Annotated in this window: 51 protein-coding genes (1 of these 51 running past the window's edge); 23 read left to right on the top strand and 28 right to left on the bottom strand. The window is 69.1% G+C overall.

Annotation, left to right across the window (positions count from 1 at the left end; translation table 11 throughout):
• The first annotated feature begins 128 nt into the window (after positions 1-128).
• Positions 129-1,043 carry a LysR family transcriptional regulator gene (locus tag D7X30_RS25210; protein ID WP_120565517.1) on the top strand — a complete coding sequence of 305 codons (915 nt, stop codon included), beginning with the start codon at positions 129-131 and terminating at the stop codon, positions 1,041-1,043.
• Between the two features lie 72 nt (positions 1,044-1,115).
• On the opposite strand, the gene D7X30_RS25215 is transcribed toward D7X30_RS25210, so the two are convergent.
• The gene (locus D7X30_RS25215) at positions 1,116-2,033 is read right to left on the bottom strand and encodes a YeiH family protein (protein WP_120565518.1); all 918 of its coding nucleotides are present in this window, start codon (positions 2,031-2,033) and stop codon (positions 1,116-1,118) included.
• A gap of 120 nt (positions 2,034-2,153) precedes the next feature.
• Positions 2,154-2,945, bottom strand: a complete 792-nt coding sequence (gene map, locus D7X30_RS25220; protein WP_120565519.1) for a type I methionyl aminopeptidase — start codon at positions 2,943-2,945, stop codon at positions 2,154-2,156.
• 101 nt (positions 2,946-3,046) lie between these two features.
• Between map and D7X30_RS25225 the strand changes: the two genes are divergently transcribed.
• On the top strand, positions 3,047-3,331 hold the full coding sequence (locus tag D7X30_RS25225) for a LysR family transcriptional regulator (protein ID WP_120565520.1): 285 nt from the start codon (positions 3,047-3,049) through the stop codon (positions 3,329-3,331).
• A gap of 6 nt (positions 3,332-3,337) precedes the next feature.
• Here D7X30_RS25225 and D7X30_RS25230 read toward each other — a convergent pair whose 3' ends face one another.
• From D7X30_RS25230 to D7X30_RS25285, 12 genes are read right to left on the bottom strand one after another with little or no spacing between them, the layout of a single operon-like run.
• Entirely contained in the window at positions 3,338-5,899 is a 2,562-nt protein-coding gene (locus tag D7X30_RS25230) for an RNA helicase (RefSeq protein ID WP_120565521.1), read from the bottom strand.
• 52 nt (positions 5,900-5,951) lie between these two features.
• Positions 5,952-6,368: a PASTA domain-containing protein gene (locus tag D7X30_RS25235; protein ID WP_120565522.1), complete on the bottom strand. Its 417-nt coding sequence runs from the start codon at positions 6,366-6,368 to the stop codon at positions 5,952-5,954.
• Positions 6,369-6,405: 37 nt separating this feature from the next.
• Positions 6,406-7,062 (bottom strand): PASTA domain-containing protein, encoded by a 657-nt coding sequence (locus D7X30_RS25240; protein WP_120565523.1) that lies wholly within the window; start codon positions 7,060-7,062, stop codon positions 6,406-6,408.
• A gap of 3 nt (positions 7,063-7,065) precedes the next feature.
• Positions 7,066-7,797 carry a PASTA domain-containing protein gene (locus D7X30_RS25245; RefSeq protein WP_120565524.1) on the bottom strand — a complete coding sequence of 244 codons (732 nt, stop codon included), beginning with the start codon at positions 7,795-7,797 and terminating at the stop codon, positions 7,066-7,068.
• Positions 7,794-8,459 carry a hypothetical protein gene (locus tag D7X30_RS25250; protein WP_147443294.1) on the bottom strand — a complete coding sequence of 222 codons (666 nt, stop codon included), beginning with the start codon at positions 8,457-8,459 and terminating at the stop codon, positions 7,794-7,796. The genes D7X30_RS25245 and D7X30_RS25250 overlap by 4 nt, the downstream gene beginning before the upstream one ends.
• A complete protein-coding gene (locus tag D7X30_RS25255; protein ID WP_120565526.1) occupies positions 8,452-9,402 on the bottom strand; it encodes a hypothetical protein in 951 nt (316 codons plus the stop codon). The genes D7X30_RS25250 and D7X30_RS25255 overlap by 8 nt, the downstream gene beginning before the upstream one ends.
• A gap of 19 nt (positions 9,403-9,421) precedes the next feature.
• Entirely contained in the window at positions 9,422-10,012 is a 591-nt protein-coding gene (locus D7X30_RS25260) for a hypothetical protein (RefSeq protein WP_199724546.1), read from the bottom strand.
• A gap of 18 nt (positions 10,013-10,030) precedes the next feature.
• Entirely contained in the window at positions 10,031-10,603 is a 573-nt protein-coding gene (locus D7X30_RS25265; protein WP_120565527.1) for a hypothetical protein, read from the bottom strand.
• 22 nt (positions 10,604-10,625) lie between these two features.
• Complete coding sequence (locus D7X30_RS25270; protein WP_199724547.1) at positions 10,626-11,129, bottom strand: hypothetical protein; 504 nt, start codon at positions 11,127-11,129, stop codon at positions 10,626-10,628.
• 9 nt (positions 11,130-11,138) lie between these two features.
• Entirely contained in the window at positions 11,139-13,235 is a 2,097-nt protein-coding gene (locus tag D7X30_RS43655; RefSeq protein WP_120565528.1) for an OmpA family protein, read from the bottom strand.
• A gap of 3 nt (positions 13,236-13,238) precedes the next feature.
• The gene (locus D7X30_RS25280; RefSeq protein WP_120565529.1) at positions 13,239-13,787 is read right to left on the bottom strand and encodes a peptidylprolyl isomerase; all 549 of its coding nucleotides are present in this window, start codon (positions 13,785-13,787) and stop codon (positions 13,239-13,241) included.
• A complete protein-coding gene (locus D7X30_RS25285; RefSeq protein WP_120565530.1) occupies positions 13,784-14,866 on the bottom strand; it encodes a hypothetical protein in 1,083 nt (360 codons plus the stop codon). Before D7X30_RS25285 ends, D7X30_RS25280 begins: the two co-directional genes overlap by 4 nt.
• A gap of 292 nt (positions 14,867-15,158) precedes the next feature.
• Here D7X30_RS25285 and D7X30_RS25290 point away from each other — a divergent pair, with 292 nt between their 5' ends.
• The 4 genes from D7X30_RS25290 to D7X30_RS25305 all read left to right on the top strand — a co-directional run bounded on the left by D7X30_RS25290 (position 15,159) and on the right by D7X30_RS25305 (position 19,320).
• Positions 15,159-15,788: a DUF4142 domain-containing protein gene (locus D7X30_RS25290; protein WP_120565531.1), complete on the top strand. Its 630-nt coding sequence runs from the start codon at positions 15,159-15,161 to the stop codon at positions 15,786-15,788.
• Between the two features lie 148 nt (positions 15,789-15,936).
• A complete protein-coding gene (locus D7X30_RS25295; RefSeq protein WP_120565532.1) occupies positions 15,937-17,592 on the top strand; it encodes a serine/threonine-protein kinase in 1,656 nt (551 codons plus the stop codon).
• Between the two features lie 60 nt (positions 17,593-17,652).
• On the top strand, positions 17,653-18,486 hold the full coding sequence (locus D7X30_RS25300) for a hypothetical protein (RefSeq protein ID WP_147443295.1): 834 nt from the start codon (positions 17,653-17,655) through the stop codon (positions 18,484-18,486).
• A gap of 18 nt (positions 18,487-18,504) precedes the next feature.
• Positions 18,505-19,320 carry a hypothetical protein gene (locus D7X30_RS25305; protein ID WP_233591777.1) on the top strand — a complete coding sequence of 272 codons (816 nt, stop codon included), beginning with the start codon at positions 18,505-18,507 and terminating at the stop codon, positions 19,318-19,320.
• A 30-nt stretch (positions 19,321-19,350) separates the two neighbouring features.
• On the opposite strand, the gene D7X30_RS25310 is transcribed toward D7X30_RS25305, so the two are convergent.
• Together D7X30_RS25310 and D7X30_RS25315 are read right to left on the bottom strand one after the other, a co-directional pair.
• The gene (locus tag D7X30_RS25310) at positions 19,351-22,119 is read right to left on the bottom strand and encodes a bifunctional acetate--CoA ligase family protein/GNAT family N-acetyltransferase (protein ID WP_120565702.1); all 2,769 of its coding nucleotides are present in this window, start codon (positions 22,117-22,119) and stop codon (positions 19,351-19,353) included.
• A 138-nt stretch (positions 22,120-22,257) separates the two neighbouring features.
• A complete protein-coding gene (locus D7X30_RS25315) occupies positions 22,258-23,151 on the bottom strand; it encodes an NmrA family NAD(P)-binding protein (RefSeq protein ID WP_120565535.1) in 894 nt (297 codons plus the stop codon).
• 81 nt (positions 23,152-23,232) lie between these two features.
• Here D7X30_RS25315 and D7X30_RS25320 point away from each other — a divergent pair, with 81 nt between their 5' ends.
• Positions 23,233-24,234 carry a LysR family transcriptional regulator gene (locus D7X30_RS25320; protein WP_233591778.1) on the top strand — a complete coding sequence of 334 codons (1,002 nt, stop codon included), beginning with the start codon at positions 23,233-23,235 and terminating at the stop codon, positions 24,232-24,234.
• 79 nt (positions 24,235-24,313) lie between these two features.
• Entirely contained in the window at positions 24,314-24,931 is a 618-nt protein-coding gene (locus D7X30_RS25325) for a DUF2378 family protein (RefSeq protein ID WP_120565537.1), read from the top strand.
• On the opposite strand, the gene D7X30_RS25330 is transcribed toward D7X30_RS25325, so the two are convergent.
• A complete protein-coding gene (locus tag D7X30_RS25330; RefSeq protein WP_120565538.1) occupies positions 24,882-25,733 on the bottom strand; it encodes a tRNA (5-methylaminomethyl-2-thiouridine)(34)-methyltransferase MnmD in 852 nt (283 codons plus the stop codon). The two genes, D7X30_RS25325 and D7X30_RS25330, sit on opposite strands and share 50 nt — an antisense overlap.
• A gap of 48 nt (positions 25,734-25,781) precedes the next feature.
• Here D7X30_RS25330 and D7X30_RS25335 point away from each other — a divergent pair, with 48 nt between their 5' ends.
• From D7X30_RS25335 to D7X30_RS25355, 5 genes are all read left to right on the top strand, one after another.
• Positions 25,782-26,768 carry a hypothetical protein gene (locus D7X30_RS25335; RefSeq protein WP_147443296.1) on the top strand — a complete coding sequence of 329 codons (987 nt, stop codon included), beginning with the start codon at positions 25,782-25,784 and terminating at the stop codon, positions 26,766-26,768.
• A complete protein-coding gene (locus D7X30_RS25340) occupies positions 26,752-27,501 on the top strand; it encodes a hypothetical protein (RefSeq protein WP_147443297.1) in 750 nt (249 codons plus the stop codon). The genes D7X30_RS25335 and D7X30_RS25340 overlap by 17 nt, the downstream gene beginning before the upstream one ends.
• Positions 27,494-28,498, top strand: a complete 1,005-nt coding sequence (locus D7X30_RS25345; RefSeq protein WP_120565541.1) for a type VI immunity family protein — start codon at positions 27,494-27,496, stop codon at positions 28,496-28,498. Before D7X30_RS25340 ends, D7X30_RS25345 begins: the two co-directional genes overlap by 8 nt.
• Positions 28,499-28,663: 165 nt before the next feature.
• Entirely contained in the window at positions 28,664-31,930 is a 3,267-nt protein-coding gene (locus D7X30_RS25350) for a kelch repeat-containing protein (protein ID WP_120565542.1), read from the top strand.
• Positions 31,931-31,972: 42 nt separating this feature from the next.
• Positions 31,973-33,673, top strand: a complete 1,701-nt coding sequence (locus D7X30_RS25355) for an OmpA family protein (protein WP_233591779.1) — start codon at positions 31,973-31,975, stop codon at positions 33,671-33,673.
• Positions 33,674-33,777: 104 nt separating this feature from the next.
• Here D7X30_RS25355 and D7X30_RS25360 read toward each other — a convergent pair whose 3' ends face one another.
• Positions 33,778-34,551, bottom strand: coding sequence for an HAD family phosphatase (locus tag D7X30_RS25360; protein WP_120565544.1), 774 nt, complete (start codon positions 34,549-34,551; stop codon positions 33,778-33,780).
• Between the two features lie 104 nt (positions 34,552-34,655).
• On the opposite strand from D7X30_RS25360, the gene D7X30_RS25365 reads away from it, so the two are divergent.
• On the top strand, positions 34,656-35,216 hold the full coding sequence (locus D7X30_RS25365) for a sugar O-acetyltransferase (protein ID WP_120565545.1): 561 nt from the start codon (positions 34,656-34,658) through the stop codon (positions 35,214-35,216).
• Between the two features lie 10 nt (positions 35,217-35,226).
• Here D7X30_RS25365 and D7X30_RS25370 read toward each other — a convergent pair whose 3' ends face one another.
• From D7X30_RS25370 to tgt, 3 genes are all read right to left on the bottom strand, one after another.
• A complete protein-coding gene (locus tag D7X30_RS25370) occupies positions 35,227-35,994 on the bottom strand; it encodes a transglutaminase domain-containing protein (protein WP_120565546.1) in 768 nt (255 codons plus the stop codon).
• 179 nt (positions 35,995-36,173) lie between these two features.
• A complete protein-coding gene (locus tag D7X30_RS25375) occupies positions 36,174-37,358 on the bottom strand; it encodes a nuclease (RefSeq protein WP_120565547.1) in 1,185 nt (394 codons plus the stop codon).
• Between the two features lie 132 nt (positions 37,359-37,490).
• Entirely contained in the window at positions 37,491-38,660 is a 1,170-nt protein-coding gene (tgt, locus tag D7X30_RS25380; protein WP_120565548.1) for a tRNA guanosine(34) transglycosylase Tgt, read from the bottom strand.
• Between the two features lie 280 nt (positions 38,661-38,940).
• On the opposite strand from tgt, the gene D7X30_RS25385 reads away from it, so the two are divergent.
• From D7X30_RS25385 to D7X30_RS25405, 5 genes are all read left to right on the top strand, one after another.
• Positions 38,941-40,539 (top strand): ABC-F family ATP-binding cassette domain-containing protein, encoded by a 1,599-nt coding sequence (locus D7X30_RS25385; protein ID WP_120565549.1) that lies wholly within the window; start codon positions 38,941-38,943, stop codon positions 40,537-40,539.
• A gap of 194 nt (positions 40,540-40,733) precedes the next feature.
• A complete protein-coding gene (locus D7X30_RS25390) occupies positions 40,734-42,266 on the top strand; it encodes a DUF4041 domain-containing protein (RefSeq protein WP_233591780.1) in 1,533 nt (510 codons plus the stop codon).
• A gap of 40 nt (positions 42,267-42,306) precedes the next feature.
• Positions 42,307-44,049, top strand: coding sequence for an SIR2 family protein (locus tag D7X30_RS25395; protein WP_158619367.1), 1,743 nt, complete (start codon positions 42,307-42,309; stop codon positions 44,047-44,049).
• A gap of 6 nt (positions 44,050-44,055) precedes the next feature.
• Positions 44,056-44,733, top strand: coding sequence for a hypothetical protein (locus D7X30_RS41715; protein ID WP_147443298.1), 678 nt, complete (start codon positions 44,056-44,058; stop codon positions 44,731-44,733).
• Between the two features lie 492 nt (positions 44,734-45,225).
• Positions 45,226-46,542 (top strand): hypothetical protein, encoded by a 1,317-nt coding sequence (locus D7X30_RS25405; protein ID WP_147443299.1) that lies wholly within the window; start codon positions 45,226-45,228, stop codon positions 46,540-46,542.
• A 45-nt stretch (positions 46,543-46,587) separates the two neighbouring features.
• Here D7X30_RS25405 and D7X30_RS25410 read toward each other — a convergent pair whose 3' ends face one another.
• Positions 46,588-47,643: a serine/threonine-protein kinase gene (locus tag D7X30_RS25410; RefSeq protein ID WP_120565554.1), complete on the bottom strand. Its 1,056-nt coding sequence runs from the start codon at positions 47,641-47,643 to the stop codon at positions 46,588-46,590.
• An 88-nt stretch (positions 47,644-47,731) separates the two neighbouring features.
• Positions 47,732-48,850 carry a pentapeptide repeat-containing protein gene (locus D7X30_RS25415; protein ID WP_158619369.1) on the bottom strand — a complete coding sequence of 373 codons (1,119 nt, stop codon included), beginning with the start codon at positions 48,848-48,850 and terminating at the stop codon, positions 47,732-47,734.
• Between the two features lie 278 nt (positions 48,851-49,128).
• On the opposite strand from D7X30_RS25415, the gene D7X30_RS25420 reads away from it, so the two are divergent.
• Positions 49,129-50,664, top strand: a complete 1,536-nt coding sequence (locus D7X30_RS25420) for a serine hydrolase (protein WP_233591781.1) — start codon at positions 49,129-49,131, stop codon at positions 50,662-50,664.
• A gap of 7 nt (positions 50,665-50,671) precedes the next feature.
• Here the strand turns inward: D7X30_RS25420 and D7X30_RS25425 are convergent, their stop codons facing one another.
• The gene (locus D7X30_RS25425) at positions 50,672-51,331 is read right to left on the bottom strand and encodes a glutathione S-transferase family protein (RefSeq protein WP_120565556.1); all 660 of its coding nucleotides are present in this window, start codon (positions 51,329-51,331) and stop codon (positions 50,672-50,674) included.
• A gap of 97 nt (positions 51,332-51,428) precedes the next feature.
• On the opposite strand from D7X30_RS25425, the gene D7X30_RS25430 reads away from it, so the two are divergent.
• The 3 genes from D7X30_RS25430 to D7X30_RS25440 are packed head-to-tail and all read left to right on the top strand — an operon-like array spanning position 51,429 to position 53,110.
• The gene (locus D7X30_RS25430) at positions 51,429-51,935 is read left to right on the top strand and encodes a helix-turn-helix domain-containing protein (protein ID WP_120565557.1); all 507 of its coding nucleotides are present in this window, start codon (positions 51,429-51,431) and stop codon (positions 51,933-51,935) included.
• A 44-nt stretch (positions 51,936-51,979) separates the two neighbouring features.
• The gene (locus tag D7X30_RS25435) at positions 51,980-52,579 is read left to right on the top strand and encodes a hypothetical protein (RefSeq protein WP_120565558.1); all 600 of its coding nucleotides are present in this window, start codon (positions 51,980-51,982) and stop codon (positions 52,577-52,579) included.
• A 48-nt stretch (positions 52,580-52,627) separates the two neighbouring features.
• The gene (locus tag D7X30_RS25440) at positions 52,628-53,110 is read left to right on the top strand and encodes a hypothetical protein (protein ID WP_120565559.1); all 483 of its coding nucleotides are present in this window, start codon (positions 52,628-52,630) and stop codon (positions 53,108-53,110) included.
• 62 nt (positions 53,111-53,172) lie between these two features.
• On the opposite strand, the gene D7X30_RS25445 is transcribed toward D7X30_RS25440, so the two are convergent.
• The 4 genes from D7X30_RS25445 to D7X30_RS25460 all read right to left on the bottom strand — a co-directional run.
• Positions 53,173-54,234: a YihY/virulence factor BrkB family protein gene (locus D7X30_RS25445; RefSeq protein WP_120565560.1), complete on the bottom strand. Its 1,062-nt coding sequence runs from the start codon at positions 54,232-54,234 to the stop codon at positions 53,173-53,175.
• A gap of 145 nt (positions 54,235-54,379) precedes the next feature.
• On the bottom strand, positions 54,380-54,925 hold the full coding sequence (gene rfbC / locus D7X30_RS25450) for a dTDP-4-dehydrorhamnose 3,5-epimerase (RefSeq protein WP_120565561.1): 546 nt from the start codon (positions 54,923-54,925) through the stop codon (positions 54,380-54,382).
• Positions 54,922-55,803: a glucose-1-phosphate thymidylyltransferase RfbA gene (gene rfbA, locus D7X30_RS25455; protein ID WP_120565562.1), complete on the bottom strand. Its 882-nt coding sequence runs from the start codon at positions 55,801-55,803 to the stop codon at positions 54,922-54,924. Before rfbA ends, rfbC begins: the two co-directional genes overlap by 4 nt.
• Before the next feature lie 72 nt (positions 55,804-55,875).
• Positions 55,876-56,576: the 3' portion of an SDR family oxidoreductase gene (locus tag D7X30_RS25460; RefSeq protein ID WP_120565563.1), read on the bottom strand. 199 nt of this gene lie beyond the right edge of the window; the window shows 701 of its 900 coding nt (coding positions 200-900); its start codon lies off the right edge, out of view — the gene reads right to left on this strand; its stop codon occupies positions 55,876-55,878.

A 56,576-nucleotide genomic window follows, 5' to 3' on the forward strand; every position in this document is an offset into this window, starting at 1 on the left:
GCACAGCCAGTGTTGATCACGCCTGACGCTGGCCGGCAACCTCCAGATGCCCTCTGAAGCTGGGTCCAACCCTGAGGTTAGATCCGCCAGGTTGATTTTCGGGCCGGAGATCAGGGACAGCCCCTAGGATGACGGCCTTGTTCGTCGACCCCCGCCGGCTCGAAACCTTCCGCGTCGTCGCCTCGACCGGGCAGATCTCCGCCGCCTCCCGCCTGCTCCACCTGTCACAGCCCGCCGTCACCGCGCAGGTCCGGCAACTGGAGGCGGACTGTGGCCAACCGCTCCTCGTGCGCACGGCACGAGGGGTGCGGCTGAACGCGGCGGGGCGCGTACTCTTCGACTATGCCCAGCGCATCCATGGCCTGCTGGATGAGGCGGCGCTCGCCATCGCGGCCGAGGAGACACTCACCGGAGAGCTGGCGCTGGCGGCGAGCACCACCGTGGCCAATGCCATCGTGCCGGGCCTGCTGGCGTCCTTCCTGCGCACGCACCGTGAGCTCCAGGTCCGTCTGGAAGTGGGCAATACACGCGAGGTGCTGACGTGGCTGTCGGAGGGCCGGGTGCCGCTCGGGCTGGTGGAGGGCCACGCGCGGGCGCCCGGCATCCGGCTGGAGCGCTACCTGGATGACGAGCTGGTGCCGGTGGTCTCGGCACAGGGGCCGGCGGAGTGGTCGCGGATCCGCACCATGGAGGCGCTGCGCGAGGTGCCGCTGCTCTGGCGGGAGCAGGGCTCCGGCACGCGCGCCGTGCTGGACCGGGCCCTGCGCAAGGCGGGCGTGCGCAAGGGGCCCCGACGCGGAGACCTCCAGTTGGGCAGCACCGAGGCGATCAAACGGGCGGTGTCCCTGGGCCTGGGCGTGGCGCTGTTGTCCCGCTGGAGCATCGACGGCGAGCTGTCCCTGGGCCGCTTCCAGGTGTTGCCCGTGCCGGGGCTGCGCATCCCGCGAGCGTTCTCCTGGGCCCTGCCCGTGGATGATCCATCCGGAGCCGCGGGCCGCTTCCTGCGCCATGCCCGCGCCACGCCCCCGGTGCTGCTGCCCTGAGCCCGCGGCTCACGCCGCCCCAGTCGCCGCACCATGACCGCCACGCCTCCGGTGCTGCCCTGAGCCCGCGGCTCATGCCGCCAACCCCAAGAGCAGCGCGCCCAGGCACAGGCCCGCCATGAGCAGCCACAGCGCCACCGCCTGCGCGAGCGGACGGAGGCCCACGGCCCGCAGCGTCTCGCGCGTCAGCCCCGCCCCCAGCAGGAAGAGCGTCACGACGAGCAGTTGCCGGGCGACGGCCGCCACGCCCTGCCCCACCGGTTCGAGCGACGGAAACAGCGTCACGACCGCCGCCGCGCCCAGGAACCCGGCGATGAACCACGGCCGGCGCACCCGGCCCGTCACCGCGTGGCCTTCGCGACGCCGCCATGCGGCCAGGCCCACCGTCAGCGGGAGGATCCACAGGGCCCGCGCCAGCTTCACGGGCGTGGCCACCGCCAGGGCCTCGGGGCCGTAGCGCAGCGCCGCGCCCACCACGGAGCTGGTGTCGTGGATGGCCATCGCGCACCACAGTCCGAACTGGTGCGGCGTCAGGCCCACCGCGTGGCCCACGACGGGGAAGACGAACAGGGCCACCGCGTTGAGCAGGAACACCGTGCCCAGGGCCACGGACGTCTCATGCTCCTGGGGCCGCAGCACCGGCACCACCGCCGCGATGGCGCTCCCGCCGCAGATGGCCGTGCCCACACTGATCAGCAGCCCCGTCACGCGGGGAACACCGAGCAGCCGGGCGAGCCCCACGCCCAGCGTCAGGCACAGCGCGATGCCCACCACCGTGTAGCCCAGTCCCTCACGCCCCGCCGCGAGCACCGTGCGCAGGTCCATGCCCGCGCCCAGCCCCACCACCGCCAGGGACAACAGCCGGGGCGTCAGGGCCCGCGTCGTCGCGGCGAACGGATTGCCCACGGTCAGGGCCACGCACAGCCCCGCGAGCAGGGCCACGCCGGTGGAGACGGCAGGAATCAGGCAGAGCGCCGCGCACAGCGGCACCAGGACATGTCCGGCCGTCCATGCCCGGGGACGGACAACGGGAAGCGACGGAGGCGTTTCCATGCGCCAGGAGATGCGCCCGGCGGCCTCCGGACACCAGATGTCAGAAGCGATAAGGCATCAGCTTTCTGGATGGCTCACGGGGATGAGCAGGGACAGCTCGTTGGGCGTGAGGACTTCACAGCCGTCGCGGGTGACGAGCACGGTGTGTTCGAACTGGGCGGACAGGCTGCCGTCCGCGGTCACGACGGTCCACCCGTCCGCCATCATCCGGATGTCCGGGCGCCCCAGGTTGATCATGGGCTCGATGGTGATGACCATCCCCGACTTCAGCGTGATGCCCGTGCCCGCCTTGGCCACGTGAGGCACGTGCGGCTCCCCGTGCATCTGCCTGCCGATGCCGTGGCCCCCGAACTCCTCCACCACGCTGCACCCCTCCGCCTTCGCCAGCGCCATCACCGCCGCGCCAATGTCCCCCAGCCGCGCGCCGTGCCGCACCACCGACACGCCCACGTCCCGGCAGCGCCGCGCCACGTCCACGACGTGCTTCGCGTCCGCGGAGACCTCGCCAATCATGAACGTGGCGGACGTGTCGCCGTGGAAGCCGTCCAGGTGCGTCGTCACGTCCACGTTGACGATGTCGCCGGACTTCAGCACTTCATCCGTGCGCGGGATGCCATGGCACACCACGTGGTTGCGGCTGGTGCACACCGTGGCCGGGAAGCCCTTGTAGCCCAGCTGGCTGGGCGTCCCACCCCGCCGCGCCGTGTCCTCGCGAACCCACGCGTCGATGTCCGCCGTCGTCACGCCCGGCTGGAGCCGGGTGGCCACGTGCGCCAACGTGCCCGCCGCCGCGCGGCCCGCGAGCCGCAGCCGTTCCACTTCACTGCCCTTGAAGAGGGGAATTCCCATGCCGGGCAAGGTGGCACCCGCCCGTCCGGAGCGTCCAATGCTGTTCTGGCATGACGCGGCCTGCGTGCACGGCGCGCACGACTCACGCTAACCTCCCGCGCGTGAGCATCACGCACCTCCAGTCCTTCGTCGCGGTGGCGGAAGAGGGCCACGTGGGCCGGGCCGCGCTCCGGCTGCACATCACCCAGCCGCCGCTCAGCCGTCACATCCTCGCCCTGGAGGATGAGCTGGGCACGCCCCTCTTCGAGCGCGTCCCCCGGGGCATGCGCCTCCTGCCCACCGGCGAGGCCCTGCTCCACCACGCGCGCCGCATCCTCGCGGAGGTGGAGACCGCCGCTCGCACCGTGCGCGAGGCGGCCGGGAGCACGAAGCCGCCCCCGGCCTGACCGCGACTACGACCAGGCGGCCATGCCGCCAATCCGGCGCAGCATCAGGATGGGGCCGTCGTCCATGCGCCGGCCACGCAGGTCAATCTCACAGTCGATGACCCAGTCCCCATGGCCCTCCGGGTCCATGATGCGCTGCTGGGCCTCCCACTGACGCGTGCCTGCTTCCTTGAGCTGCGTGTTCGCCGGCTTGCGCGCCTGGGGCGTGAGCACCACCAGCTTGTGCTCCTCGAAGTACGGCGCCATGGCCTGCTCCAGCTTCGGCGCGGTCCACTCGCCCAGCGCGTTGTCCAGCATGCCCAGCGCGTCCAGGTAGCGGCGCTGGCCCAGCGCACGCAGCAACCGGTGCAGCTCCTCGCGCACGCGCGCGGCGAAGGCCTTGGGGTCCTCCGTGAGCTCCTTGGGCTTGAGGTCCACCACCGGCTTCACTTCGACGGGGGCCTCCGGATTGCGCATCCGCTCCCACTCGTCCAGGAGGCTGGAGTCCACCTGACGCAGCGTCGCGCGAAGGTGGTCGAGGATGTCGTCCAGGTCCTCGTTGCGGAACTTCTCCGGCACCGTCTGCACCAGCGACTTGTAGACGTCACCCACGTAGCGCAGCAGCACGCCCTCGCTGCGCTGCAGGCCGTACTCGCGCACGTAGTCGTGGAAGGACATGAAGCGCTCGAACATGTCCCGGACAATGGACTTGGGCCGGATGTTCTCCTCGCCCACCCACGGGTGCTTCTTCGCGAAGGCGTTGAAGGTGCCGTAGACGAACTCACGGTTCGGCTTGGGCCACTCCAGCTTCTCCAGCTCCTCCATGCGGTCGTCGTACTCCACGCCCCGCGCCTTCATCTCCTGGATCTTCTCCCCCTTCAACTGGTGCAGCTGCGCGTACAGCACCACGTCCGGGTTCTCCAGGATGGACTCCACCAGCGTGACGACGTCCAGCGCGTACGTGTCCAGCGTGGGGTCCAACAGCTCCAGCGTCTCATGCAGGTACAGGGACAGCGTGTGGTTGAGGCTGAAGTCGCGCTGAAGGTCCTCCGACACCTCCACCGTCGCCGAGTGCTTCTCCCACTGCACCACCTTCACGATGCCCGCGTCGCGCAGCGTGCGGAAGTACATCGCCGCGTCCTTCAGCAGCTTCCTCTTCGTGTAGTCGGAGCTGTGCGAGCGCATCACCAACTGCACCAGCCGCTTGTAGCCGCCGCTGCCCTCCGTCTTGTCGCTCTGGAGCAGGTTGAGCAACAGGCCGTGGCTCACGTCGAAGCGCGACTCCAGCGGCTCCGGCATCCCGTTCTGGAGCCGCTCGAAGGTGCTCTTGTCGTACTGCACGAAGCCCTTCTGCGGCGGCTTCGCCTTGGGCGACTTCTTCTTGCCCGCGGCCTCCTTCGCCGCCTGGCGGATGTTCTCAATCATGTACTCCGGGGCCTGCGCCACCACGCTGCCCTCGGTGTCGAAGCCCTTGCGGCCCGCGCGGCCGGAGATCTGCTTGAAGTCGCGCACGCTCAACGTCGTCAGCTTCTCGCCGTTGAACTTGAACAACTGCGTGAAGAGCACCGTGCGGATGGGGATGTTCACGCCCACGCCCAGCGTGTCCGTGCCGCTGATGACCTTGAGCAGGCCCTGCTGCGCCAGCTTCTCCACCAGCAGGCGGTACTTGGGCAGCAGGCCCGCGTGGTGCATGCCGATGCCGTGGCGCAGGAAGCGCTGGAAGTCCTTGCCGTAGGGCGTGTCGAAGGGGGCGTCCAGCAGCGCCTGGCGGATCTCCTCCTTCTCCTCCTTCGTGTTGAAGTCCACGGACATCAAATTCTGCGCCTGCTCGGCCGCGGCCCGCTGCGTGAAGTTCACCAGGTACACGGGGTACTTCCCGCGCGCGATGAGGTCCTGGATGGTCTCGTGCAGCGGCACCTCGCGGAAGTCGAAGTCCAGCGGCACGGGGCGCTCGGAGCTGCGCACCGTGGCCACCTCGCGGCCGGTGAGCTTCTCCAGGCTCTGCTCGATGACGTGCGTGTCGCCCAGCGTGGCGGACATCAGCAGGAACTGCGTCTTGGGCAGCGCCAGCAGCGGAATCTGCCAGGCCACCCCGCGCTCCTTGTCGGAGTAGTAGTGGAACTCGTCCATCACCACCGCGTCCACGCGCGCGGAGGCGTCACGCAGCGCGAGGTTCGAAAGAATCTCCGCCGTGCAGCAGAGGATGGGCGCCTCGCGGTTGATGGACGCGTCGCCCGTCAGCATGCCCACGTTCTCCGGGCCGAAGGCCTTGGAGAGCGCGAAGAACTTCTCGTTCACCAGCGCCTTGATGGGGCACGTGTAGAACGACACCTTGCCCTCGGCCATGGCCTTGAAGTGGAGCGCCATGGCCACCAGCGACTTGCCGGAGCCCGTGGGCGTCTTGAGGAACAGGTGCTTGTCGCTCAAGAGCTCCAGGATGGCCTCCTCCTGGGCGGAGTACAGGCTCAGGCCGTTCGTGGCCACGTAGCCCACGAAGCGGTTGAGGATCTCGTCGGCATCGAGAGGGGGCTCGCCGGGCTTCGGCAGCAGGGCGGCGAGCGGGGCGCGGGTGTCGGCGGAGGCACTCATCGGCCCTGACTCTAGGGGTTGGCGCTGGGGCCACCGTGAAAAATCGCGCGGCTCAGCGGGAAACGTACAGTCCCACCGCGATGTGACCCTCCGTCAGGGGTCCGCCGGCCGCAGGGCGCTGCCAGCACACCCGCCCCGCCTGCTCCTGCGACAGGCAGGGCACGTCCGTCACCTCCAGCGAGGCTCCGGCCAGGCGGGCCCTGCGCACGGCGGCGCTCCGCGTCAGGCCCAGCAGCTCCGGCGCGGGGGGCGGTGTCACCTCGGGGCCCTGCTGGACGAAGAGGGCCCGCACCTCGCCGGGGCCTCCAGGGGTGAAGTGCATTCCCGTCCCGTCCGCGGTGACCCCGCCGTGCAGCTCCAGCTCCACCGGCCCGAGCACGATGGGGCCGGCGCCGAGCCGCGCCTGGACCCGCGCGAGCGACTCACGCAGGTCCACCAGCAGGGCCTCCAGGTCGATGGCGTCGCTCATCGCGCCAGGGGCCTCCACCGTGGCGTGGCCCCCCGGCTCACTTCAGCGTCCCGGGCGTCGTGGACTCCAGGACGGGCGAGCGGGTGGGGGGGAGCTTCCCGCCCCCGGTGGCTTGCACGGTGAGCACCAGCTCGGTGCCGCGCGGCAGCAGCGTCCCCGGCTCGGCCGAAGCCGCGGTGACCAAGGCTGCGTCCTTCGCGCCGTCAGGGAACCGGTGGGGCACGCCGATGGCGGACAGCAGCAGCCGCGCGTCGGCCACCGTCTTGCCCACCACCGCTGGCACCACCACCAGCGCCTCCGCCTGGGGCGAAGGCGGCACCGGCACCACCCGGAACTTCAGCCGCGACTGCGCCGTCAGGTTGTAGGCGAAGCGGTTGGTGTAGCTGGCGTCCATGGGCGCGCCGTACATCTTCAGCCGCGTCCGTCCATCCGTCCGCTCCTCCGCGGTGATGGACAGCGCCACGGCGATCTCCGCCTCGGCCTCGGGGATGTGGTACCAGGTCGGCCGGTAGCCGATGCGCTGCAGCTCCACCGCCAGGTCCTCGTCCGAGGCGTAGAGCTCGCGGATCCGTTCGATGGTCGCCGCGTCCAGCTCCCGCTGCGCCTCCGCCACGCCGCGGCCCACCGACGAGATCAACGCGCCCAGCGGCGCGCTCAGCGCCTCCAGTTGGGGGACGTCATTCGAATCCGCCATGGTTCAGCCCTCCATCGCCTGGCCAATGATCAACTGCACGGGGCCCGAAGCGAGCGGCTTGCCGGGCTCCGGAATCTGCCGCAGCACGCGCCCCCACTGCCCGGGCTCCTTGACGAAGAGCGGCATCAGGTCCACCCGCAGCCCCGCCTCCGCCGCGCGCCGCCGGGCCGCCGAGGCCGTCAGCCCCAGGAAGCCTGGCACCTCGCGGGCGGGCGCGTCGCCCGGCTCGGGCGCGGCGGGAGACTGCTCCACGAACTGGGCCTCCGCCTCCGTCACGCCCTCGGGCGTCGTCTCCGTCCACCGCACGCGCACGGTGCTCAACCGCACCGTCGTCAGAGACGCGCGCACCGCTTCAATCTGCTGGCCCGCCGACTTCAACTTGTCGGACAGCACCAGGGACGTGGCCTGTTCCTGAGCGGGCTCCTTGGTGGGCTCCACCGCCGCGGAGGACACGGCGCGGATGCCCTCCCTCGCGGGCTCCAGGACCACCATCGTCCCGTAGTCGATGAGGGTGCTGCTCATCTTCACCGGGAAGGTGGCCACCCCGGCGGAGTCCAGCCGGAGGTGGGAGCCGAAGGTGGCGCTGGTGACCTCCATCTCCAGCACGCCCTCCTGGTTCGTCACCCCGGTGTCGCGCAGCTCGAAGGTGCCCGCCTTCGCGGGGACCCACCACGCCACCTTCATTCCCGCCACGGGGACTCCCGTGGCCTTGTGGAACACGGCCCGGACCTTCATCGAGGCACCTCGCAGGACAGCGCCAGCGTCCGCGACGCGGCATCCACCGTGAGCGCCAGGATGCGGGCCTGCTCGCCGGCCGCCACGCGCAGCGTCGTCCGCGCCTCCCCGGCCGCGTCCGTCCTCACCACCGCGAGCACCACGTCCGTGCCCGCCAGCGGCGCCACGCCGGACAGCGACTGCGTCGTCCGCCGGTCCAGGTTGAACTCCACCTCCACGCCCGGCAGGGCCTCGCCCGCCGCGTTGCGCACGCGCACCACCACGCCCGGCACGCCCCCGTCGCCGATGACGCACCGGGCGTCCAGCACCACGGGAGGCAGGCCCTCGTTGGCCGGCACCGCGACGAAGCTGCCGCGGATCACGCTGACGATCTCCGTCTTCGTCTGCGAAGAGGCCACGTCCGCCAGCCGCACGGGCCGCATCTTCAGGATCTTCCCGGTGGCCACCGGTCCGGTGGTGGTGGTGGACGTCTCCACGCGCAGGTCCATCCGCAGCTCGAACTCCAGCTTCGGCACGTAGTAGGTGAACTGGCGGCCGGGGGCGCCGGCCGCGGAGATGCCCCCCAGCTCCTGCTGGGCCTTCGCCAGGCCGTCGGCCAGCTCGAGCAGGTACTCGTCCAGCGTGCCGAACAACTCCTGCGCCTGCTGTGTCGTGTCACTCATCCCGCGCTCCCTGGCGCCCGCGTTCCCGCCGCGCGTCACGTGCCGTGTCGCGTGCGTCCATGTCGTCCATGCCCATGCCGGCGCGCTCCATCTCCATGTCCATCCGCTGCTCCATGGACTCCATGTCCATGCCGGCCATCGCCAGTCCGCGCATCATCAGGGCCTCGGTGTCCATCGAGCGGGGATCCATCCCCCGAAGCTCGCGCGCCACCGCCACCCCCTTCTCCACCTTCCCTACCGTGAGCCCGCCGCGCCCCACCAGGGCCCGGCCCACCTGCCCGAGCGAGGGCAGCGCCTGGCCCTTCTCCAGCGCGAGGGGCTTGCGCGCCGCCGAACGCGCCTCCTCCGCCGCGTCCGACAGCCGCCGGGTCGCGGACCCCAGCTCGCCCAGGGTCATGCGCCCCCGGCCCGGAGACTCCAGGACGCGCTGCGCCAGCCGCGTCGCCAGCTTCGCGCGCTCACGCGCCTTGCGCGCCCACTGCTGGCGCAGCGTCTGCTGCTTCTGCGCCTGACGCCGGGCCGCCTTCCCCGTCTCCAGGCGCTCGCGGCGCAGTGCCTCCACCCGCTCGGCCTCCTCCGCCTCCGTCCGGCGCCGGGCGTACAGCTTCTGCTCCAGCAGCCGCCGCGCGGTGTCCCGCTCGTGCTGCTTGCGCTCCGCGATGCGCGACTCCGGCGTGTGCTGGACGACGGGGAACTGCTTCGCCAGCCGCTCGTCCACGGGCGCTTCCTGCACGCCGCTCAGCGCCTTCATCGTGTCTTCGAGCTGCCGGCGCTCCTTCAGCAGCGCCGCCAGCTCCGGGTCGCTGGCGGCCACCTGCTCCAGCGAGGGCACGGGCGCCGCCGCGGACGTGTCCGCTCCCGGAACAGGAGCGGACGCACCAGCGTCGTCGGGGGCCCCGGCGGCGTCCTCCTCGAGCAGGTCTTCCCAACGGACGTGTGACATGCGCCGCGCCCCTCCTTCGTCAGGTGACGTTGCCCACGGCGGTGTCGATCTTCCCGCTGACGGCCTCGCCCTCCGCGGTGCCCTTGAGGCTCTTGGCGATCTCCGCGCAGATCTGCTGGAGCGCCGCGGGCGGGGGGATGGGCACCAGCTTGGTGCGGATGAGGCTCGAGCCCTCGGCGGAATAGCTGTACTTCTGCGAGTGCTTGGCCGTGACGGTGGTGACGTGGCTCTTGTGGCCCTTCACCAGCGTGGTGAGGATGCCCTTGTCGCGGTCCACCTTGCGGTCGCGCGTCTGGGTCGAGTCGTCCGTGGACTCGTGCATGGAGATCTCCATCTTCACTTCGATGATGGTCTCCACGAACTGGTAGAACGTGGGCGTGAAGCCGAGCAGGAGCAGCGGGTACTCGGTGGTCCCCAGCTTCACGAAGCCGGCCCCGTCCCGCACGGCGTTGCCGCTGTCGTCGATGCGGTAGCCCGCCATGAGCTGGGCGATCTTCAGCGATGAGCTGTCCAGCGCGTACTGGGCATCCGCGATGGCGTTGCCCAGGTTGCGGACCATCTCCCCGAAGGGGACGTTGAGCAGATCCTGACCAATGGAGTTGGTGGGCATGGTGCGCGCGCTCCCGGGCTACTTCGTGGTGGGCGTGGTGCCGGCCCTGGACGCGATGAGCGCGCGAACCCGCTCCTCGAAGAGGGCCGGCGGAGGCACCGGCACCAGCTTGGTGCGCAGCAGGCTGGAGCCCTCCACGCTGTAGTCGTACTTGCGCGTGTAGCTGGCATCCACGGTCGTCACCACGGCCTGGGGCGCGCCGCCGCGCTTGAAGAGGCGCAGCCCGCCGGCCGTCCGCGTGGTGGACTGCATCGCCACCTTGCTCTCCGTGCTCTCCGTCATCTTGATGGCGATCTTCACCTCGATGATGGTGTCCACGAACTGGTAGAAGTTGGGCGCGAAGCCCAGCTCCATCATGGACGAGGGCGTGCCCGCGAAGGACACCTTGGTGTCCACCCGGATGGGCTTGCCGGAGCCGTCCAGTTGGATGTTCCCGTCGGCGTCCCGCAGCAGCGCCTCGCCGCTCATCATCTCCGCGACGAGCATCCCGCTCTTGTCCAGCTCGAGCTGCGCCTCGGCGATGGCGGTCGCCATCTCACGAATCATGTCCCCCATGGGGACGTTCAGCAGTTCCTGACCGACGTTGGGCATGGTGTCTGGGTCCTTGCGCGCTTCAGGCGGGAGTGTTGGTGGAGGCCGCGGGGACGGGCGGCTGGGCGGCGATCTCGTTGAGCAGCTGGTGCAGGCGCGCGGGCGGGGGCAGCGACACCAGCCGCGCGGCGATGGAGCTGGCGCCCTGCACCTCGAAGCCATACTTGCGGCTGTACTCGGCGTTGACCGTCACGGAGAAGACGCCGGCCATGCCGCCCGTCACGCCGCCGCCCACGGAGAACTCCGTGGACTCGCGGATGGTGAAGGTGAGCTTCGCCTCGAGCGTGGCCTCGGCAAAGGCGTAGAACGTGGGCGTGAAGCCGAGCGCGAGCAGGCTCCACAGCTGCCCGTCGCCCAGGTCCACGGTGCGCTCGGACATGCGCTTCGCGATGTCCAGCGAGTTGACGTCCAGCGCGTGCTGCGCGTCCGCCACCGCGCGCCCGAGCCGCTCGATGAGCTCCGGCAGCGGCGCGTCCAGCACCGTCATCATCGCGCGCTGGCCCTGCGTGGTGTTGTTTCCTGGCATGGGGCCTCCTTACGGGTACCAGCGCTGGAGGTAGTCGCCGATGGCCTGGAGGAACTGGGGCGGCGCGGGCACCGCCACCAGGCGGGCCTTGATGGTCGAGCTGCCGGACACGCTCAGCTCGTACTTCACGGCCAGGTGCGCATCCACGTTGAGGGCGCGCAGCTCGCGCTCGGAGCTCTCCTCGCGGTCCGCGGACGGCTTGCCGGCGATGCGGTTGGCCGACAGCAGGAAGGCGGCGGGGTTGCTGGTGCCCAGCATGGTGCCGGAGGGGCCGGAGACGGTGACGATGTTGCCCGCGGACTGGGCCTGGAGGCCCGCGGCCAGCAGGCCGGAGCTGGAGCCCGCCGTGATGGCGGCGGCCAGGTTGCGCGCCGTGTCCGCGGCCGTCACCCCCAGCGTGAACTGCCCGGGCTGCGGGGCGACGCCGGTCTCCACGGCCACCAGCTGCACGTTGTCGATGACGACGGTGTCGCGCGGCTGGGGCGAGGCCGGCGGGCGGCCGTCGCCGAAGCGGCGGGCCACGCGGATGGAGCCCGCGGCGGACAGGACCGGCGCGGTGGGCGTGCGCGCGAACAGGGTGAACAGGGCGTGGTCACCGGTGCCGTACAGGTAGACGCGGTCCCCGCGCGCGAAGGCGCCGAAGGCGGTGTTGGCGTTGGCGTCGCGGATGGCGCGGGCCAGGTTGGCGGCGGTGGACTCGGCGGTGGCGCCCACCGCGAAGGTGGTGCCCTGGGAGGCGGTGCCCTGGGTGAAGTCCGTGCCGCGGAAGGTGACGACGGCCGTGGTGGGCGCGTTCGCCGCGGCGCGCGTGCGCGGCACGATGCGGGCCTCCCGGTCCGCGCCCGTGGGGTCGAAGGCGGCCGTGGCCGCGACGGTGCGGGCCACCAGCGCCGCAGGCACGCCGGCGAACTTGAAGACGACGCGCCGGTTGGCCGCCAGGTCGGAGCCGCTGAAGTCGACCGTCGCGCCCATGCCCCGGGCCGTGAGCCTGCTGGCCGCCACGCCCCGCGACGTCAGCGCCCGCAGGACGTAGTCCGCGCGCTTCTGCGACAGGCGCTGGTTGTAGCCAGGGGCCGGCGGGGTGCGCAGGTCCGCCCAGCCCTCCAGCACCAGCGAGGCGGACGGATTCTCCGCCAGCAGCGCCGCCACCGCGTCGAGCACGGCGGAGGGCTCGCGGTCCGTGCCGTAGGTGGTGGTGGGCACGTCGTGGATGTCGGTGTCGAAGTAGAGGGCCCGGTTGCAGTCAGCGCCGGAGACGACGACGAAGGCCGCCGGGTCCACCTGCTGGCCAATGTCCGCCAGCGCCGCGCCCACCGTCGCCGCGGTGCTGGTGTAGCGCGTGCCGTTGGTGGCCGGCAGCAGCAGCGCGGGCGCGGGCGTCACGCTGCCCAGCCGCGCGATGACCAGGTTGTCGCCGGGCGCCGCCTGCGGCGAGGTGCGCACGGTGATGACCGAGCGGTTGATGGCGTAGAGGTCCGGGCGGGTGGTGCTGGCGGTGACGCCCGACTGCATCTCCCAGTCCATGAAGACGCCGCCCAGGTCTCCCGCGGCCTGGTTGGTCCAGGAGGAGTTGTTGCGCAGGGCCACGAGCAGCTCCTGCGCCGTCTCCCACAGCGTGTCCTGGCGGGCGACGGGCAGGCCGGTGCTGTTGGGCCCCACGCCGCCGTCCAGCGCGTAGCTGGTGGTGCCCACCGTGAGGTGGCCCGGCGCGTTGGCCACCAACGCCAGACACGCGTACGGGGGAATGCCCTCGCCGTCCTGCACGGTGAGGGTGGCGCTGCCGCTGGCGGAGGACGTCTCGAGGCTGTACTCGCTCGACTCGTTCTCCCGGTCGTAGTTGAAGTTGACGTCCACGTCGACGGTGGTCGAGTAGTAGACGTTGAGGTTCACCTCCAGGTCGGCGTACTGGAAGTGGTAGAAGGCCGGCCGCAGCCCCAGCGACAGCAGGTTCTGCGTCATGCCCGGCAGGACGGTCTGCCCCATGCGCAGCGTCTGATCCACGCTGTTGGTGTCCAGCTTGGTCTGGGCCTCGGCGATGGCGAGCCCCATGTCCCGGATGAAATCGGAGATGTTGAGATCCGCGAGGATCTTCCCTGCTTTCGGCATGGTCTACCCCAGGGGTGAAGCAACGGGAGGAAGTGAGACGGCGACTTCGGGACGAACGGTGTCCGGACGGACGACCCAGTAGGCGTGACGGTCCTGCTCCAGCGTGATGCGGCGCGCGTCCACGTGCAGCCCGGACCGCGCCCAGCCCAGCACCCGCTCCGACAGCGGGAGCCGCCCGGCGCCGGCCAGCGCCACCGCGGACTCCAGCCGGGTGCGCGCCTCCGCCAGCCGGCCCAGCTTCGCCAGCGCCAGGCCGTGCCGCTCGTGGTGCGCGGCCAGGTCCAGGAGGGCCAGGTCGCTCGTGGGAGGCTGCTGCTGGTAGTGGGCCTCCACGCGCTGGCAGAAGGAGATGACGGCCTCGTGGGCCCCCGAGCGCTCCAGCGACTCGAGCACGCACCACGCATAGTGACGCTGGCAGACGTCGGAGCCGCCCTGGAGCGCGGCCAGCCGCAGCGCTTCCCGGTAGTGGCGCAGCGCCTCGTCATGCCGGCTGGCCAGCGCGAACACCTTGCCCTGCTCCGCCACGCGGAAGTGGAGCGCGAGGGAGCTCACTGGGCCACCAGGGAGGCCCGCGTGCCCCGCGCTTTCAGCTCCGCGACGAGCCAGCGTGCGCGCGTGTCCCCCACCGCGGGCTGGAAGGTATGCGGCAGCCGGGAGAGCGCGGTGCGCGCCTCGTTGGCGGGCAGCCCCAGCACCGGGGCCAGCAGCTCCGCGGCCCCGGCGGGGTCCTTCGAGTCCTCCACCGTCAGGCGGAAGCTGCGGAAGTTGAGGAGCTGCACGGCCAGCTTCGCGCCTGCGGCCTCCAGGGGAGCGGTGCGCGCCACCACGTCCGCGCGCGACAGTCCCGTGTGCAGCACCACCGGCAGCCGCTTGAGCACCTTCGGCACCAGCGCCGGGGGCATGCCGGTCTCACGCACCAGCAGCTCCGGGAAGCCGGCGTCGGAGGGGGCCTCCAGGAGGCTGACGTCGAAGCGCTGGAAGGCGTGGTCCAACAACCGCACCCCACCCCGCGCTCCCAGCTCCCGCCACACGCGCTCCGCCTGCTCATGCGAGAGGTCCCGGGCCACCAGCGGAGGCTCACCCGGAGTCACGCCCTGCGCCTCCAGCGCCGAGCGGACCACCGCGAGGCTGACCGCTTCCGTGGCGAAGACGTCATAGCGGGCCGTGGGCGGATGGCTGGCGTCCACCTCCGCGCCCAGCGGGGCGAAGCGCTCCCGGAGCGCGTCCACCGTGGCCTGGGAGACGGAGCCGAGCACCGTGGGAGGCGTGGCGCAGAGCGCCGCGGCGGCGTCCGCCAGGGGACAGCCCAGGACGGCCGCCAGCTCCGTGGAAACCTCACGGAAGCGCCCGCCGTCACGCAGGTACAGGGCCACGTCGTAGGTCTGCCCGGCGGGGGGAGGAAGGGGCGCGTCATCCGGCTCCACGACCACGCGCAGGCCGGCGTTGCCCAGCACCTCCGACAGACTCCTGGCGAGCTCCTCGGGCAGCCCTCCCGCCAGCACCGCGGGGGCGCGGAACAGCCGCGCGGCGAGCTCCGCCGGGGGCAGATCGAAGTGGGGCACCAGGGCGCGGACGATGCTCGCGGAGCCTCGGTGAAAGGAGAGAACAGTGACGCGCCGTGAACCGTTCATCTGGAAACACGAGACACCATCCGGTGTTTTACTGTCAACGATTCGCGAGGTGTGAGGCGTTTACCAATGTCTGAGAAATGCCCGCTCGCTCCTCGGGATCCAACCTCCTCCGTCATGACGCGGGCTGATACACGCCCGTGAAACATCCGGGTGGGCCTGGGCCGGCGGGACGCGCCTGACGCCCTGCCTGCCGGGTCTGTGCTCACAGGCACACTGGCAACGGCTGAAGCGCGCATGGCCATGGACGGAGGGCCTCCCCATCCTGCCCCCGCGACATTCATGGGGGTTGGACATGCGGACAGCGAAATTCTGGATGGGGACACTGCTGGCGGGCGCGCTGGCGCTGGGTTACGGGTGCGGAAGCGAGGCGAAGGATCCGACGCCGCAGGACGTGCCACAGCAGCAGGTCCCGGACGCGGGCACCGACGCGGGCGTGCTGCTGACGCTCACCGACGCGCAGATCGCCCGCGTCCTGCAGGTGGCCAACGAGGGCGAGGTGATGCTGGGCCAGTACGCCGCGCCGCTCGCCACCACGCAGGCCGTGATCGACTTCAACAACCAGATGGTGACGGAACACACCGCCGTGAAACAACGGCTGGACGCGGTGCTCGCGGACCAGGGCATCACGCCCGAGGACTCCGCCCTGAGCCTCCAATTGCAGACGGACATCCAGGAGTTGATGCAGGTCCTCGCCGGTCCGAACGCACCGGCCGCGGGCACCGCGCTCGACCTGGCGCTGATCAGCGCGCAGCTCGACGCGCACACCCGAGCCGCCTTCCTCTCCGACAGCCTGCTGACGACGCAGATCACCAACACGGCCCTGGCGCAGGAGGCGCTCACCGAGCGGCAGGGCGTGCAGCAGCACATCGACGCCGCGGGGGACATCCAGTCGAACCTGGTGCTCCCATCCGCCACGCCGTAGCCGGAGCGCTTTCCGTCTCTGGATAAAAATACAGCTCGGGCTCTCAGAACCTGAGAGCCCGAGCCTGTGCACACGACCCGTGGGGGAGGATTCGACCCAGGTGCTTTCCAATCGTGTCGGACCGGTTTAGTAGGAATTTGGACCGCCGATGCAAAAGCCAACCGAACCGACCTCCGCGCAGAGCGAGCCGTTGACGACGGGCCGGGTCCTGCGCTCCACGTATGAGATTGGCACCGTGCTGGGCAAGGGCGGCATGGGCGCGGTGTTCCTCGCGCGCCACCTGCGCCTGCCGGGCAAGCAGGTCGCCATCAAGGTGCTGCACGGCGCGGAGGAGCTGTCGGAAGAAGTGGCGGTGCGCTTCCGGCGCGAGGCGGAGATCGCCTCCCGGCTGGGGCACCCGAACATCGTGGAGGTGCTGGACTTCGATACCCTGGAGGACGGCACGCCCTTCATGGTGATGGAGTACCTGCGCGGTGAGGGCCTGTCGCGCCGGCTGCGCAAGCAGAAGCAACTGCCGCTGGAGGAGGTCTTCTCCATCTCGCGGCAGATGGGCGCGGCGCTCCAGGTGGCGCACCGTGCGGGCGTGGTGCACCGCGACCTGAAGCCGGGCAACGTGTTCCTCGTGCCCACGGAAGCGGGCGGCGTCGTGGGCGAGCGCGTGAAGCTGCTCGACTTCGGCATCTCCAAGCTCGTGGACTCGAGCACGGTGCAGACGCTGGACTCCGTGCTGATGGGGACGCCGCAGTACATGGCCCCTGAGCAGGCCATGGGCCACAACAGCAACGTGGACGCGCGCACGGACCTCTTCGCGTTCGGCTGCATCGTCTACGAGATGCTCGCGGGCCGGCCGCCCTACTCCGGCGACAACGTCGCGGAGCTCATCTACCAGATCGTCCACCTGGAGCCCCCGCCGCTCCTGACGCTGGCGCCCCAGACGCCGCCGCACGTGGTGACGGCCATCTCCCGCGCGATGGCGAAGAAGCCGGATGACCGCTACCCGGACGTGGGCGCGTTCATCCTGGAGCTGACGGGCAGCCCGCTCCAGTCGCTCTCGGAGGTGAAGCCGGAGCAGCGCGCTCGCCCCGCCAATCCCACGGCCCCGCCGTCGGTGCCGCGTCCGCCGGACCGCGAGGAGCACATCCCCACGGTGGGCATGCGTCCCCACGCTGGCCGCGATACGTCCCCCCCTCCTTCCGGACCGGAGACGGCGTCCCTGGCCGCGCAGCCGCTGGCCCCCGCCCGACCGAAGTGGCCGGTGGCCGTGGCCGTGGGGATGGCGGTCATCATCGCGTTCGCGGTCGCCTTCTTCTGGAAGCGCCCGGGCGTGACGCCGCCCGCCGTCGTCGTGGTGAATCCCCCGGCCCAGCCCCAGCCCCAGCCCTCCACGCCCGTCACCCCGCCCGCCGTGGTCGTGACGCCGCCGGAGGACGTGAAGAAGCCCGTGGAGCCGGAGCCCCAGCAGACGCAGCCGACGGCGGAGAACTCCACGCAGCCCACGCCGGATTCGCCCACGGTGACGACAAAGCCGAAGCCTCGCGGCACCCCCGAGTCCATGCCGGACAGCGTGCGCGAGGACCTGGCGGCGGCGCAGAAGGCGCTGGACGCGTCGAACACGGCGGAAGCGCTGCGTCACATCCGGCGCAGTCAGCGCACGAAGATCACCGGCCTGTCGTTCTCGCTGCTCACCCGCGTGTACTGCCAGCAGCACGACCTGGCGAACGCGCGCGCGCAATGGACCCGCGTACCGGCAACGGAACGTCCAAGGGTCCGACAATACTGTTCGCAGTACGATATCGACCTGTAGGGTCGTCCGGGCGCGCGGAAACTCCAGAGCGGGGGCGCGCCCGCAATCCAAGGAGTCGTCGTGAGAGTGCTACTGGCAGTGGGGGTCGTGGCGCTGTCCCTGGGGTGTTCCCGGGGCGTGCGGCCCGACAGCGAGGTGGCGGGCACGAAGCCCACCACCGGCAAGGTGTATTCCAACGAGGCCGGCGAGAAGATCACCCTCATCGCGCTGGAGCCCGGTGACGCGAAGAAGGCGCTGGTCGCGTTCGAAGGCACGAAGAGCGAGCTGGACGGCCAGGTGCTGGTCGCGGGGGTGGACACCCAGCAGCGGCGCGCCGTGGAGTACTGGACGATGTGGCGCGGCCACAAGCAGCGCTTCGTCACCGTGCATGACCGGGGCGGCTACGAGGACCTGGTCTTCAGCGGCGTGAACCACACGGGCTACACGCACCTGAAGCCGGACACGGGCAAGACGGGCTCGCTGAAGGTGGAGAAGGTCTTCGAGCGCTACCAGGACCTGGAAGGCGACAAGAAGTACCAGGGCCTGCTCGCGTTCGACCGCAAGTTCTGGACGAGCCAGGCGGAGACGCAGCTGTCCGCGGCCCTGGCGGAGACGAACAAGGCGTGCGGCTCGAAGCTGACGTCCACCGTGGCCTGGGACTCCATCACCAACGAGCAGCTCAACGAGATGTCCTTCGGCAGCTACTGCGCGGGCCCGCTGGAGTCGCTCCAGAAGCTGTGCGAGCGCTCCGACGAGGCGAAGCGCACCGTGCAGCAGAAGCTCCAGGCGTTGGAGTGCCGCATGGACGCCAAGGCCGCGCTGAAGCTGGAGGCCCAGAAGATCATCTGGTCCGTGGCTCCCAGGGAGACGGTCCAGTCGGATGCGACCACCTCCTTCTTCACCGACACCCTCTAGAACGAAAGCCCACTGACAATGACGCTTCGACACATGGTCATCGCCCTGGGGCTCGTCCTGGCCCCGCAAGCCGCGCTCGCGCTGGATCCGCCCTGGAAGCAGGAGCAGAAGCTGCGCGACCGCATGGTGCTGGAGTCCGCGAAGGTCTGCGCGGACGGCAAGGGCCACTACACGGTCCTCATCCCCCAGACGCCCGAGCACGAGGGCGACCTGTTCTACGGGGACGGCAAGACGTTCACGCAGGTGGTGCCCGTGGGCTACACCTCCGCCACGGACGGCGCCTTCTTCGAGCCCCGCTTCTTCAACCCCAAGGCCAACGACAACTTCCGCGGCACGGACTACCGGGTCGTCTCGGACGTGAAGCTGAGCGACGACTTCAAGACGTGCGCGCTGCGCTGCGGGGAGAAGAACCTGCCGCAGCAGCCGGTGCCGGCGGATCAGGCCAAGGAGCTCTTGCGCAAGGCCGCCTACCAGCCCAGCCCGGTGAAGTTCCAGCCGTACGCGCTGCTGCGCGACGACAAGGGCGTGTACTACCTGGTCGAGCGCGGCATCGGCGCGGACAACAAGAGCTTCCGCATCTTCACGGGCCAGCGCGGCCAGGTGAAGCAGCAGAAGATGCTCAACGTCGTCACCGACTCGCAGGGAGAAATCTTCTCCACGCAGGGCGGCGACCTGCGCCTCGTGGTGGACCGCGAGGAGCCGTCGTTCTGGGTGGTGAAGAGCAAGCGCCAGAAGCTGCGCGCGGTGCCGGTGGGTGAGAACCTGCCCTTCATCTACAACGAGCTGGGCGTCTACACGGGCGCGCGGCTGGGCACGCCCTGCGACGACGTGTAGTCCCGTAACACCGGGGAGCCCCGGGCACGGTCAGCCGTTGAGCACCTTCACGGCCTTGACCATGTCCGGGGCCAACTCCTCGTGTTCCACGAGGGTGAACCCCAGCTTCTTGCTGACGGCCTGCATGCCGCGGTTGCGCGTGAGGATGTCCGCGACGATGCGGCGCAGGCCCCAGTCCCTTCCAATATCCACCAGCCGCCGGAGCAGCTCCGTGCCCAGGCCCAGCCGCTGCGCGGGGTCGCTGACGGTGATGGCGAACTCCGCGTCCTTCGTGCCGCGCAGGCGCGTGAGCCGGCCCACCGCGAGGATCTCTCCCCCGCCCTTCCCGTCCGGCGACGGCCGCTCGGCGACGAGCGCCATCTCCCGCGCGTAGTCGTTGAAGCAGATTCGCGCCAGGCGCTCGTGGGCCACGCGCTGGCTGAGCTTCATCAGGCCCGCGTAGCGCATGAACACGGTCTGCTCGGAGAGGGCCTGGTGGAAGCGGCCCATGGCGGGCTCGTCCTCCGGGCGGATGGGGCGCACCAGGAGCTGCTCGCCGTTCTTCAGCGTGAGCACCTTCGCGTACTGGTGCGGATACGGTTCGATGGCGAGCTTCGGCAGGGACGCGGCCGCGACGTCCGGTGGGTGCAGCACCACACGCGCGTCCAGCGCGATGATGCGCTCACCGGAGACGAGCAGCGGGTTGATGTCCAGCTCACGGATGAGGGGCTGCTCCACCACCAGCTGGCTGAAGCGCACCATCAGCCGCTCCAGCGCGCCCATGTCCACGGGGGCCCGGCCGCGCACGCCCTTGAGCGCGTGGTGGATGCGCGTGCGCTCCATCATCCGCCGCGCCAGCGTGGTGGTGAGGGGCGGCAGGCCCAGGGCCCGGTCCTGCATCACCTCCACCAGTGTGCCGCCCGCGCCGAAGAGCAGCACCGGCCCGAACTGCGCGTCCAGGCTGCTGCCCAATATCAGCTCGTAGCCGTCCAGCTTCGCCATGGGCTGCACGGTGACGCCCTGGAACGCGTCCTGGAGGCCCCGCTCCGCGAGCGCGTCGCGGATGGCGCGGTAGGCCTCCCGCACGTGCGGCTCGTCGCGCAGGTCCAACCGCACGCCGCCCACGTCCGTCTTGTGCGTCACCGTGAGCGAGTGCAGCTTGAGCACCACGGGGAAGCCCAGCGCGCGGGCCTTCTCCACCGCCTCGTCTTCCGACGTGGCGAGCCACGTCTCCACGGTGGGGATGCCGTAGGCGGCCAGCAGGCGCTTGGATTCGTATTCAGACAGGAGGGTGCGGCCGGAGGCGCGGGCCTCGTCCACCAGGGCGCGCGCCACGTCGCGGGCTCCGCCGGTGGGCTCCTCCGCCAGCGTGGGCGTCTCATAGAGCCCGGCGATGTTGTCCGAGTAGCGCCACATGTAGTTGAAGACGCGGGCCGCGGTGTCCGGGTAGCCGAAGGTCGGGATGCCCGCGTCATTGAGGATGCGCTCGCCGGCGGCGACTTCCGAACCGCCCATCCAGCTGGCGAGCACGGGCTTGCCGGGCAGCTTCGCGTAGCCCTTGAGGCGGTCCGCCGTCTTGGTGGGCTCCGTCATGTCCTGCGGGGTGAGGATGACGAGCAGGCCGTCGCTGTTGGGGTCCGCGCCGGTGGTCTCCAGGGCCTTCGCGTAGCGCTCCGCGTCCGCGTCTCCCAGGATGTCCACCGGGTTGGCGTGGCTCCACGGCGGCGGCAGGAAGCCATCCAGCTGCTTCCGCGTGTCGTCGGACAGCACGGCCAATTCGCCACCGCCGGACACCAGCGCGTCCGTGGCGAGCACCGCGGGGCCGCCCGCGTTGGTGAGCAGCGTGAGCCTGCGGCCGGAGGGCCGGGGCTGGCGGGCCAGCACCTCCGCCATGTGGAACAGGTCCTCGATGGAGTCCACGCGCAGCACTCCCGCGCGGCGGAAGGCGGCGGAGAGCACCTCGTCGCTGCCGGCCAGCGTGCCGGTGTGGGACGCGGCGGCCTGCGCGGCCTGCGCGGTGCGGCCGGCCTTGATGACGATGATGGGCTTGGTGAGGGCCACCTCGCGCGCGGCGGACAGGAAGGCGCGCGCGTCGCCGATGGACTCCATGTACAGCAGGATGGAGCGCGTCATCGGATCATCCGCGAGGAAGTCGATGAGGTCTCCCCAGCCCACGTCCAGCATGGAGCCCACGGAGACGAAGGCGCTGAAGCCCACGGCCTCGCGCAGGCTCCAGTCGAGGATGGAGGTGAGCAGCGCGCCGGACTGGCTGATGAAGGCCACGTTGCCGGGGCGGGCCATGCCCTTGGCGAAGGTGGCGTTGAAGCCGCTCGTGGGGCGCATCACGCCCAGGCAGTTGGGGCCGATGATGCGCAGGTTCGCGGCCTGCGCGATGTGCAGCACCTCCTGCTCCAGCTTCGCGCCCTCCGGGCCCGTCTCCTTGAAGCCCGCGGAGATGATGATGGCGCCCTTGACGCCGACCTCCGCGCACTCGCGGATGATGGCCGGCACGGACTTCGCGGGGGTGACGATGACGGCCAGGTCCACGGCCTCCGGCAGCGCGCGCAGGGAAGGCCACGCCTTGATGCCGAGCACGTTGGGGCGCTGCGGGTTCACCGGGTAGACGGTGCCGCCGAACGGGCTGCTGATGAGGTTCCAGAGGACGGTGCGGCCCACGCTGCCGGGCCGCTCGCTCGCCCCCACCACCGCGACGCTGCGGGGGGAGAAGATGACCTCCAGCGGCTGACGGGTGCGCTGGTGGAGCAGGTCGATGGAGGGGTCCGTCCGGGCCGGGGGCGTGGCGGGGCGTTGCTCGTCCATGGTGCGCTCGTATTCGGTGGGTGGCCGTACCGGAGCAATCTCCGGCAGGCCTCCATCGTGCACCAGTTGGCAGGAAGAAGACGGGGCAGCGGACGTTCTCCTGTCATGTTCCTTATGCGAGCGAACGGGCGGACGCCGTCACGACGCGCGCGCCTGCTCCACCACCGGCTTGAGCACGGTGCTGGCGAACTCCGCCAGGGTGGTGGGCGTGGTGGTCTCCTTCGAGCGCGGCTCGGCCGGGTCCATGCGCCCGTCCTGGATGGCGCCGTACATCTCCACGAAGGTGTCCGCCGCGAAAGCAGGCATGCCCGCGCCCGTCATGCCGTTGCGCAGGTCCTCCAGCCCCACCCGCACGTACTTCACGGGCTGGCCCAGCACCTGGGTGAGGATGCTCGCGACCTCCGGATAGGTGAGGTCCTTGGGCCCGTGCACGCCCACGTAGCGGTGGCCCGTCCACGCCGTGTCCAGGAGCACCTCGGCGGCCTTGTTCGCGATGTCCGCCGTCGCGACCATCGGGAAGGCCTTCGTCTCCGGACTCGCGCTGAAGAGCGCGCCGGCCTTCGCCAGGCCCTGCACGTCGCGCAGCAGGTTCTCCATGAAGAAGCCCGCGCGCAGGCTGACGACGTTCGGCGCCGCCGCCTGGAAGGCCTCTTCAATGGGCTTCAGCACGGACACCGGCCCCGTGCCCGCACCGCTCTGCGCGCCGACGCTGGAGAGGATCACCACGCGCTTCACGCCGTGCGCCTTCACGCGCTCCGCGGCCATCTTGCCGTTGGCCTTCGCCCACTCGTGAAAGTCCGGACGGATGGCGGGCGGAGACAGCCAGAACAGCGCCTCCGCGCCCACGAGCGCCGCGTCCAGCGTGGCCTGTTCGTCGATGGAGCCCTGCACCACCTTCGCGCCCAGCTTCACCAGGTCCGCCACCTTCTCCGGCGTGCGCGAGATGACGGTGACCTTCCGGCCCGCCTTCAGCAGCTTCTCCACGAGGGGACGACCGATGTTGCCGTTCGGGGTGTTGATGACGATGGGCATGGGGTGCCTCCAGCGACAGCGAGATGGCGCAACAGTGCCCCCGCGCCCTGCATGAGGCCACTGCATGCTATGCATGGGCCCATGCGCCGCGTTCATGAAACCCCAGCGCCCTCCCCCACGGAGGTGGACCTCTCAGGCATCAACCTCAACCTGATGGTGGCGCTGGACGCGCTGCTGAAGGAGGCGCACGTCACCCGCGCCGCCGCGCGCGTGGGCCTCACCCAGTCCGCGATGAGCCATGCGCTCGCGCAGCTGCGGGAGCTGTTGGGCGACGCGCTCCTCATCCGCGGCCGGGGCGGAATGGTGCTGACGCCGCGCGCGCAGCAGCTGGCCGCGCCGCTCAAGCGGGGGCTGGCGGAGCTGCGGCGGGCCCTGCGCGACGAGCCCCCGTTCGCTCCCGCCACCGCGACCCGCCGCTTCACCGTGGCCACGCGCGACTTCTTCGGGTCGGTGCTGCTGCCGGGCGCGCTGGAGCTGCTGGGCCGCGAGGCCCCCGGCGTGGACCTGGCTGTGCTGCACGTGGACAGCCACACCTTCCCCAGCCACCTGGAGACGGGCGAGGTGGACCTGGCCATCATCGTCGCGCCCGTGCCGTCCGGGCCGGGCCTGCGCCAGCAGAAGCTCCTCACCGAGGACTTCGTCTGCGTGGTGCGCAAGGACCACCCCACCGTGCGCCGCAAGCTGGACCTGGACACCTACCTGAAGCTGTCCCACATCCTCATCAGCCCGAAAGGCGACGGCGTGGGCGCGGTGGATCTGGCCCTGGCCCAGCGCGGCCTGCCCCCGCGCCGCATCGCCGTGCGTGTGCCCTACTTCCTCATCGCCCCGCTGGTGGTGTCGCGCTCCGACCACGTCCTCACCGCGCCTCGCCGGCTCATCGCCGCGTTCCGCGACGCGTACGCGCTCCAGGTGTTCCCCCCGCCCATCCCCGTGCGCCCCTTCGACATCCTCCAGGTCTGGCACGAACGCTTCGACGGCGACCCCGCGCACCAGTGGCTGCGCGGACTGGTGGCGCGGGCCGTCAACACAGGGTCTGAAAACACCCGGAGTTCACGAAGGGTGCGGCGCGAGCCAGCTTCCTGACACTCGGGGGGCGCGACACTGAACGTCAGTACACAGGTGGGGGAGCATCGCATGGGGGGCTTCGTGTAGGGTGCTCCCCATGAATCCTGAGAAGCTTGTCTTCGCCCAGACCGTCGACGCGCTCTTCGTCCGCGCGCTGGAGAACCGCCTGACGCCGGCGTGCCGCGAGCACCTGAAGCGGGCGGGGCTGGACCTCGACAAAAAGCTGGAGCGCACCTATTCGCTGGAGCAGTGGCGGGAGTTCCTGCGCATCGCGGCCGGGCACGTCTATGGCGGCGTGCCGGCGGAGGCCGCGTACTACTCCCTGGGCGAGCGCTTCATGGACGCCTACTTCGGCACCTTCTTTGGCCGTGCGCTGCTGGGCGTGGGCCGGCTGGCCGGTCCCCGGCGGATGCTGCTGCGGGCGGACCTGGGCTTTCGCGCCGGCAACAACTTCAGTGAAGTCAAAATCGTGGAGCGCAGCGCGACTTCGCTGGAGCTATGGATGAACGACGTGCTGGCGGATCAGCCGACGTTCGCGGCGGGGCTCCTGGCGCGCGCGGTGGCGCTGTGCGGGGGCTGGCGGGTGGTGGCGCTGCCGGAGGAGTTCGACGGCACGGCGGCGACGTTCCACCTGCGCTGGAGCGAGGCCGCCGTGGAAGGGGCGCTCAGCGCCACTGAGGATGGGTCCGGAGGCGACGCTCGACCTCAGGCGTGAGGGTCCCCCCGTGCGGGGCCCGGGAGGACGAGCGCTCCCAGCGCTCCAGCCACCGGGTTCCCAGCGGGGCCGTCAGCGTTTCGTAGCGGGTCGAGGCCACGGTGGTCTCCCCCTTGGTGCCGGTGGAAGCGCCGGCGCCCACGTAGAACCCCGCGAGCAGCAGCGTGACGCGGGTGGGCGTGGCCGCGCTGTAGGTCATCAGCAGGGCGCCCTCTGCGTCTTCCCGGCAGTGCCGGCGCACCCGGGCGAGGACGGCTTCGGTCCACATGTCCGGGTTGGACGCGGGTGAGAACGGGTCGAAGAAGACGAGGTCCGCCGGGGGCAGCTTTGCGTCCGGCTCCAGGAAGGGCACGGCGTCCCCCAGCTTGAGGGTCCACTGGATGCCGGGCTCGCTCCAGGCGCCGTGCTTCATGAGGCGCTCACAGGCTTCGCGGAACGGCTGGAGGAAGGGGAAGCCCTCCGCGTCCGCGAGCGCGAGCCGCAGGGGGGCCAGGTCCACCTCGAAGCTGACGATGTGCAGGTCGCGGGCGCGGTCCGGGCCCAGCTCCCGGGCGCGGGTGAGCGCGGCGACGGCGTTGGTGGCGGCGCCCAGGCCCACGTCGTGGATGACGAGCGGCGGGCCGGGCTTGCGCAGGCGGTCCGCGAGTCCGGGCTGGTCGACGTAGAGGCGAAGGGCCTCCTGCCACGGACCCACCGCGGGGTGCATGACCTCGCCATGGCCCAGGTGGCGCACGGCGCGGTGGCCGTTGCGCAGGGTGACGAGCTCGAAGTCGCCGTCGCGCGGATGGGAGGGCTCGGACATGGGGCTCCTGGCCTGGAGGGGACGTGTGGGAAAGGATGGGTGCCTAGCATGACGACTCCAGGGCAGGAACATCGGGGCGCGCTTCACGGGGAGGACGTCCGGCACGGGGAGGCTCCATTCGAGGGCGGCCGGGTGCGGCTGTCGCTGCGGGTGGAGGCGGAAACGCGCACGGTGTTGGCGGCGGCGTGGGAGGCGTCGGTGGAAGCCTCGGGGCATCCGCTGGCGGCGTGCCTGGAGTCGCTGTGCCAGAACGCGGTGGGCATGGGAGTGGACGTGTTCCTGCGCTTCGACGACTTCCACCTGCGTTCGGGGTGTCCGGAGGGGTTGGAGGCGACGGAGGAGGCGGGGCTGGCGGTGCGGGTGTTCCGGCTGGCCTTCAGCCAGTTCCACCCCCGGGCCACGGGGCCCGCGTACCTGTCGAGCGGGCTGGTGCTGGCGAAGCTGCCCCGGGGCGCGCGTCCAGAGTGGGAGGAGCCGGGGTTCTACTTCGCGCACTACTACCGGGAGGAGCTGTGGCCCGCGGCGGTAGCGGAGGCGCGCCGGGGTGGCGTGCTGGGGCCTCGAGCGGCGTGTGCGTACATCGATGCGCTGCTGGCGAAGGCCGATGACACGGTGGAGCTGGACTGGCCCGTGGAGCAGGGCACGGCGACCTGGGACTGGCTGACGCGTGTGTGCCTGCCGTCGGTGACGGGGGGCGTGGAGCGGACGCGGCAGCTGCTGGAAGGTGGGTACGGGGGCGCGAGCGGTACGGGGAGCTTCCCCTTCGGGCACCTGGATGGAGGGCCGTGGCATCCGCCGGAGGGGCTGCCGGAGCCCGAGGACGTGGGGCACGCGGAGTTCATCCTCGGCGATTTGGAGCACCTGCTGCCGGAGCTTCCGAAGGACGGCGTGCTGCTGGCCGCGCCCCGGTGGATGGCGGTGGGACAGACGCGGGACTCCCCTGCCCTGCGCCGGGCGGACATCTCCAGTGAGGAGGCCGGGGGCTTCGGCCTGTTCAACGCGGCGGCGCACGACGTGGGTGAAGACGATGATTGATGGGCGCCTGCTGGGTGGGCTGGTGGCCCTGCTCTGTCTGTCTTGCGCTTCGGGTCCAAGGCAGTACGCGCAGACGTCCGACTCCGCGACCAGTGGATGTCTGCGCAATCCCACCTGCTACACGCAGCCGGGGGATGAAGCGTTCCTGCCGTGGGTGGACAAGGCCGCCAGGGCCGCGGCCACGGCAGGCGCCACGATGAAGCTCCTGGAGGCGGCGGACGTCGCCCGCATCGAGCACCTGTTGGTGGAGTGCGCGAAGGAAGCGGACTTCATCGTCAATGAGCGTGAGTACGGCCAGGGGAGATACCCGGACGACAAGGAGTGCTTGCGAGTGGTCGGCCATGACAAGAACGGCGACCCCATCCGACGGCAGGCCGAGCTTGGGACGATGAAGCATGACGTTGCTTTCGCATGCGTGCGGCGTGAAATCCTCCGGCTCTTCCCTGAAAATGTCTCGATTGAGCCGCGCTATAGCGGCGACGCCAGCGCTGGCGGCCCTACCTTGACGAGAATCTGGACGGGCTCGAACAAGCCCGACATCGTCCTTCACGCCACAGGACAGGCTCTCCAGATTCAATGCATCTTCGACTTCAAGTTTCCTTGCACCCTCTCAGGCAAAAGCCAGCCGCTCGCCAGTTCTGAGACCCGGAAGCAAATGGCCCGCTACAAGGATTTGGGCGGAAAATGCAAGCCGGCCATCATCACTCCTCAGTTTGGAGTCTTGCGTGAGTAAGTACCCCTCATTCCACCACTTCGCCGATTCACTCCCCCGAGTCCAACTGGTCATGCGCATTGCATTCTACTTGCCGCACGACCATGCAGTCGTAGCGCCAATCCTCCAACGCGCCCTCGACATCTATCGTGAGTTCATCGAACTCAGTGGCGGGGCCCTGACCGTCGGAGAGGATTCCGACATCATTGAGGATGCCTTCCCGCTTCAATCCGAGTTCTGGGAGGAAGTTCAACGCCACCTCACCAGGCCTCGATTTGAATACCTGGACGACATGGACCCGGACTCCTATTGGTTCCGGAGATTGACCAAGAGGAACTACGACACATGGGTTCTCCTCAAGGGAGGACATTCGGAACCGGATGGCTACGAATTCAGTTTCGAGTCTCGGCTCCCATGGCGAGGACCCTCTTCCGAGCACAGCGTTCTGAGCGTGCAGGTCCCGATTGGTTTCCTGGAGACTCAAGGTCCCGAGAAGGCCCTTGAACTGGCACGGTCGCTGGCGGAGCTCCTTCCGTTCTCCACGGGCCATGCCGGGCTGTCGCTCTCATTCCCGCGCGGGAGGTCGAAACTCCTTCCCCTTCTCAAGGAGCAGCTGGCCCGGCATCCCGGCTGGCACGTTCCGCCTACGCTGGCGTGGGGCTTGGGACCGTGGATCGACGACGTGCACTGGCTGAACTTCCTGGGCCCACCCCTCCTTGAAACCGTTGGCGGTCTCCAGGCGCTCCGCTCGCACCTGAGCCATCCGGAGACCCGCGTCCAGGAGCTCACCGGAGGCCGTGCGCTGATCAGCCTGGGCCCCGCGCCGCTCGCGGGGGACACGAAGCTGGGTGAGACACTGCCGGCGTATCGCGAGCTGGCCCGGTTCCTGGAGCCCTGGCTCCTGCCCCTCCCCCACGTCAACACCTGGGACGGCTACACCGACGAGGAGGCACGTCTCTGGTGGCGCCGCTTCCTGGAGGCCCCTCCCAAGAAGACATCCGACCCACACGACGGGTAACCGCGCCGGATTTTTTCACGCATTGCCCCAGCACCCGGCGCACTGATAATCCGCAACCCGGAGTGCTTACGTCGAGCGGCGGGCCGACGGTCGTGTTCGCGCCAGCCCTCGCGGATCGGGGTTTCATCGATGCGGTCACAACGCGCTGTCTGGAGCAGGCTCCTGTTGTTCGCCGCGAGCCTGGGCCTTCTTTCCTGCGGCGGGAACGAGCGCCCGGCGGCATCCGAGGGCATCCGCAACACGCCCGCCCGTCTCGCGGCGGCGCCAGCCTGGTACAACACCGCTTCCATGGCGACGGCCCGCGCGCGCCACGCGGCCGTCCTGCTCCCCGACGGGAGGCTGCTCGTCGTCAATGGCGTCAACTCCGGCTTCGTGGGCACGGCGGAGACCTACGATCCCGCCACCAACACCTGGAGCTCCGCGGGCCCCACCAGCCTCACGGGCAACATCACCCTGGCCGTGCTCCTGCCCACGGGCAGGGTGCTGGTGCTGACCGATGGCTCGCAGGGGGGACGCCTCTATGATCCCGCCAGCAACACCTGGACCTCCACGGGCAACATGTCCTCGACCCGCTCCTTCCCCACGGCCACGCTGCTGGGCACGGGACAGGTCCTGATCGCGGGCGGCACCGGCGGTGGCGGCGTCCGGCTCACCACCGCGGAGCTCTACGACCCCGCGACCAACACCTTCACCGCCACGGGCACCATGTCCACGGGCCGCAGCCAGCACGTGTCGACACGGCTGCGCGACGGACGCGTGCTCGCGGTGAGCGGCTTCAGCGGCAGCGACGAGGTGCCCGGCGCCGACCTCTACGATCCGGCCACCGGCACCTGGTCCGCCGCCGCCCCCCCGCTGGTCGCCCGTCACTACGCCACGAGCACCCTGCTCCCCGACGGCCGCGTGCTCCTCGCGGGCGGACAGACCGCTGGCGGTGCGACGGCCCAGTCGGAGCTCTATGACCCGGCAGCCAACACCTGGACCGCGACCGGCAGCCTCGCGTTCCCGCGAGCCATCCACCGGGCCACGTTGCTGCCGGATGGCCGCGTCCTCGTCACCGGCGGCGCGGTCGACGGGAACCCGGCGCAGACCGAGTCCGAAATCTTTGATCCCGCCACCGGCACCTGGACCTCCGGCGGCACGCTGAACGTCGCCCGTGCGAACCACACCGCGACGCTGCTGCCTTCGGGCAAGGTGCTCGTCACGGGCGGCGAATCCAACAACCCCGCCCAGACCTTCTTCGCGCAGACGGAGGTCTACGACCCCGCCAGGAGCCAGTGGTCTCCCGCTGGCGCCATGGGCACGCCCCGCACCGACGCCGCGGTGGCGCTGCTGCCCTCGGGCCAGGTGCTCGTCGCGGGCGGCCGCGGCCAATTCACCTCGTCGGCCGCGGCGGAGCTGTACGACCGCGCGAGCAACGCGTGGACCGCCCTGCCCGACCTCCTCACGCCGCGCGAGCGCGGCACCGCGACCGTGCTGCGTTCGGGGCAGGTCCTGATCGCGGGCGGCCGCAACGTCAACACCTCCACGCCCTCCACGGAGCGCTTCGACCCCACCACCAACACCTGGCTGGCCACCGCGGACCTGCTGAGCCCGCGCCACCTGCACACCGCCACGCTCCTGCCGGATGGCCGGGTGCTCGTCGTCGGCGGTCAGCGCAACACCACCGTGCTGGACACCGTGGAGATCTACGCGCCCGACACGAACACGTGGACCCCCGCGGCCCCGCTCTCCATGCCGCGCGGCGGACACCGCGCCGTGCTGCTCCAGGACGGCCGGGTGCTCGTCGTGGGCGGACGCACCGCCGGCGGCGCGGAGCTGGCCTCCGCGGAGCTCTACAACCCCACCAACGACGCCTGGGCCCCGGCGGCGAACCTCGCGGCCGCCCGCGAAGAGCTGACGCTGACGCTCTTGCCGTCGGGCCAGGTGCTCGCGGCAGGCGGTAAGACGGTCGCCACGGTGCTCACGTCCGCGGAGCTCTACACGCCCGGCACCAACACCTGGGCGTCCGTGGACAACGATCTCACGCAGCCGCGCTGGCTCCACTCCGCCACGCTGATGCCTTCCGGCAAGGTGCTGGTCGCGGGCGGAATCACCACGACTGGCGAATACGCCAAGACGGCGGAGGTCTACGACCCCCTCCTCCGCGCGTGGACCAGCGTCGAGGACCCCGCCGCGGAGGGAGGCCTGTTCAGCGCCTCCCTGCCCTCGGGCGAGGTCCTGCTGGCGGGGGGGCAGGAGCCCACCAACGCGCAGCTGTATGACGACACCCGGGCCCTCCCCGCCTGGCGGCCGACGGTGACGAACCCGGCGACCCTCGTCGCCGCCTGCCCCACCGTCGTGGAGGGCCTGCGCTTCCGGGGCATCTCCGGCGGAAGCAGCGGCAACACCGCGGACTCGCCCACCGACTTCCCCCTGGTGCGCCTGCGGGCCGCCGAGGGTGGACGCCTCTGGACGCTCCCCAGCAGCAACACCTCGGCCACCCGCGCGACGGTGACCGTGCCCGCCGACGCGCCGCTGGGGACCTACGCGCTCACGGTCTTCGCCAACGCCATCCCCGGCGGCCGCATGGTGACGGTCGTCCCCAACCAGCCTCCGACGGCGGCGGACCAGACGGTCACCGTCCAGAAGGACACGCCGCTGGAGCTCGCCCTGGCCGGCACGGATCCGGACCCCGGCCAGGTGTTGACCTGGACGGTCGTCACCCAGCCGCAGCACGGCACGCTCGGCACCAGCGCGCAGGGGAACCTCGAGTACACGCCCGAGGCCGGCTTCGTGGGCACGGACAGCTTCACCTACCGGGTCCGTGACTGCGCCGACGACAGCAACGTCGCGACCGTGACCCTCAACGTGACGGAGGACGTGGTCACCCGCACCCTCACCTGCCCCGCGAACGTCGTCGTGGAGGCGACGGATCCGGACGGCGCGCTCGTGACCTACGACCCCGCGGTCCTGGATCCGGCGGGAGGGCTCCCGGTGAGCTACACGCAGCCGTCGGGCGCGCTGTTCCCCATTGGCACCACGACGGTCACCGCGACCTCCACGGGCCTCACCTGTTCGTTCCAGGTGACGGTGCGGGACACCACGGCGCCCACGCTGACCTGCCCCGAGTCCCGGAGCGCGGCCCCTGGCGAGACGGTCACGTTCGAGCCCACGGCCACGGACGCGGTGACGGCCTCGCCGGTGGTGACGTCCTCCCCCGCTTCCGGCAGCCCCTTCCCGGCAGGCGCCACGACGGTCACCGTCACCGCCACGGATGACGCGGGCAACACCGCGCAGTGCACGTTCCAGGTCCGGGTCCAGGCGCAGGTCGTGGAGATCGCCGGCGGTGGCTGCAATAGCACCGGTGGCACCACGTCCGCGCTGGCGCTCCTCGCCGCGCTCGCGGCCTGGGGGAACTCGCGCCGCCGTCAGAACCCGGCCCGGGGGAACTGAGACATGCGCTCCCTCTTTTCTCGAATGGATCTCCCCTTGCGTATGAAGGCCCAGAGCTGGGCGCTGGCCGCGCTGCTGGCCACCGCCGTCACCCCCGCCGCGTTCGCGCAGACCACCACGAGCCCGCTCGTCCCGCTGGACCTGGAGCGCCTGCGCTTCACGCCGGCGGCGACGGACTCGATGCTGGTGGACACCGGCCGCGTGCTCCCCGAGGGCGGCTACCGCCTGCTCCTCATGGTCAACTACGAGCGCGGCATCCTCCTGCTCCAGGGCAGTGACGGGCTGGAGCGCTCCATCCTCCACTACCGCACCGCGGGCTGGCTGGCCGGCGCGTGGTCGCCGGTGGACCGGTTGGAGTTCTCCGCGAAGCTGCCCGTCATCATCGCGCAGGGCGGTCACGGCGCGGAGCAGCTGGTGGGCGTGAGCGAGCCGGACTCGTTCGGCCTGGGCACGCCGGAGCTGGGCGTGCGCTACGAGCTGCTGCGGCGCGAGGAAGGCGCGCCGGTGTTCCTGGGCCTGGGCCTGGACATCGGGCTGCCGGGAGGCACGGCGGACGCGTTCGGCCGTCAGGCGGGCTGGGCCGGGTTCCAGTTCGCGCCCCGCGTGTCGGTGAGCCGCGAGCTGGGCCCCGTGGTGCTGGGCGCCAACGCGGGCATCCGGATCCGCTCGCGTGAAGTGGAGCCGGGCCGCGACGTGGGCACGGAGCTGGAGCAGGGCGTGGTGGTGGCCACGCGAGGCAAGGGGCTGCGCGGCGAAATCGCGCTGCAGGCCGCCGAGTCGCTCGTGGAGTCGGACTTCGCGCTGGAGCTGCTGGGCGGCGTGCGGCTGCCGGTGGGCGCGGGCTTCGAGGCGTTCGCGATCGGCGGGCATGGCTTCACGGACATCCCGGGCACGCCGTCGTTCCGGCTGGCCGCGGGCATCGCATACGCGAACGAGCCCGAGCCCGTGGACCGCTGCCGCACCGGCCGCAGCCACACGCCGGAGCAGTGCCCCAACGAGGACGACGACGGCGACGGCGTGGCGAACAAGGACGACCGCTGCCCGCTGGAGTCCGGCTCCGTGGAGAACAACGGCTGCCCGGACAAGGACTCGGACGGCGACGGCGTGGTGGACCGCGAGGACCAGTGCCCGAACGAGGCCGGTCCCTCGTCCGAGCGCGGCTGCCCCGTGAAGGACTCGGATGGCGACGGCGTGCCGGACAAGGACGATGCCTGCCCGAACGAGGCCGGTCCGTCGTCCGAGCGTGGCTGCCCCGTGAAGGACACGGACGGCGACGGCGTGCCGGACAAGGACGATGCCTGCCCGAACGAGGCCGGTCCGTCGTCCGAGCGCGGCTGCCCCGTCAAGGAACAGCCCAAGCCCGAGCCGAAGCCCGAGGAGAAGCCCGCGGAGGAGACGACGTCGCCGCTGGGACACATCGTCCAGTTCCCGGTGAACCAGTCGGAGTTCCAGGAGAACGAGCAGCAGCAACTGGACTCCATCGTGGCCTACCTGAAGGCGAACCCGAAGCTGAACGTCCGGATTGAGGGCCACACGGACAACAGCGGCCCGGAGGAGGCCAACCGCACGCTGAGCCATCAGCGCGCGAACCGCGTGCGCGCGTACCTCATCCAGAAGGGCATCGCGGGCTCGCGGCTGGAGGCGAAGGGCTTCGGCCCCGACCGTCCGCGCGTGTCCAACGAGACGCCGGAGGGCCGCAGCGCGAACCGCCGCGTGGAGTTCGTCCCCGTCACGGGGAGCTGACTCACGCGACGCTCCACATGACGCCGCTTCGTGGACACCCACGAAGCGGCGCGTGGAGGTTTCAGCGAGACGGGCGTGGAGGCCTCCTCCACGCCCGTTTTGCGTCAGGCCTCTTCGGGGTGCAGCTGCACCAGCGCGGGCAGCTCCGCCGCGCGGTCGCGCAGCCGGACCTTGGGCCGGATGGCCACCGGGACGCGGGCGGCCGCGAGCAGCTCCAGGTCGAACACGTTGTCGCCGAACGCGGCGTAGAGCGGCCGGTCCGTCCGCAGCCTCAGGCTGTTCACCTTGCCGGGGCCGTAGGGCACGGGCTCGAAGACGGACGTCAGCAGCCGCCCGCCCTCCTCCTTCGGCGTGCACGCCACCACGAAGTCGGGCGTGATGCCCACCTCGCGCACCGCGGCCTCCACCACCGCGCGCGGCGACGCGCTGACCACGTAGCAGTCCACACCCTGCCCCCGGGCCCACTCCACCACGCGGCGGGCCTCCGGATGGACGCGGCCGGCCACGCCCCGCTTCGCCACCACGTCGAGGGCGAAGCCGCGCATCTCCTCCGCGTGCCAGCCGGCGAAGATCCACGCCATCATCTCGTAGGTGTCCTTCTCCGGCAGCCGCCCGGCCTCGAACGCCTTGAACAGCGCGTGCGCCAGCGTCACCGCGTCCGGATGCGACTCCACGCCGTGGCGGGCCCCCAGCCGCTCCAGCGCCACGAGGGCCTCGGGGCGAACGCCGCCGTGCTCCAGCAGGGCCATGAACAGGTCGTCCCCCACGTCCCCGCTCCACAGCGTGCCGTCCCCATCGAAGGCCAGCACGCCGTCCGGCGTCCGCTCCACCTCGCGACGGATGCGCTCCAGCGTCTCCTCGACCCGCTCAGTCCTCATGGCCGGCATCCTCGCTGGCCGCACCGTCCGGTGTCACCCGCGTCCTCGAAGCCGGGACGCGGGCTGTTCACCATCCAGGGGAACAGGTGGCTACTCTTCAGGGCATGGCACGAACCGAGAAAGAGAAGATGCTCGCGGGCGAGCTGTACAGCGCCGTCGACCCGCAGCTGGTGGCCGAGCGGGCCCGCGCCCGCAAGCTCCTGCGCTCCTACAACCAGTCCACCGAGGACGAGCTGCCGCAGCGTGAGGGTCTGCTCACCGAGCTCCTGGGCAAGGTGGGCGCCGGGACGTGGATCGAACCGCCGTTCTTCTGCGACTACGGCGAGCACATCCGGATGGGCGAGCGCGTCTTCATGAACTTCCAGTGCGTCATCCTGGACTGCAACACGGTGACGATTGGCGACGACGTGTCCTTCGGCCCGGGCGTGCAGGTGTACGCGGCCACGCATCCCGTGGATCCGGATGAGCGCATCAAGGGCCCGGAGCTGGGCCGGGCCATCACCATCGGTTCGAAGGTATGGATTGGCGGCGGCTCCATCATCTGCCCGGGCGTCACCATCGGCGAGGGCTCCACCATTGGCGCGGGCAGCGTGGTGACGCGCGACATCCCGCCGTACGTCTTCGCCGCCGGCAATCCCTGTCGCGTCATCCGGAACCTCCGGTAGCGCGCGGACTTCAGCCCACCGCCTGGTGGGTCTCGGTGACGCCCTGGTACCCGTAGAGGCCGCTGTCGTACGGGGTGATGGCGTCGTCGGCCTTCTTGGTGCAGGCCGCGGCGGTGGGGTCGAAGGCCTGGAACTGGCCCTTGTCGTCCTTGAACTCCACCCACGCATGGAGGCCCCGGTCCGTATTGCCGAAGACGACTTGCGCGTCCACGCCGGCCTGCTCGAAGCGCTGTTCAGCCTCGATGGCCATGTCCACGCAGACGCCGGACTTGGACGCGTCGAAGGTGCTGGCGTTCTTCATGGCGGCATCCCACGACTTGCCGCCCGTGTAGTCGTATTTCCAGGACGTGGCCTCCTTCGCGATGTCCTGGGCCACCGCATCCGCGCTCTTGCCGGAGGACGGGCCCTTCGCGCCCTGCGCCTGCGCCTGCGCGGGGGCAGGCGCCGGGGCCGGCGCGGGCTGCGCCTTCTGGGCCTGGGCCTTGGACGGCTCGAAGCTGTCGCGCTGCCAGTTCTGCTGGAAGCTCTGTGAGCTATTGGTGGGCTTCGGGCCCTGGGCCTTCGCGCCCTCGCCCTTCAGCAGGGCCTCCTTCGTCAGGCCCAGCTCCTTCAGCAGCTTCGCGAACTCCTGGGGCTGCTTCGCGGAGTCCACCGTCTTCACGGGCGAGCCGTCCGGCTTCACGACCTTCACCACGACATTCCGCGGGGCCTGCCCGGCTTCGGGGGAAGGCTTCGCGCACGGGCTGGAGGACGGACGAGAGAGGGAGGAGATCGCCATGGGACAGGGCCTCGAAGAAGCAGCGGGGATGCCCGTCCCATGAGCACGGCGTGTGCCAACGCTCGTGCTTCTTGGGGTGAACGCCAAACCCCTGTGTTTCCAGGACCCGTGGGCCGGGCCTCGTCAGCGGAGGCCCGCGCCGCTGATGACAGCCGTTGGCGGGGTGATGTCCGCCGTCATCACCCTGCCGCCTCGGAGGCACCGTCGGGCTCCGGCTCCTCCGGCCCTTCCACGGTGCGCTCCAGCGTGCGAGCGAGCGCGGCCCGCGCCTCCGCCGCCTCCTCGAAGGGCTCATCGCTCCCGGCCCGCGCCGGAGGAGGCACCGTCGCATCCAGTTCGTCCGGGTGCAGGCGGAACCACTTCGCGACGAGCATCACCTCCTGGGACTCCTGAGCGCGGAGGCCAATCGCCTCCGGCTCCGGCACGTCGAAGATGGCCCGCACGCGCGCGTCCAGCGCCGCCTGCTCCTCCGGCGTCCGGGGCGTGGGCACCTCCGCGCGGATCCGTCCCCGCCTGAGCACATACGTGCGGTCCTCACCGCCGTGCCCGCGCGCCGTGTAGATCAGCGACAGCCGGCGCAGCGTGCGGCCCAGCTCGACGATCCACGCCTGCACGTTCTCCAGCCGCTCCGCGCGGTCGCGCAGCTCCGCCGCGTATTCGAACTGGAGCCGCCGCGCCGCCATCGCCATGCGCTCGCGCAGGATGACGAGCGGCCGGTCCGACTCGCCGTTGAGGAACGCCCGCGCCAGCGCGACCTGAGCCAGGTACTCCGCCGTCGTGCACCCACTCGCGCATGGAGACAGACACCGCGCCGTCTGCCCGCGCATGCACCGCGGATCGTCCTTCAGGGGGAAGAGCTGGATCTGATCCGCCAGCCGCATGGGCGTCTCGGACGGGCAGTCGCGCAGCTCCAGCAAGTCGTTCACCGCGCGCACCACGTCCGCCATGGTGTGCCGGCCGTGAAAGGGCCCGAAGTACTCCGCGCGCCCGTCACCGCCGGGCTGGCCCACCACGCGCAGGCGGGGCACGGCCTCGCGCGTGAGCTGGAGGAAGCAGTGCGCGCGGTCGCGCTTGTGCTCCACGTTGTAGAGGGGCCGGTGGCTCTTGATCAGCCGGAACTCATGGAGCAGCGCCGCGAACTCGCTGGCCGTGTACTCCCACTCCACCTGGTGCGCCTGGGCAACGATCTCCCAGGCCTTCTCGCCCTCGTCCGCGCGGAAGTACGACAGGAGCCGCGTGCGCACCCGCACGGACTTGCCCACGTAGAGCAGCTCCCCGGCGGGACCGAAGAACCGGTACACGCCGGGCCGGTTCTCCGCGCTCGCGCGGACGTGACTCAGGAGGGTGGCGACGCGCGGATCCATGCGGCGGAAGGTGCGCCGGGCAACAGAGCCCGGGCACCGCAGGCTAACCCGCCACGTCTCTCCGCACCGCCGTTCGCGTGGCGCCCTTCACAACCCGGCCGGAGGGCGGGCGGAGGGCCACGCGCCCGGACTTCAGCCCACGTCCTTCAGCGTCGCGGCGCTGGCCGCGGCCTCGTCCTTCAGGTCCTTGGGCGTGGCGATGGCGGACTTCAACTCGCGGTACGTCTGCGCGTAGCCGTTGCGCAGGATGCCTTCGCGCACGCGCTCCATGAGCCGCTGGTAGTGCCGCACGTTGTGCACGGACAGGAAGCGCGAGCCCAGGTGGTGCTTGCCGCGCATCAGGTGCTGAAGGTAGCCGCGCGTGTACTTCTTGCACACGTAGCAGTCGCACTCGGGGTCGAGCGGCCCGTCATCCAACTGGTACACGGTGCGGGTGATGCGCACCAGTCCCTGGAACGTGTACGCGTAGCCCTGCTGCGCCATCTTGGTGGGGATGATGCAGTCGAACATGTCCACGCCGCGCAGCACCGCCTCCAGCAGGTCCGTGGGGGTGCCCACGCCCATCAGGTAGCGAGGCTTGTCCTGCGGCAGGGACGCGGTGGCGCGCTCGGTCATCGTGTCGCGCTCCACCTTCGTCTCGCCCACGGCCAGCCCGCCGATGGCGAACCCGTCAAAGGGCAGCTTCGTGAGGAACGCGGCGCTCTCGTCGCGCAGATGCGGGTGGACGCCGCCCTGGACGATGCCGAACAGCGCCTGGCCCGTGGGCTTCGACTCCTTCGCGGCGAGGCTGCGCACGGCCCAGCGGTGGGTGCGCTCCATGGCCTCGCGGGTGCCGGCCTCGTCCGTGCGCGAGTCGATGCACACGTCCAGCACCATCATGATCTCCGAGTTGATCGCCTGCTGCATGGCGATGCTGGACTCGGGGCTGAGGAGCCGGCGGCTGTTGTCGTAGAAGCTGCGGAAGTGCGCGCCCTTCTCCGTGATGAGCCGGTCCTCCGGCAGGGAGAAGATCTGGAACCCGCCCGAGTCCGTCAGCACGGCGCCGTCCCAGCCCATGAAGGGGTGGATGCCGCCGAAGCGCTCGAACACCTCCGGGCCGGGCCGGAGCATCAGGTGGTAGGTGTTGGCGAGGAGGACCTTGGCCCCCGTCTCCTTCACCTCCTCCATGGCGAGGTGGCGGAAGCCGGCGTGGGTGGCCACCGGCATGAACATCGGAGTGGGGAAGGACCCCTTGCGGGTGTGGAGGATGCCCGTGCGGGCGCCGGTGGGGTCGGTGTTCAGGAGTTCGAAGCGGACGGCCATTGGACGGGCCTTATACCCAGCCCGCCCGTCCGGGGGCACCCGCTTCCTGGGGGACGCCCGCCTGGTCTCCTGGAAGCCGTCTCTCCCCTCCCCGCTCTCGGGAGGCTCCGGTTTCCCTACCCGGCCCCTGGGGGCGAGGGGCTGGCGGGGGGGATACCCGGTGGGAAGGCGGCATTTCCGAGGCGGGCGGGCGGTTACATTGGGTCCTCCGGTACGCCGCCGGGCTTCGATTTACCGCGCGTCTTGGGTCGCCGCGCCATTTCCGTTACAAGCCGCCGCCATGTTCAACGTCATCAACGTCTCCAAGGCCTACGGGCCCAAGAAACTTTTCGAGGAGGTCAACGTCGCCTTCTCGCCGGGCCGCCGCTACGGCCTGACCGGTCCGAACGGGGCCGGCAAGTCCACGTTCATGAAGATCCTCGCGGGTGACGAGGAGCAGGACATGGGCGACATCATCCGCCCGCGGAAGCTGGGCATCCTGCGCCAGGACCACTTCCGCTACGAGAACGACCGCGTCATCGACGTGGTGCTGATGGGCAACCGCCACCTGTGGGCGGCGATGGACGAGAAGAACAAGCTGCTGGCCAAGTCCGACATCACCGATGAGGACGGCAACCGGCTGGGTGAGCTGGAAGGCATCATCGCGGAAGAGGACGGCTATTCGGCGGAGAGTGACGCGGCCACGCTGCTGGCCGGCCTGGGCATCGAGGAGTCCTTCCACGAAGAGCCCATGCGCCAGCTGACGGGCGGCCTGAAGCTGCGCGTGTTGCTCGCGCAGGCGCTGTTCGGCAAGCCGGAGGGGCTGCTGCTCGACGAGCCCACGAACAACCTGGACATCGATTCCATCCGCTGGCTGGAGAACTTCCTGCATGTGTACGAGGGCGTGCTGATCACCATCAGCCACGACCGGCACTTCCTGAACTCCATCTGCACGCACATCGCGGACATCGATTACGAGACCATCATCCAGTACACGGGTGGTTACGACGACATGGTCCGGCAGAAGTCGCAACTGCGCACCCGGGTCGAGTCCGAGACGGCGGAGAAGAAGAAGAAGATCGCCCAGCTGCAGGACTTCGTGGCGCGCTTCCACGCCGGTACGCGAGCGTCTCAGGTGCAGAGCCGCATCAAGCAGATCGACAAGCTGAAGACGGAGGACCTGAAGCGCTCGAACATCGCGCGGCCGTTCATCCGGTTCGACCAGAAGGTGGTCAGCGGTCGGCAGACGCTGATGTTCGAGGGCCTGAAGAAGTCCTTCGACGGGGTGCCGGTCATCAAGCCGTTCACGGGCCTGGTCTGCAAGGGCGAGCGCATCTGCGTCATCGGCCGCAACGCCGTGGGTAAGTCCACGCTGGTGAAGATGCTGGCCAACCAGCTGGAGCCGGACGCGGGGACCATCACCTGGGGCCACCAGGCGACGGTGGGCTACCTGCCGCAGGACCACCACGGCGTCATCCACAAGGGGACGACGTGCTTCGGCTACCTGCGGGAGATCAGCGAGAAGCTGACGAACGAGGAGATCTCGGGCGTGTTGGGCCGGATGCTCTTCTCGGGTGAGGAGCGGATGAAGGCGACGGACACGCTCTCCGGTGGTGAGACGGTGCGAGTGCTGTTGTCCAAGCTGATGATCACGCAGGACAACGTGCTGATCCTGGACGAGCCGACGAACCACCTGGACCTGGAGTCCATCGCGGCGCTGGCGGAAGGTTTGTCGAAGTTCGACGGCACGGTCATCTGCGTGACGCACGACCAGGAGCTCATCTCCGAGGTCGCGACCCGCATCTGGAGCCTGGAGGCGGGCAAGGAAGTGCTCGACTTCAACGGCCCCTACTCCGAGTTCATGGAGAAGCACGCGGACGCGGCGCTCAAGCGCCGATAGTCCTTCGCTACTTCAGGCAGTGCCAACGCCGCCCGTTTCCGGTCCTCCGGAAGCGAGGCGGCGTTTTCGTGCGGGTGTCCATCCCTCTCCCGGGTGATGTCGCTTCCTTGAGCGGGTCGGCAAGACTCACGCCAGGCCGTCAGTCCATGGTGGCCTGGGGGTGAGCGATGGTTCTGTCCATGATGTGGGGACTGTTGGCGTCGCTGTTCGCGGCCTTGTGGTTCCGGTCCCGCTCTCACGTTCACGAGTTGCAGGAGCGGTTCAAGCCCATCGTGGACATTGAAGCCGAGAAGAGACGAATCACAGAAGAGATCGCACAAACACAACGGGCCGCCACAAAGGCCCTTGAAGCTGAGCGCCATCGGGCAGCCCAGGAATTGGCTGAAGCCCGTGGCATCGCTGCCAAGGAGCGCATCGACGAACAGACGCGAGTGCTCGCCCAGCTTGCTCGAGAAAAGGAGTCTTCCGCGAAGGCCATCGCCGAGGAGAAGAAGCAAGCGGCCTCGGAATGTCACCGCATGCGGGAAGAGGCTTCACGAGCAACGGTGGCCGCCGCACGGTCTGTGACTGAAGCGGAAGAACAGCGTCAGAAGCTGCTCTTGGAGCAACGGGAGCTGAAAGCCACCATCGTTCGGTTACGCGAAGAGCTTCGTCCCCTGGATGAAGAAGCAATTCTCCTCTCCACCGGCTTCTACAAGTCGGTTTACGCCTTCTCCTCCGTCGAGGAGTACGAGCGCCGCCTCGATGCGCTTCGAGAGACGCAGAAGTCAATGCTGCAGAACAAGGTGGCGGCGACCTGCTCTCTGGAGTGGGAGGTCAATGGCAGTAAGGCCGAGGGCAGAAAGCAAACGGAGCGTACGCTGAAGCTGATGCTCCGCGCCTTCAACGGCGAAGCCGATGCCTGCGTCGCGAAAGTGACCTACAAAAACATCAAGACCATGGAAGCTCGCATCGAAAAGGCAGCGGATGCGATCAATGCGTTGACGAAGATCCAGCAATGCACCATCGCGAGCAAGTACGTTGCCCTCAAGCTGGACGAACTGCGCCTGGCTCATGAATACGCCGAGAGGGTCCAGCAGGAGCGCGACGAGCAGAAGCGCATTCGGGAGCAGATGCGCGAGGAAGAAGCGGCGCAGCGCGAACTTGAGAAGGCGAAGCTTGAGGCGGAGCGAGAGGCGAAGCGAGACGCGGAGGCCCTGGCGAAGGCGAAAGCCGACTACGAAAGAGCCAAGGGCTCCGAGCAGCAAAAGCTTCTGGAGCGCATCGCGGAACTGGAGCGCCGCGTCGCAGAAGACCTGGAAAAACAGAGAGCCATCTCCCAGGCCCAGCTCACGCGGACGGGGCACGTCTACGTCATCTCCAACATCGGCTCCTTTGGAGAGGGCGTGTTCAAGATGGGAATGACCCGGCGGCTGGTGCCCCAGGACCGCATCGACGAGCTGGGAGACGCGTCGGTGCCCTTCGAGTTCGACGTCCACGCCATCATCCGGACCTCGGATGCCCCGGCACTTGAAAGCGCACTGCACAAGGCCTTCGCGAACCGGCGCGTCAACCGCATCAACGAGCGCAAGGAGTTCTTCCGCGTCGGCCTGGATGAGATCGCGGAGGCGGTCCGCAAGCATCACGGTGAGTTTGAATTGACCCGGATTGCTGAAGCTGCGGAATACCGGAAGACGTTGGCACTCCAAGAGGAGGAGCGCCTCACGCATGCTGAACGGGCGGCGTAGGCTCTGAACCGCGTGTGCCTCGGTTATGGTTGCGTCATCAATGGGCTCTGAGAAACTGCTTCCCTCGTTGGATGCGCTTCGTAGTGCGGTGAAAGCCGCCACACGCAAAAAGAAGATCGCATTCCTTGTCGGCTCTCCGCTCTCGATGCAAGAGACACCTGATGCGCCACAAGTCCCGGGCGTCACAGCAATGCTCCAATTCATTCGGAAGCGGGTTCCTTCCGAGCACCTAGAGCAGTTCGATGCGGGACTGAAAGTAGACAGAGAGAATACTTACCAGTGGGCAATGAAGTTCATTCAGGACCGTGATAGCCGATCGGTCGCCAATGAGGTCATTCGAGAAGCGGTCCTACGAGCCCGGTTGCATCCTGATGCAGATCAGGGGCTTGAGGACGTCCAAATCGATACCGACTTCAGCGGATGGGCACTCCCCCCTGCAACGCTACATCTCGGCGGATTGCTTGCTGAACATCCTGGACGTTTCGGTCCAGTCATGACGACCAATTTCGATCCGCTCCTTCCTGCTTCGGTAAAAGCTGCGGGCGGGGAGGTCCTTCGCACTGTCGTCGACCGCGACGAGCCTTTCAGCCAAGCAAAGCTCTCTGCCTCCAACTTCTCACACCTCGTCTACCTCCATGGCTATTGGCTGGAGGCGGAGACGCTCCACACCTCGATTGAACTCGCACGCGAGCGCCCCCGCGTCGCAGCCGACATTACCCATGTCTTAACCAGCCACACGCTCGTTGTCGTGGGATATGGAGGCTGGGATGATATCTTCACTCAGACTCTTGCTGCCATTAGCGCAGACCGCCATAAGCAGGTTGACATTCTGTGGGCCTTTTTCGACAAAGAGACCAGTGTCGTCCAGGCTCGCAACAAACATTTCCTTGACAGAGTCAGGGAACTGACGGGACGGAATCAACTCCGCCTCTATGGGGGCATCAACTGCCATGAACTCTTCGCGAGGCTCCGTGAAGACTTCGGCACATCTGGCACCGCCACAACTCAGCCCCCAAACAAGGCACCCAAACAAGGCAAGGTTGAACCGCAGCGGCCAGCACCAATTGCAACAAGCGCCAAAGCCCCTGAGCCGACGACCTCGACGCCTCACAGCACTACGAGCGCGCCTACGCCAACGCCCTCCGTGCCAAGCATCCCCGTCTCCCCATCCGTTCCGAAGACGGACGCCACGGCCAGTCCTCCGAAATCAACATCCAGCAGAATCCTGCCTTTTGCGGCTGCCGCGCTGTTTGCTGGCGGCATGGCTGCCGTATGGCCATCCCCCAGCAAAGGCGTGAGCAATGACGTCATCGCCATCCCACCTCCGCGCAATCTGAGACCTGTCCAGCCGCAGCCCCCGACGACGACCGCTCCGGCCCCGGTACCCGCAAGCACGCTCAGAAGCGTTCGCCAACAACACCAGGTTGTGGCAGCTTCGGACGCCGAACGCGGAACTCGCGTCTCACAACTTCCCCGGGGGCGCTACGCATTTGTCCCGATGAGCGCCGTTCCCACCTACAGTGCGGACACCACCATCTACGGCCCCATCCAGGAGGGAATCGAGCTTCACCGCGCGCTAGCGGATGGATCCTTGTATCTCGTGGGCTATGCGGATGCCCCAACCATGGCGGCCCTCGGATATCCGAAACCTGCGCCCATCGTCATTACCCCCACACCCGGTGGTAGAAGGACGCAGGTCGCGAGCATTCCGGTATCTCGGATGACCACCGCTGAAGTGCGCATGGATAAAGGCACCCGCGTGTTGGTTCTTCACCTCAACTAACAAACAATGAAACTCAACAACAGAATCCTTTCCCTTGGGTTGATGTCACTCCTCTTGCTTGCGGGTTGTGGGCCCGAGGACTTCAACCCGGGCCCCTCCAATCCCGGCGTGGAAGATCCGCCGCCACTCGACGAAATTTGCACTGCCGGAAACTGCGCGGGTTGCTGTGATCCGACCACGAACAAATGCGTCCAGGTTCGCACCAACGACGCATGCGGTGCCAATGGCGTTACCTGCACGAAGTGCGCGACCGGGACCATCTGCCACCCATCACAGCAGCAGTGCTACACGCCTACCATTCGCACGAAGATCCGGGCCCTGCGTGCCACGATTTCTTCGCATGATCCCGCGGATGACAGCGACTGGGATGTCGACGGCTCACCACCGGACGCCTTGATTGAACTGATCTGCCCCAACGCCCAGCCTGCGGTTTCCAGGTCGGAAGAGATTGAGAGCTTCACCCCCAACTGGACGACAGGGGGATGTGATGTTCTCAGCACGGATCTGCTTTCCATGCCTGTCCAGTTCAACGTTCTCGATGTCGACGTCATCGTCGATGACAAGGTTGCGTCAGCCCAATACCAGTTCACCCAAGCCGACATCGAACGTGGAGTCGTAGAATTGACGGTCTCCAATACACTGACCTCAGTGGTCTTCCAGCTCACCACCTACTACGCCGAATAGGCCGAAACCCAAGAGCGCCGTTTCTGAGGTTCCTGGCAGTGCCAACGCCGCCCGTTTCCGGTCCGTCCGGAAGCGAGGCGGCGTTTGTCGCGTCAAGGCTCCGTTGGAGGCACCAGGAGCGCACGAGCAGGCGGGTCCGAGCAAATGGGCGGCAGTGCGCCTGCTGCACGGGAATGGCGCGGATGCTTCTTGAACAAGCATTGGAAGCCCGCGCCCGCACCAGGGTGTTGGCACCGACGGCACAGGCTTGGGCGTGCGCATTGAAGCCCTTACCGTCCGTTTCGCGGAACAATGCTCGATCCGTGAGGCTCCAACGGCTGGTGGCCCAGAAGCCGAACGTGACGGTGCGCGAGGCGTCAGCGGGTATGATGCAAGGCCATGTACCCGACACGCCGTCTTCTGGCCCGTGGACCGTGGCTGTTTGATCTCAGACCGCATCGGCTCATCGTCTTCCACGGAGATGAAGCCGTGCGCCGGGAGGTCAGTGGAGACGTGCCGAATCCTCCGTCCGCGCCCGTGGTGCTCGCCGCACTGGATGAGGCAAAGGACGCCTGGGTGGGATGCGGGGATCAGCGTGTCTTCTCCGTGGGGGTCGGCGCAAGCGCTCCCGCCCAGGCCCTTCCGAGGGAGTGCTTCGATCTCATCACCGATGGGGACCGGCTCATCGCAACGGTGGTGGACGGCGCCCTCAAGCTGACCACCCTCTTCACGACCGATGGATCCGGGCAGCGATGGGAACCCATGACCTTGCCCAAGCCCGTGTCCGCCAGGCACGGGTACGGATACAGCGAGGGGCGCCCCCACCGTCAGTCCCCCGATGGGGCGTTCCTCGATACGAGCCCCTTTGGCATCACCGTCGTGGAGAAGGGCCGGGGCCGCGTCTACGTGCTCCGCTCGGGGGCGGCTCAGCCGGAGGGTGCGCTCCAGGTGGAGCCGGGCCATGAGCAGGACATCTGGCGGGCCCAGGCCACTCCCCTCGGCGTGCTCCTCCTGCTCGTCATCAACTACCGGCAGACGGCGCTCCTCCACTTCGCGCTCGATGGCACCCTGCTCGGATCCATCCCGGGGAGTGATGATGATGACGATGAGGAGGAGGAACAGACCTGGGGCGGTGCCGGGGTGTGCGTCCTCGACGCGGCCCGGGCGCTCCTCTTCGTCCAGGACAAGATCCTCCTGGTGTCCCTGCCCGGGCTCCAGGTGCTCGAGACGCTCGTGGGAGAGTGGCCCCACTTCGTGTCCGTGACGCCCGCGGGTGCTGACCGGTGGTGGGTGGGCGCCGAGGACAGTGACGCGCTCTTCCTGCTCACCGCCGAGCCTGGACACCCCTTGCACCTCCACGCCTCACACCGTCCGGTGAGCCCGGGCGCGCCGCTCATGCACGTGGGCTACAAGACGCCCGCATTCCACTGGACCGAGTACACCTCGGCGCCGCTCACTGTGTCCTCGCCCGTGACCGAGACGTGGCGGGCGATGGTGCGCAATGACGGGACCGCGTGTGAGGCGGTGCGGATCCGCGTGTCCGGGGTGCTCGTCGGCGCTCGCGTGGTGGACGTGAGCGTGCGGTATCGCGGCCAGCCGCTCCCGATGGTGGAGGAGCACCGCGTGAACCTCGTGGGGAAAACCGCTGGACTGGAGGGAGGGTCCACCGCGGAGCTGGAGGTGACCTTCAAGCCCCGGAGCGAGGGCTCGGGACCGCTGACCATCACCGTCGAGCCGTGCTCCTGGCAGTGGCAGGGCAAGGACGAGCCTCGCGCCCTCGGAGTGACGGGCCATCCGGCATCCGTCCAATTCCTGCTCACGGTGGAGTAGTGCGAACCGCGCCCCCTGTCCTCGATCAGTTCATGACGGGCGTGGTCACCACTTCCAGAGCAGGGCGCCGCCTCCGAGCAGGAACGCCAGGCCCACTGCCGCCGCGAGGATCCAGGCTCGTCCCAAGCGGGGCCGCGCCTGGCTCTCCGGGCCATCCGGAGCCGGGGCGGCGACGGTCGGGTCGTCGCTCGGAGAGACCTGCTGGACGAGCTGGGCCACCTGCCGCGAGGTCACCGGCTCCCCCTCCGAGCGGATGAAATCCTCCAGCTCCTTCCGGAACGCGTGGCAGTCCGGGTAGCGCTGATCCCGATCTTTCGCGAGCGCCCGGGCGAGGATGGCTCGAAGGGCATCGGGCAGGTCTGGCCGGTGCTGCTCGGCCGGCACGAGGGGCTCGGACACGACGACCCGAAGCAAGTCCCAGTCGGACGTGGACTCAAAGGGCCTGCGCGTGGTGAGCAGTTCGTAGAGCACCAGTCCCAGCGAGTAGACGTCCACCCGCCGGTCCACCGGCACGCCCATGATCTCCTCGGGCGCCATGTACCGGTACTTGCTCATGATGGGGATGTGGTGTTCGGGGGTCCACCGGGCCCGGAAGTAGTCGATGCCGAAGTCCACCACCTTGGCCGTCCCCTGGCGCGACAGGAGAATGTTGTACGGCCGGACGCAGCGGTGGATGAGCCGCAGCGGCTGTTTCGTCTTGGGGTCGGTGAGGTCGTGGGCATAGGCGAGCCCCTCGCAGGCTTGCGAGATGATGCGCGCGCACAGGGTCGCCGGCAGGGTCATCCCCTGGACCGACAGGTGCTTGATCACCCTTCGCAGACTGGGCCCATCGATGTGCTCCCTGGCGAGGAAGGATGTGCCGTCCGCCTCCCCCACGTCGAAGACCCGCACGAGGTGCGGGTGCGTGAGCCGGGCGGCGCTCATCGCCGTGTCGAGGAACATCTCCGGGAACTCCATCTGCTCGGCCATGTCCGACCGGAGGCACTGGAGCACCAGCGTCTTCTCGCTGCCCTGCGGGCCGGCGGCCCTGGCCAGATAATCCTCGATGATGCCTTCGGCGAGCAGGCGGATGCGCTGGTATTTGCCGACGTGGGATGTCACGAGTCGTCTGATTAGCAGACATCACAGGGCTTTGCCTGGCCTCACGTTCAGCCTCATCATTCAGCACCTGACTTCCCCCTGAACGAGCTCAAGCTGGCGCGCTGTTCAGCCAGCGTTGCTGGATGACGGGTGGCATGTTCTTGCGGAGATTTTCCATCCAGCGTTCACATATCGACTTCGCGAACCCTTCCCTCTCATTCTTGCCCGGCTCCACGCCAAGGGCCCACCTGAGGCTGATGACCGCTTCTTCCCTCAGCCTCTCCGCGGCCTTGAGCCGCGAGCGTGCCGCTGCCTCGAAGCCAGGATCCAGGAGGAGTGCGGCGACTGTGAGGGAGGGACACGCCCCACTTCTTCGATCGATCTGAGCCCACAGCGCCGCCAGCGTTTCCGGACGTGCTCCGCTGATCAGCATCGCGATGGCGGCCAGTTGGTGGAAGACAGGGTGTGTTTCACGGAGGAGCGCGAGGATTTCAGCATCCACCCCAGGGCTCATCTCGACCGCTGCTTCCACATGCATCAGGATTTCCTTCCTGTTCAACCACCGGAGCGCACGCAGACCCGGGTCGAGCAGGATGGCATCGATGAACGAGGGGTACCCGCCATGCTCCCGGTAATAGCTCACGTCCGCATTGCCCAGTCCCGCCCGTTCATAGGTGCGCATCCGCCCCGAGAGGACGCCCGCGACGCAGGCTTCCTCCAGGTCACAGCAGGACAACTCCGCGCCTCGGAGATCAGCGCAGCGCAGGTCCGCCTTCATCAGCGTCGCGGCGGTCAAACGGGCATCTTTGAGCCGGGCTCGACGGAACGAACCGCGCACCAGATTCGAAGCTGTGAGGGTCGCCCCTTCCATGTTGGCATCGTCCCAGCAGGTGCTCATCGCGACACACGCCATCAAACTGGCACGCTCCAAGCGCGCCCAGAACAGCGAGGCACCCGACAACGTGGCGAAGTCGAGCCGCGCCTCGTTGAGCCCGCAGTCGTCCAGACGGGCACCCTCGAGCCGTGCATGGACGAGCTCCGCGCCCGGTAGCTCTTCCTGAGTGAGGTCGATGCCTCGGAGATCCCCCACGAGGGGTCCCAGTGCATCCGCTCCCGGAAAGCCCTTGAGGACTTCACGCCAGGGTCCTTGGAATCCCGAGGCGATCAAGCGCTCGCGCCGACGCTGACCGTCGGGTGTGAGCCAGCGTTCTGTCAGGTCGGACCCCATGACCGGGCTATAACATCCAGCACCCAAGGCATTCGATGACCCTCCACGCATCCACCGTGTCTTCCAGCACCCGAAGGCTCATCGGGTTCCTGCTGGCGCTGCTGCCTTTCCACGTCGGCGCTGTTCCCATGCCTGAGGACGCGTTGGTGGGCATCTGGGGCAGTGAGCGCGTCCTCGGGCCTCAGGTTCGGGGAGAGCTGACATTGGTGCGGGCTGGGAACTCCTGGCGCGCGAGCATCGCCGGATTCGATGTTCCTGCCCGGGTTGAGGGCCGGAAGGTGTCCGTCGTCTTCCCAGGAGGCGAACTCCGAGCGACGTTGGCGGAGAACGGCCAGAGCATCACCGGCCACTGGATCCAGCCGCGCGTGCTCATGAGCGGCATGAAGTTCGCCACTCCCGTCGAACTGCGCACGCTTCAGCCGGGTGTGTGGCGCGGAGTCGTGGCGCCGCTGGAGGACCGGTTCTCGCTGTACCTCGTCGTCCAGAAGCAGCCTGACGGCTCCGTGACAGCGTTCATCCGCAATCCGGAGCGGAACTTCGGCAACCGGATGCTGTTCCGCGTGGAGCTCCAGGACCGCACGGTCCGGCTCACGTCCACCAAGGGCGACACCCAGATCGAGGGCACGTTCGACGCGCAGTCTGGACGGCTGTCCCTCCCCTACCCTCCCTTCGACACGACGTTTGACTTCACCCGCCGGGACCGGTCCCAGGTTGTGGGCCTCTACTCCCGCACGCCTGCTCGCGGCCCCTACGCCTACCAGAAGCCCATCGCGGAGGACGACGGCTGGACCACGGCATCCCCCTCCGACGTCGGCATGGACGTCCAACCGCTCCAGCAGCTCGTGCAGCGCATCCTCGACCAGGAACCGAGCCAGGAGTCAGTGCCCGCCATCCAGGGCCTGCTCATCGCGCGTCACGGCAAGCTCATCGTCGAAGAGTACTTCCAGGGCTTCGACAAGGAGCGTCCCCACGACCTGCGGTCCTCCTCCAAGTCCTACGCGTCCCTGCTGATTGGCATCGCCCTGGACCAGGGTGCCCCCTTCACCGTGGACACACCCGTCGCGTCCCTCTTCCCTGAGTACAAGGGCAAGGTCTCCAACCTGGACGCGCGCAAGCGCAAGCTCACCGTCGCGCACCTGATGACCATGGCGACAGGCCTGGCTTGTGACGACGATGATCCGGACTCACCCGGCAACGAGGACCGGCTCGAGGACTCCGTGCCGGATTGGTACAAGTACACGCTGGACCTCCCCATGGTCCGCGCTCCCGGCGGTGGGAAGGCCGTGTACTGCTCCGCGAACATCAACCTGCTCGGCGGCGTCCTTCGCAACACCACCCGCACCTGGATCCCCGAGTTCTTCACCCAGAACGTCGCCACGCCCCTCCAGATGCGCGGCTACCACCTGGACCTCATGCCCGATGGCGAGCAGTACCTGGGCGGCGGCATCTACATGCGCCCTCGCGATGCCCTGAAGCTCGGGCAGCTCTACCTCTCCGGTGGCACTTGGAACGGAAAGCGCGTGGTCAGCCAGCGCTGGGTGGAACGCTCCATCGCGAACCAGGCGACGATGCCGGACGGACGAACCTATGGCTACACGTGGTGGCGCCATGAGCTTCGCGTCGGCGACCGTGTGTATTCACAGTACGAAGCCAGCGGCAACGGGGGCCAGCTGGTGATGGTCGTCCCGGAGCTGGACCTCGCCGTGCTGTTCACCGCGGGCAACTACAACCACGTCGCCCTCTGGCGGAAGTTCCGCGAGGAGCTCCTGCCCCGGTACATCATGGCCGCGGTCTCCACGCCCCCGCGGCCTTGACCTGCTCTCAATCCCGATCCGGCGCTCCCAGCGGGAAGAGCGGCCGGTACGGCCGTCCCCCGTCCACCGCGCGGGCAACGGACGGACGCGCGAGCAACCTCGCGCGATAGGCGCGCAGCTGGGGACACGACTCGGGGATCCGGTGCGTCCAGTCCGCGTAGAACAGCGACGGCGCCGCCGCACAGTCCGCCAGCGTGAAGTCGTTGCCCGCGGCCCAGGTCCGGCCCCCCAGCTGCCCTTCAATCCAGCCGTAGGCGCGCTCCAGCTTCTCCACCGCCAGCGTCATCCCGTCCTGGCGCTTCACCGGGTCCCCCGTCAGCGCTCCGTTCACGGCGTGCTGGACCATGTTCATGACGTGCAGGTCGAAGAAGCGGTCGAGGAACCGTACGTCCAGCGCTGCCATCGGATCCTCGGGCAGCAGGCGCACCGGGCCGGGATGCTTCAGCTGGAGATACTCGATGATGATGCTCGTCTCGACGACCTGATGGTCACCGTCCACCAGCAGCGGGAACTTGCGCAGCGGCCAGCGGCGCAGCCATTCGGCTGAGTGCTCCGGCGTCTCCGGGCTGATGCTTCGAAACTCGAAGGGCGTGCCATTCTCATACAGCGCGATGAGCACCTTCTGCGTGTACGAGGAGAAATAGTGACCGTAGACCGCGAGCGACATCGTCGGACCTTCCCTTTCGACCACTTGCGTTTCGCAATGGGTTGAACCGTATTTAGACCCCTTGCATACTGCAAGTATCAATTCCCGGAGAACGGCCATGCCGCAGACGGGACGCTCCGGCTGCCCCATCAACCTGACGCTCGAACAGCTCGGCGACCGTTGGAGCCTGATCGTCATCCGCGACGTCATGTTCGGGAACCGGCGCAGCTACGGCGACCTGCTCTCCCAGAGCGAAGAAGGCATCGCCTCCAACATCCTCGCGGACCGGCTCAAGCGCCTGACCGCGTCCGGCCTGCTGTCGCGGCGCCCGGATCCGAAGCACCAGCAGAAAGGCGTCTACAGCCTCACGGAGGCGTCCATCCAATTGGTTCCCCTGCTCGCGCACATGGGTGCCTGGGGCCGCCGGCACACGGAGGTGAGCGAGGAGCTGTCGGTGCGCGCGGAGCTGCTGGAGAAGGGCGGCCCGCCGCTCTGGGATGCGTTCATGGAGGAGCTGCGCCACCTGCACCTGGACGCGCAGCGCCCTTCCCGCTCGGTGTTCCGGGAGCTTCAGGTCGCCTATGAGAAGGCCGTCGCGCGCAACGCTCGGGACGGACGGACCTGAAGCGGGTAGCGTTCACCGCCCTCATGAAAGTCATCGGCTGTTGGATGTTCGTCCTGCTGTGCGCGCTGTGGCTTCCCGCCTGCGGTCCCTACGACTGCACCGCGGAGAACTGCGCGGACGGCTGCTGCTCCGCGCTCAATGAGTGCATCCGCTACCGGAGTGACTCGGAATGCGGCCCCAATGGCGGCACCTGTGAAGCGTGCGCGGAAGGCAGTGTCTGCCGGCTCGACCAGCGCGCCTGCTACGCGGGCGTGATGCGCACCTACGTGCAGCCCCGGCGGGCCGTCATCGCGGACGTCGACCCGGACACGGGCGAGGACTGGGACTCCGACGGCTCCCCGCCGGACGTCGTCGTGGAGATGAAGTGTCCCTCCGCTCCCGAGCGCTCCCGCACCCCCGAGGACGAGAGCTGGGACCCCGAATGGCGCTCCGGCGGCTGCCAGGTCATCACCTCCAACCTCCTGCGCTACCCGCTCGAAATCTCCATCTTCGACAACGACGACTTCACCTTCGATGACGAGTTCGGCGGCCTCTCCTACCAGGTCACCCGCGCGGACCTGAACCTGGGCCGCATCGAGCTCTCCATCCCGCCCATCGTGAAGACGCTCGTCTTCGACCTGAGCCACAACTACGCGCCGCAATGAGCCGGGCCCGGCTGTAACCGCCGTCGCGCCCCTGGCGTAGTCCTGACCATGCGCGCCCACCTCCTGCCGCTCATGGCCCTGTTCGCCGCCTGTGGTCCCTCCTCCTCCGTGGACGAGGGGCTCGGCGTCCTCCAGGGCATCGACACCTCCGAGAAGGGCATCACGGCCTTCGTCCGCTCGGGCCAGTACACCTCCTGGCTCGCGGAGCCCTCGGTCCACGACACGCGCGCTCCCCACGGCAGCAAGGTCCGCGTGTTCTTCAACGACGTCGTCGCGCAGTCGCTTCGCGACGGCAATGCCACGCACCCCGTGGGCAGCATCCTGGTGAAGGAGCTCTTCGAGGACGACGGGAAGACGCTCCGGGGCCACGCGCTGGACGTGAAGGTCGCGGAAGGACCCGGCAAGGACACCTGGCTCTTCTTCGAGGGCTTCGGCCCCGACTACACCCGGAACTACTACGGCCGCGCCCACTCGACCTGCCACGGCTGCCACTCCGACGGGACGGACTACGTCACCTCACCGCTGCCGTGAAAATGACGACGGGCGGCCCCCTTTCGAGGACCGCCCGCCGTTGAACGCCCTGTCTGCCCGGCCTACCGCGCCGTGGACTTGCGGCGCATCAGGAACACACCCAGGCCCACGCCCGCGACCCACTTCGCCGCGGCGGCCAGCGGCGTCTTGCTCAGCGCCACCGGTCGGCTCTCGTACCGCGGCTGGGGCGGAACCGGACGGAAGTCCGTGGCGCCGGGGAGGTTCGCGCCCTCCTCTTCCGCCTCCGTCTTCGTCACGTTCGGTCCCGGCGCGTCCGGATCACGCGAACCCGGCGCCTTCCCGTCCGGCGACTTGTGCTCGAGGATGCCGTTGATCTCCGCGCCCAGCAGCACGACCATGCAGGAGATCTGCATCCACAGCAGCATCACGATGACGCCGCCGATGGCGCCGTAGTTCACGTCGTACGAGCCGAAGTTCGCCACGTACTTCGAGAACCCCCACGAGGCGATCACCCAGATGACCACGCTCACCACCGACCCCGGCGTGATGAACTTGAACTTCTGCTTCACGTCCGGCAGCACGTAGTACAGCACCGCCAGCAGCAGCATCATCAGCAGGCCCGCCACCGGCATGCGCAGCCACAGCACGATGCTGGTGAACGGCTCGCCCAGCCTGTTCGCGATCGCCGGCGTCACGATGGCGACGAGGGCCGCCAGCACCACCGTCACCGCCGTCCCCAGCGTCGTCAGTAGCGCGAGGCCGCGCTTCTTCCAGAACGGGCGCTTCTCCGTCACGCCGTAGACCGTGTTGAGCGCGTCCATCAGCGCCACCACACCGCCGGAGGCCGCCCAGATGGCGCCCACGCCACCGATCGTCAGCAACCCCACCGGATTGCTGCTCGCCAGCGCCTCCAGCCGCTCGCCCAGGATCTTCGTCACCTCCTGGGGCGCCACCTTCGACAGCTCCTGGATGAGCTGCTGCGCCTGGTGCGGATCAATCAGCACACCGGCCAGTGACACGAGGAACAGCAGGAACGGGAACAGCGCCATGATGGCGGAGAACGTCAGCGCGCCCGCGACGTTGCCCACGTTGTCGCGCCCCCACTCGTCCTTGAGGGACTTGAAGAAATCCTTCCAACTCATTCCCCTGCCGGGCAGGACCATGCGTCTCCTCCTTGGAGGAGATTGGGCATTCCATCCCCCGGCTGGCTTCCTCCTCCGGGACGTTGCCCGCTCCCCTGCCTGCTCACCGCGCAGGGGGCGGGGAATGACAAGCCCCCGCGCCACGCCTGCCCGGCCGCCCCTCGCGTTAGAAAACGGGCAGCACGGGCGCGTCCTTCAGCCGGGGCGCGCGCTGATCCTTCGGCGAAAGCAGGGGCTCCTTCACGGGCCAGGGAATGGCCAGGTCCGGATCATCCCAGACGACACTCCGCTCGGACTCCGGGGAGTACAGCGCGGTGCACTTGTAGAAGAAGTCCGCCGAGTCGCTCACCACGCAGAACCCGTGCGCGAAGCCCGGGGGCACCCAGAGCTGGTGCTTGTTCTCGCCCGTCAGCTCCGCGGCCACCCAGCGGCCGAACGTGGGCGACCCCTTGCGGATGTCCACCGCCACGTCCCACACCGCGCCCGCCAGGCACTGCACCAGCTTGCCCTGCGCGTTCGGCTCCTGGAAGTGCAGCCCTCGCAGCGTGCCCTTCACCGAGCGCGACAGGTTGTCCTGCACGAACGGGCCGACCACCCCCACGTCCGCGTAGCGCTTCGCGTGGAAGGACTCGAGGAAGAAGCCCCGGTCGTCGCCGAACACCTTCGGCTCGATGAGCAGGACGTCCGGAATCTCCAGCGGGGTGACCTTCACGACACCGCCCCCCGCTTCTCCAGCAGGTCCAGCAGGTACTGGCCGTACTCGTTCTTGCGCATGGGCTCCGCCAGCGCCGTCAGCCGCTGCTCGTCGATGTAGCCCATGCGGAAGGCGATCTCCTCCGGACAGGCCACCTTGAGGCCCTGACGGCGCTCGATGATCTCGATGTAGTTGGAGGCCTGCATCAGCGACTCGTGCGTGCCGGTGTCCAGCCACGCGTAGCCGCGTCCCATCAGCTCCACGTTGAGCTGGCCGCGGCGCAGGTACTCCGCGTTGACGTCGGTGATCTCGTACTCGCCGCGCTTGCCCGGCTTGAGGTTCGCCGCGATGTCGATGACCTGGTTGTCGTAGAAGTACAGGCCGGTGACGGCGTAGTGCGACTTGGGCTTCGCCGGCTTCTCCTCGATGCTGACGGCCTTGTGCTGGGCGTTGAGCTCCACCACGCCGTAGCGCTCCGGATCCTTCACGTAGTAGCCGAACACCGTGGCGCCCTGCGTGCGCTTCGACGCGCGCTGGGTGAGCTCCCCCATGCCGTGGCCGTAGAAGATGTTGTCACCCAGGATGAGCGACACGGGGTCCTTGCCCACGAAGTCCCGGCCGATGACGAACGCCTGCGCCAGTCCCTCCGGGCGCGGCTGCTCGGCGTACTGGAAGCGCACGCCCCACTGCTCTCCGTCGCCCAACAGCTCGCGGAAGCGCGGCAGGTCCTGCGGCGTGGAGATGATGAGGATCTCCCGGATGCCCGCCAGCATCAGCGTCGTCAGCGGGTAGTAGATCATCGGCTTGTCGTAGACGGGCAACAGCTGCTTGCTCACCACGCGCGTCAGCGGGTACAGGCGCGTGCCCGACCCCCCGGCCAGAACGATTCCCTTCATGCGTTCTCCCCTGTGTTCCACGGCCCGGCCGCGAAACGGATGCGCGCGGCCCTGCCGCCACGCGCTCGATGCTCACCCGGCGCGGTGCGCCTTCCAGGCCGCGTGGAAGCGCGCCAGCGACTCCGCCAGCTCCAGCGGCTGGGCCTTCAGCTCCGTGCGCACCTTGTCCGTCTTGAGGCCGCTGCGCAGCGGACGGGGGCTGGCCAGCTTCAGGTCCGCCATCCGCGTGGGCGTAATCAGCGACGCGTCGAAGCCGAACACCTCGCAGAGCGCCCGTCCGAAGCCCACCCGGTCGATGACCGTGCCGCCGCAGGTGTTCCACACCCCGCCGAGCCGGCGCTCACCCAGCTCCACCAGCATGGCGGCCACGCTGTCCGCGAAGCTGGGGGACACCACCTGGTCCTCGAAGAGCTTCACCGGCTGGCCCTTCTCCAGCGCCCCCACCAGCCAGGCCCCGAAGTTGGGACGCCCCGCCGCGGGCCAGCCATACACCACCGCCGTGCGCGCGATGGCACAGCCCGGCGCGAAGACGCGCGCCGCCTGCTCCGCCATGTGCTTCGTCAGCGCGTACACGCCGCGGGGGTTGGGCAGCGCGTCCTCGGAGTACGGCCCCGCGTCCCCGTCGAAGACGTAGTCCGTGGAGACGTGCACCAGGTGCGCGCCCGCGAGCTTCGCCGCCCGGGCCACCGCCGCCGTGGCGTGGACGTTCGCCGCGTAGGCCGCGTCCGGGTCCTTCTCACACGCGTCCACCTCCGTCATGGAGGCGGGGTGGA

Source organism: Corallococcus sp. AB011P (assembly GCF_003611605.1).
Classification (GTDB): Bacteria; Myxococcota; Myxococcia; order Myxococcales; family Myxococcaceae; genus Corallococcus; species Corallococcus coralloides.

What these genes read in the sequence shown, in the direction of transcription:
- D7X30_RS41715 (WP_147443298.1), top strand. Translation starts at nt 44,056, where the DNA reads ATGAAACTCAACAACAGAATCCTTTCCCTTGGGTTGATGTCACTCCTC.
- rfbA (WP_120565562.1), bottom strand. Translation starts at nt 55,803, where the DNA reads ATGAAGGGAATCGTTCTGGCCGGGGGGTCGGGCACGCGCCTGTACCCG.
- D7X30_RS25325 (WP_120565537.1), top strand. Translation starts at nt 24,314, where the DNA reads ATGAATCCTGAGAAGCTTGTCTTCGCCCAGACCGTCGACGCGCTCTTC.
- map (WP_120565519.1), bottom strand. Translation starts at nt 2,945, where the DNA reads ATGGGAATTCCCCTCTTCAAGGGCAGTGAAGTGGAACGGCTGCGGCTC.
- D7X30_RS25385 (WP_120565549.1), top strand. Translation starts at nt 38,941, where the DNA reads ATGTTCAACGTCATCAACGTCTCCAAGGCCTACGGGCCCAAGAAACTT.
- D7X30_RS25330 (WP_120565538.1), bottom strand. Translation starts at nt 25,733, where the DNA reads ATGTCCGAGCCCTCCCATCCGCGCGACGGCGACTTCGAGCTCGTCACC.
- D7X30_RS25305 (WP_233591777.1), top strand. Translation starts at nt 18,505, where the DNA reads ATGACGCTTCGACACATGGTCATCGCCCTGGGGCTCGTCCTGGCCCCG.
- D7X30_RS25250 (WP_147443294.1), bottom strand. Translation starts at nt 8,459, where the DNA reads ATGAGTGACACGACACAGCAGGCGCAGGAGTTGTTCGGCACGCTGGAC.
- D7X30_RS25415 (WP_158619369.1), bottom strand. Translation starts at nt 48,850, where the DNA reads ATGGGGTCCGACCTGACAGAACGCTGGCTCACACCCGACGGTCAGCGT.
- D7X30_RS25365 (WP_120565545.1), top strand. Translation starts at nt 34,656, where the DNA reads ATGGCACGAACCGAGAAAGAGAAGATGCTCGCGGGCGAGCTGTACAGC.
- D7X30_RS25370 (WP_120565546.1), bottom strand. Translation starts at nt 35,994, where the DNA reads ATGGCGATCTCCTCCCTCTCTCGTCCGTCCTCCAGCCCGTGCGCGAAG.
- D7X30_RS25270 (WP_199724547.1), bottom strand. Translation starts at nt 11,129, where the DNA reads ATGCCAGGAAACAACACCACGCAGGGCCAGCGCGCGATGATGACGGTG.
- D7X30_RS25245 (WP_120565524.1), bottom strand. Translation starts at nt 7,797, where the DNA reads ATGAAGGTCCGGGCCGTGTTCCACAAGGCCACGGGAGTCCCCGTGGCG.
- D7X30_RS25320 (WP_233591778.1), top strand. Translation starts at nt 23,233, where the DNA reads ATGCGCCGCGTTCATGAAACCCCAGCGCCCTCCCCCACGGAGGTGGAC.
- D7X30_RS25310 (WP_120565702.1), bottom strand. Translation starts at nt 22,119, where the DNA reads ATGGACGAGCAACGCCCCGCCACGCCCCCGGCCCGGACGGACCCCTCC.
- D7X30_RS25295 (WP_120565532.1), top strand. Translation starts at nt 15,937, where the DNA reads ATGCAAAAGCCAACCGAACCGACCTCCGCGCAGAGCGAGCCGTTGACG.
- D7X30_RS25260 (WP_199724546.1), bottom strand. Translation starts at nt 10,012, where the DNA reads ATGCCCACCAACTCCATTGGTCAGGATCTGCTCAACGTCCCCTTCGGG.
- D7X30_RS25290 (WP_120565531.1), top strand. Translation starts at nt 15,159, where the DNA reads ATGCGGACAGCGAAATTCTGGATGGGGACACTGCTGGCGGGCGCGCTG.
- D7X30_RS25375 (WP_120565547.1), bottom strand. Translation starts at nt 37,358, where the DNA reads ATGGATCCGCGCGTCGCCACCCTCCTGAGTCACGTCCGCGCGAGCGCG.
- D7X30_RS25230 (WP_120565521.1), bottom strand. Translation starts at nt 5,899, where the DNA reads ATGAGTGCCTCCGCCGACACCCGCGCCCCGCTCGCCGCCCTGCTGCCG.
- D7X30_RS25425 (WP_120565556.1), bottom strand. Translation starts at nt 51,331, where the DNA reads ATGTCGCTCGCGGTCTACGGTCACTATTTCTCCTCGTACACGCAGAAG.
- tgt (WP_120565548.1), bottom strand. Translation starts at nt 38,660, where the DNA reads ATGGCCGTCCGCTTCGAACTCCTGAACACCGACCCCACCGGCGCCCGC.
- D7X30_RS25240 (WP_120565523.1), bottom strand. Translation starts at nt 7,062, where the DNA reads ATGGCGGATTCGAATGACGTCCCCCAACTGGAGGCGCTGAGCGCGCCG.
- D7X30_RS25315 (WP_120565535.1), bottom strand. Translation starts at nt 23,151, where the DNA reads ATGCCCATCGTCATCAACACCCCGAACGGCAACATCGGTCGTCCCCTC.
- D7X30_RS25445 (WP_120565560.1), bottom strand. Translation starts at nt 54,234, where the DNA reads ATGGTCCTGCCCGGCAGGGGAATGAGTTGGAAGGATTTCTTCAAGTCC.
- D7X30_RS25395 (WP_158619367.1), top strand. Translation starts at nt 42,307, where the DNA reads ATGGGCTCTGAGAAACTGCTTCCCTCGTTGGATGCGCTTCGTAGTGCG.
- D7X30_RS43655 (WP_120565528.1), bottom strand. Translation starts at nt 13,235, where the DNA reads ATGCCGAAAGCAGGGAAGATCCTCGCGGATCTCAACATCTCCGATTTC.
- D7X30_RS25285 (WP_120565530.1), bottom strand. Translation starts at nt 14,866, where the DNA reads ATGAACGGTTCACGGCGCGTCACTGTTCTCTCCTTTCACCGAGGCTCC.
- D7X30_RS25430 (WP_120565557.1), top strand. Translation starts at nt 51,429, where the DNA reads ATGCCGCAGACGGGACGCTCCGGCTGCCCCATCAACCTGACGCTCGAA.
- D7X30_RS25265 (WP_120565527.1), bottom strand. Translation starts at nt 10,603, where the DNA reads ATGCCCAACGTCGGTCAGGAACTGCTGAACGTCCCCATGGGGGACATG.
- D7X30_RS25235 (WP_120565522.1), bottom strand. Translation starts at nt 6,368, where the DNA reads ATGAGCGACGCCATCGACCTGGAGGCCCTGCTGGTGGACCTGCGTGAG.
- D7X30_RS25210 (WP_120565517.1), top strand. Translation starts at nt 129, where the DNA reads ATGACGGCCTTGTTCGTCGACCCCCGCCGGCTCGAAACCTTCCGCGTC.
- D7X30_RS25335 (WP_147443296.1), top strand. Translation starts at nt 25,782, where the DNA reads ATGACGACTCCAGGGCAGGAACATCGGGGCGCGCTTCACGGGGAGGAC.
- D7X30_RS25255 (WP_120565526.1), bottom strand. Translation starts at nt 9,402, where the DNA reads ATGTCACACGTCCGTTGGGAAGACCTGCTCGAGGAGGACGCCGCCGGG.
- D7X30_RS25435 (WP_120565558.1), top strand. Translation starts at nt 51,980, where the DNA reads ATGTTCGTCCTGCTGTGCGCGCTGTGGCTTCCCGCCTGCGGTCCCTAC.
- D7X30_RS25355 (WP_233591779.1), top strand. Translation starts at nt 31,973, where the DNA reads ATGAAGGCCCAGAGCTGGGCGCTGGCCGCGCTGCTGGCCACCGCCGTC.
- D7X30_RS25360 (WP_120565544.1), bottom strand. Translation starts at nt 34,551, where the DNA reads ATGAGGACTGAGCGGGTCGAGGAGACGCTGGAGCGCATCCGTCGCGAG.
- D7X30_RS25440 (WP_120565559.1), top strand. Translation starts at nt 52,628, where the DNA reads ATGCGCGCCCACCTCCTGCCGCTCATGGCCCTGTTCGCCGCCTGTGGT.